A 57,671-nucleotide genomic window follows, 5' to 3' on the forward strand; every position below is an offset into this window, starting at 1 on the left:
CAACGAGGTATGAAAAGTTAGCAAGGAATTATGCCAGTATGGTTTCACTGGCATTTTCGATGATGTGGTTGCCGATGTATTGCTGAGTGAAATATGTACAGCAAAGATCAACAGGCCTTAGCAATTGAGACGCTGTAATCCCACAAAAAAGTACAATTAAACCGCGTGCTCCATTACGAAGGCGGGCTATGAATTTCGTCAAGTACTGCAATATGCGGTAATGGCTAATTGCACTTGCGGTAATTGCTAATAATGCTATTGATAACTGAATTAGTATCGCCATAAACTGTTGGGATAATTCAGGCATTAGAACCACACACGGGCACCGAGAACCACACCCGTTTCATGAACAGGATCGCCTATGCCACGTAGATTATCCGCTGACGCTCCCAAGGCTCTAGACCAATAGGCACCAATATACGGGGCAAATTCCCGTGAGACCTCCATTCGATAGCGTAAGCCAACACGAATTGAATTAAACCCAGAAGGTCTATCAAACCGTTCTGACTCAGAAAGTGAAGCAGACAGTGATATTCGCGGTTGCAAATATGAGGTTTGTGACATGCGATAGTCATACTCGGCTTCCATTGAAACACTGACATCACCGTCTTCGTTAATGATAAGTGAACTATCTACTTCAAATTGATAGGGAGCCATTCCAAAAAGGCTAACTACAGCATAATTTTCCATATTACTGTCACTCGTCAATTCGCCACGGGCACCAATTCCAACCTGAATTTCCCAAAAAGGTGCAATTAAGCGACTAGCAAGCAGTTCAGCTCTTTCAATATCCGTTGGCTCCCCATCGTTTTGTTTATTTTCACCTTCACTTTTAAAATAAAGACGGTACGTGTCGCCTCCATACCATGCGATCATATCCCAAATCGCGATGTTCTCCTCACGGTTGTTGCGCGCTACTTCTAGCCTGTCAAATAGAACAATACCATTAAGTGTATCTTTGACAGGCGATGGCCAGCTTTCAGGTGTTTCTTGTGCGACACTACGAAGTGTTACGGTAAGTATTATTAGTCCAAATATAATTCGTAAATTCATGAAGGTACCCCTTAAGAAACGTTTACAACGCGGAACATACCAGCGTCCATGTGATATAGAAGGTGACAATGAAATGCCCAATTTCCGGGTGCGTCAGCGCTGATCAGTAAAGACACTTTTTCGCTCGGTTTGAGACTGATCGTGTGTTTACGGGGGGAAGGGGAGTTACCATTTTCTAGCTCCATCCACATACCGTGAAGATGGATGGGGTGATACATCATCGAATCATTGACAAGAATAAGGCGCACGCGTTCCCCGTACTTGAAATGAACGGGCTTATCCACTTCAGTGAATTTTTTGCCATCAAAAGACCACATGTATCTTTCCATGTTACCGGTCAAATGCAGTTCGATGGTTTGTGTTGGTTCACGGTTATCTGGCCACTGCTTGGCACCTGTAAGGTCTGAATAAACAAGTACCTTGTGAGAAACTCCATCAAACCCTATTCCAGGGTCGTCTAGTCGGCTGATCGGATTTTTGGCAATCATAGACGCACCTGGTCCGTGACCGTCCGGTGAGTGCGTAATAGGGATTCCGTCCACAGGAACTACCTTGTTTTGCATCGCTGCCATCGAATGATTAGGACCGTGATTTTCTTGGCCACCATAAGTCTCCTTGTTGTTCGTAGCGTCCATTGAATCCATGTCAGCCATTCCCGACATCCCCATAGCGTCCATACCTAATTCAGGCATTGGGCGAAGTGCCGGGATACTTGCTTCTTTGCCGACAGATGTTGCCAATGTGCCTCTGGCATAGCCACTTCTGTCCATGCTTTGTGCAAAAATGGTATAGGTTTTAGTATCTTTGGGTTTTACGATGACATCATAGGTCTCTGCAACAGCGATCCGTATTTCACCTACTGTTACTGGCTTAACAGGCTGACCATCTACTGCAACAACTGTCAGATCCAACCCTGGTACTTGGAAATCAAAATAGGTCATTGCTGACCCGTTAATAAGCCTAAGGCGTATGCTTTCTCCGGGTTTGTACAATGCAGTCCAGTTTGTTTGCGGGTCACGGCCGTTCATCAGGTATGTATAGGTCGCGCCGGTTACATCGAGTATGTCTCTTGGGTTCATGCGCATACGAGACCACATTGCTCGTTCTTTGACCGTATTGATCAGTCCTTGGCTCTTTATATCTTTAATCGTGTTTTCGACTGTACGCTGCTGATAATTATAATAGCCCTCAGCAACTTTAAGGTGACGGAAAACATCGTGAGGGTCTTCAAAGGTCCAGTCGCTGAGAATAATGGTGTGCTCCCGATCTGCACCGATGTCGCCATCTTTTGGTTCAATAACCATGGGGCCAAGGTGCCCAAGCTGCTCCTGAAGACCTGAATGACTGTGGTACCAATATGTACCGTTTTGTTCAATATCGAATTCATAGGTAAAGGTACTGCCAGCGGCGATACCGGGAAACGATACGCCAGGTACACCGTCCATCGTGTAAGGGAGTATCAATCCGTGCCAGTGGATTGACGTACTTTCAAGCAAGTTGTTAGTTACATTTATAGTGACATGCTGACCTTCTTTTAGACGCACTAACGGGCCCGGTGACGAACCATTAATTGTAATTGGTAGGCCAGCTGCGCTTGCAATACGCTTGTGCTGCCTGCTAATCATCATATTGATGTTTTCCCCGCTGACAACGTTGTTTCCAAAACTTGGTTTTAACTCTTGCCCAGCATGAGATAAGCCCTCTGGATTAGCCCAGGCTGGTGAAATTTGACGTAAAAGCGCTGTCCCACCTAATGTCAAAGCGGCAGACTTAACGAATCTGCGCCTATCTTTATTTAATTTGTTTAACATAAATTGTTCTCTAATTTGATGGATAGATTCAGACACATGCTTACGTTAAAACGGACCGAGCATGTACCGAGTTTTCGTAGTTAAAACTAGAACGGGCTTATGCTATTGGGGGTCTAAGCAATCTAGAAGGAGGAGACCGTAGTAAATCACCTTCGAATAATGAGAAAACATAATCAAATGACTTAATTTTGTAGTGATAATTGCCGGTCAGTAGCCAAATTGTAAAACAATTTCCATGAGAACAATCGCAAGATTCTGTACAGCACTCCTCATGACAGCTCTCATCAACATTATCTTCAATGTGCATTTGAACATGCAGCTTTGCTTGTTCAATTTCCGGTGTTCCCTTCATGGATGAGATGTTGCCAGTACCTTCACTTTCGCAACCCAACACAGATGAACCATAAGTCACACTTGCAATAAGCATCAAGCACTTGATAAGTGTACTTAAAGCTATTGTCGTGTGGTCGTCGTGAGTCATCTAAATTTACAATCCTTTAATAGCTGCAATTCGACACAGTGTAAAAATGACCTATCCGCGCATAACATTTACAGAGTCAGATGGCTTATGCCGTTTGCTTAGTATGTATTTACGGTTTACCTAAGACAATCCAATATTTGTGCCATAAGTTCTTTAATACGTGATATTGCTGTTACAATTATCAATCAATGAGCTGAATAAAGTAACGATTTTCATTCGCCGGAAAGTACGGATTACAATTTAGTGTGAGATTACTTCTACTAAAATCAGAATGTGGAAAAAGAGTTATGCAGACCTCAGTTACCTATCTATATAACAGTAAAATCATTTTCTTTTGCGGCTAAGATAAAGCTTCTCTGCGGTAATTATCAGAAACAAGCCCGCTAATGACGTCCAAATTACGATGCTATCCGTTTTCACCTTAACGACGATGAAAGCTATCAGTACAATTAAATCTAATGTAATGGCGGTTAACAGTATAAACCGGTTGGCAGAAATTTCTTTACGCAGGTAGTTTAGTACGCCCCAGTGAATCGCAATATCCATCAGCAGATAGAAAATCACACCCAAAGAAGCGATTCTGCTTAAATCAAAAAATATCGTTAACGTCATAGCAAGGACTATTGTATATACCAGCGTGTGTTTTTGGATATTTCCTGGCATACCAAAATGGCTGTGTGGTACAAGCTCCATGTCAGTTAGCATCGCTAACATACGCGATACAGCGAATACACTTGCGATGACGCCTGACACGGTAGCAATTATCGCAAAACCGACTGTTATCCAAAGTCCATATTGTCCGAAGGCTGGTTTTGCTGCTTCTGCCAATGCATAATCGCGCGCTGCGACGATCTCCTGGATTGATAGGTTTGTTCCAACTGCTGCGGCAACTAATAGGTATATGAAAATACAAATCGCAATTGAAATGACTATTGCGCGACCCACGTTTTTACGTGGATTTTCGATTTCACCGCCACTATTTGTTATTGTAGTAAAGCCTTTAAATGCCAATACGGCTAGCGCGACGGCCCCCAGAAAGTCAACAATCGAAGCGTCGGTCGTTTGAACAAAAGTGTCAACAACTCCTCTTTGGGCCGCATATATTCCTCCAGACGCTAATACCGCCAATCCTAAAGCTTTGGCGATTCCCATTACAAATGAAATAGATTGGATAGCCTTGTTACTCATAATGTTTATGAAAAAGGCAAAGATCAATACTGCTACACCTAACGCTGGGACAAACCAATCGTTGGGTTTTGTATTAATTATTTGTACGGTATATTGACCAAATGTCCGCGCAACTAAGCTTTCATTAATTACCATTGAAAAGTACATGAGTAATGCGAAAACCGCAGTGGCAGTCCCCTTGCCATAAGCTTTTTGTAAAAACATGGCAATCCCTCCTGCAGAAGGATAAGCATTGGATAACTTCACGTAGGAATACGCGCTTGCTGATGTGATCATTGCCGCTATGATAAAGGCTAATGGGAACCACTCGCGGGCCAATTCAGCCACTTGTCCGGTCAAAGCAAAGATACCTGCACCGATCATGACACCTGTACCCATTGCAACCGCGCCAATAAGACTGAGACTTCCTTCTTTGTAATTTGACTTGTGTTGGTGCTTCCTCACAACCTCACTCCATAGTTTATGAATCCAATGAAAGGCTTATAATTCGTGCGCTCGGTTAATACCATGTGCCATTATTTTAATCTCTTGTTGTTCGGTTTCTATAATAGAATCAAGTAGTTCTATTTGATGCCCAACGACCATTTGCTTCCTTAGATACGAAAATAATTCGATAATTTGTTGATGGCGTTTCATAACGTGCTCTATGACCTGTTCATAAGTAGTGCAATCATCTAGGTTAGGCGGACACAGTAAAGGTATGTCAGGCTTATCGTTTATGTACTCAACAAAATAAGTATCCAATTCTCCGGTTTTACCTAAGTTTTTGAAGGCTAAGATCAGCTTACTTAGGTGGTTTTCATGCATTGCGAGATAATCGAGTACAAGTTTGTTCAAATCCGTCTTCTTACAACAGCAATGCAGTTGTTCAGCGAGAGCCTTATGGTAATTAGCTGTCCACTCTAAAATGTCACTGAATTGCTCAATTTGCATTTGTTTTTCCTCGAAATAACGATAACTGCTAAGTTAGGCTACCGAACATAAGTAATTAACTCATGACGCTGCTATTACTGTTTGATTACATGTTTGTAATATTCCTCATGAATAATAGTCTGGAGCAGCAATTGTCGAGCAGTTGATTAGAAAAGCAAAAGCTAAATCTTTCACTTAAAAGGCTGAAAAAGCTGCGAGATATAATTTTGTGGGTAATTAGGTTGACTACCAATTCCTAGCTCCCCATTACGTGGTGAGGGTCGTTCATTAGAATTGGTGACGAATGTGCCAAGGAGGTGATCCCATAAATGTGTAAACAACCCAAAATTAACGTCACCTCTGGTACCGTCTTTTACGTGATGATGTCGGTGACCTGGGGCAACAGCCCAAACATATTTTAGCGGGCCAAGCCGCATATCAACGTTAGAGTGTTGCAACAGCAACTGTATGGTAGCACTAAACCCTAACAATGCGCCTATTTCTAAGGGCATACCTATCAAAAGTAATGGGAGTGTACCTGCACTTAGTTCAATCGCTTGGTGAAGGGGATGCTTTAACAATCCATTGAACCCGTACATTCGTTCAACGCTATGATGAACCGCGTGTAAGCGCCAAAGCACTTTGTATTTATGACTAAAATAATGTGCCATCGTTATCCCAAAGTCAGCGACGATGATGGCAAAGCCAAGTTGTACTAGTAGTGGCCAATGGTGAGGCCAAATACTGAAGTGGGGCACTATCGCGGTCATTATTGGGATAAACGCGACCGTGAGAGCCAAAGAGCCTTCATTGACAATGGCATGCACTATATCTCGCCCGAAATCTCCCTGCGGTGTATTCCATGCTTTTTCATATGGTAACCATTTCTCAGCTACAAAAGATAAGGCGATGGCGAATAAAAGCAGGGGGATAAGCCAAGCTGGAGATCCTGTGTTTTGGGAAATACTGGTTGCAGCAAAGATAAAGCTTAAAAAAAATAATGGACTGAACATCCATTGGACCAACGTTCTCATAGTATTTACACATTCGCGTTTTTATTGATGCGTATATTATTCCCTAGTCAAACTTGATTCGGCTTGTATCAAACGGCTAATTACTGTGAATTTTAATGGTGTGCGGTTTGAATAACGAGGAAGGTGCAAATCCAAACAGCTGTTTAAACGTTTTACTCATATGAGGTAAGTCAGAAAAACCCGAAGCATGGGCAGCCTCAGTCAATGTTGCTGACTTACTCAGTTGTTCTATTGCGGCGCGCACACGCCACCAGACAATAAAACGACTAATAGGTATACCCACTTCTTGCTTAAAAAGATGTGTGAGACGACTTGGGGACAAGAAAACCTTCGATGATAAAAACGCCATATCGATTGCACAACCTCGCTGCGAAGCAATAATGTCGATGACCGCTCGTACCCGTTTATCCTCTGGGCGCGATGAAAGCGCAGGACTGTAGACTAGCCCTACCGCTTTATTTACTGTTTTCCACACTTTGTCGATATCGACGTCAGTAAATAGATGCTTAGAAATGTATCCCAATTCTTTACCAGTAAGCGGCAGAGTATTAATTCCATCACTCCTGGTTTGACGCAAGGCAGTGAGAAATTGTTGGTTATGCCTATCCTCAGGCTCTAAATAGATGACTACAATTTGATCATCCTGCGCAAAAAGCTTGTGAGGGACATCTTCGAAAATCACAATACATTGTCCGGTGTGAATACTTTGTGCCTTGTAATCTTGAACCGAGATGTCTCTGTCTAAACCAATGCAAATTTGGACTGCATGATGTGCATGAACATCATTATCAGGACTGACTCCGATGTAAATCGCTTTGTAGGGCCACAAATGAATATGCATGGCTGACTCATTATCAAAAGTTCAGGCTAGTATTTTTTGCTTCACAAATCTATACACATGACGAATGTTAGCCGATAGATACAAGTTAAGGTGAGCGCCCGCTATGAAATTGTATGCTTCTTACACTTTTAAGTGTGTAAATAATTTAAAATGCCACAGTCCCTAATGGTTTTGTTTTGATCACACTTTGACGCCATATTTTCGAGTGATGACTTTAATGCGTTTAGCTCTTTAATGCGAATAATGACGTCTGATAAATGCTTAGCTATTAACGTATTGATATTTGAACAGCTCTGATCTGGCCTCGAACGACTGTCCATGAGCGTTTTTACTTCCGTGATAGACATATCTAATGAACGACACTGTTTAATAAACAGGAGTTGTTCAATAGTCCCCTTGTCGTAGACACGATAATTTCCACTTGAGCGCTTGAGCTCAGGTAAGAGACCTTTCTTTTCATAAAAACGAATGGTCTGAATACTACAACCTGTCGTCTTTGCGACATCACCAATTTTCATTTTTTTCTCCTAACCGTTGACTCTATACCAAGTATAGACTTTATACTCATGTCATTCATCAGTAAAGAGTGTGTTTCTAATGAGCGGATGTGGGTGCGAAGTTGAAATAAAAGACCAGTCTCAACGACAGGTTTTGTATTGGCTTTTGGGAATAAACGCGACAATGTTTGTTATAGAAATGGGGATCGGGTTGCTTGCTGATTCAACCGCATTAATAGCCGATTCACTTGATATGCTCGCCGACGCAGTTGTCTATGGTGTTGCCCTTTATGCAATTGGTAAATCGCTATTACACAAAGCGAATGCGGCTAGAATTAGCGGCTTTTTTCAGATGGCACTGGGTCTGTTGATTATCATTGATATTGTAAGACGGTCAATTTACGGTAGCGAACCTGTATCGGGACTAATGATGGCTATGGGGGCAGTTGCACTGGTTGCTAATGTCATTTGTCTTGTGATCATACGCAAACAAAGAAATGAAGAAGTGCATATGCGGGCAAGCTGGATATTTTCAGCCAACGATGTGATTGCCAACTTAGGCGTTATTTTTGCTGGCGTTTTGGTGTTTTGGCTCGATTCTCGATGGCCTGATCTGGTTATCGGTGTGATAGTTTCGTGCGTTGTGTTGCGCGGGGCAAAAATGATCCTCGAAGATGCTGGAAATGAAAGACAGCGAGCGCTTAATGCGCAAAGTTGATAAGAACATGCCAATTTTTAATTGCACATCAAAACTGCGTAGGTTGGCATGGCTACTTATTACTTTGCTCATGTGTCAATCGGGCTTTTCGTTCGCCGCTCAATGCGATGACTACCCGGCGGAGGTATCGTCAGTCCCTGAACAATCAAAGTCCATAGGCACTTATGATGTTCCCGAAAAAAATGTAAATGCTGGTGTTAATACGTCGAGCGAAGAGTCACAGTGTTTCCATTGTGTGCTGTGTCAATGTGGACAGATTAAGTTTCTGGCACAACACCCAATAAATGACGTAGCTAAACCGTTATGTACCAATCAATACAGTTATTCCCGCAACGTCACTGACGGCCTAGTCGAAGGCCTTTTGCGCCCACCTCAACATTAATCCATTCCCTCCTATATGTTTGCATGGGCGCTTTCCATGTATGTCGTTATCTTATGAACAAAAGGTTCTTTTATGCGTTCTTCACGCCCATTGGGCATAAAAAAAGCTAGCTCAGCGTATCTGAAATTGATATCTGCTGTACTGGTAACTATGAGCATATCTGTTCAATCTGCCAATGCACAAAAGTCTTCAATCACGCTTGAAAATGCGCTCAAACGCACATTATCAAACAACCCAGATTTAGTTGTGTTCGAATTTAAATCTTCGGCTTTGGATGGTGAATCAAAAATGGCCAGCTTACGACCTGAAATGTCTGTTGGGGTTGAAGTTGAAAATGTGTTGGGAACAGGCGAAGTGTCTGGTATCAAAGATGCCGAATTGACACTGACCTTATCGTCGGTCATCGAGCTTGGCGATAAAGTCAGCGGCCGAATGAATGTGGTGAGTTCAAAAAAAGCACAACTGCTTACACAACGGCGCATTCGTACGCTGGACATCTTGGGTGAAACAACTCGACGATATATCAATGTCATTGTCCAACAAGCGTTGCACAAGACTGAGCAACGAGCTGAAATGTTGGCTCGCACAATGCTTCAGACAGTCTCTACACGGGTTGAAGCGGGAGCTTCTTCACCACTTGAGAAAAAACGTGCAGAGTCAGCGTTGTCGCAGGCGCGTTTGTCGTTATTGATAAGTGAACAAAAACTCAATGAGTATAAACGCGACCTGGCCATCATGTGGGGTGACACTAACGCTGCGTTTGCGGAAGTTGAAGGGACACTGTTATCGTTTCCAAATTCACTATCACTTGAACATATGCTTTCACAGCTTCAAAGCAATCCACACGTTTTGCTTTATGCTGATAATTATCGGGTTCAAGAGGCCCGACTAAGAGTGGTTCAGACTAGCCAGCAGTTTGATATTGCGTGGGAAGCCGGTATCCGGAGACTGCAAGGAATTGATGATACAGCGTTTGTCGCCAGTATTTCGGTGCCGTTAAATACCAAGCAGCGGAATCTAGGTGAATACGAACAACAGCGCGCATTGCTTGACAGTATCGACTATCAAAAACAAGCGAAAATTCGTGAACTCACTCGCCAAATAAATCAAGTCATTAGCGCAAAAGACCAAGCCTTGCTCACTGTTACGACCCTTCAAGACAATGTCGTTCCCACATTGGAATCTGCACTGAACTTGGCGCGGGAAGGCTATGAAAGTGGTCGCTACAACTACATAGAGTGGGTGACAACGCAGCAACAACTCATCGATATGCAACGAGCACTGATAAAAGCAGCAGGCTTAGTCCACCTTCGAAGCGCAGATCTAGAGGCACTTACGGGAATTCCCGTGTTTTCTGACTCTCCCTCGACGTCTGCTCAATCATCAGAATTACTAGAGAAAAAATAATGAATACATCACAATTTACATTACTCACTAGCGCACGTGACTTGCTTGGCGTGTTAGCCATGCTACTTACTTTACTGTTTGCTACTGTCGCCCTGGCTGATGATGACGATGAGGAAGCCGAAGAAAGACCCGAGTACGTAGTGTTATCTCAAGAACGGATGCTTGAAAACGATATCGTGACTGCTTCAGCCGCGTCAGGATCATTATCGCTCACAACCAGAACGTTTGGGCGGATAGTTCATGATCCTGCATCACTGAGTCATATTCGTGCCCGCTTCGACGGTGTTGTAAAACGTATCATGGTGAATATTGGAGATAAAGTAGAAAAAGGTGACACACTGGCAATCATTGAGTCAAACGAGAGTTTAAATCAATACTCAATCACCTCACCGATGTCTGGAAAAATCATTGCTAGACACGCCAATGATGGTGAGCTCACCAACGGTCAAGTACTGCTTTCTGTTGCTAATTACTCTCGCGCAATTGCTCAATTAGCTATTTTCCCCAAACAACGTACTCGTATTGCCGCTGATATGGAAGTCACTTTAAGGCTTGAGGAATTGCAGCAACAATCAAGTATAAGCCACATTACGTCCTCACCTGATGACAAACCTTATTCTATCGCGTTTGTGAACGTTGATAATGGCAGTGGTTATTGGCCTTTAGGCGCTATGGTAGAGGGTTATATTCAGATTGGGTTCCAAGAAGTCAATCTGGCTCTCCCCAAAAGTTCAATACAAGAGTTAGATGGGCAAACCATTGTTTTTGTCAAAGAAGGGGAACGATTTTACCCCCGCCAAGTAAAACTTGGGAACACGGACAAACGTTTAGTAGAGATTGTGAAGGGCGTTCAAATAGGCCAGCAAGTCGTTGTAGAAAATAGCTATCTACTAAAAGCTGATTTATTAAAAATGGAGGCGGGCGATGATGACTAATTACTTGCGCATTTATTGTCAAAAGCAAAGCCAAGTCCATAAAAACGGTGAGGTGAGAACATGATAGCACCAATACTCCGTCTATCCATTGAGCGACGTGGTGTCATGATGTTGTTCGCCTTGTTTGTCGCCTTTTTTGGTATGTACAGTTACAAACAATTGCCGATTGATGCTGTGCCTGATATCACCAACGTGCAAGTGCAGATAAATACCGCAACCCCAGGTTACTCGCCTTTGGAGACTGAACAACGCATAACGTTTATAGTTGAAACCTCGCTGGCCGGTTTGCCTAATTTATCGTATACCCGCTCAATATCACGCTATGGTTTGTCGCAAGTCACAGTCGTGTTTAAAGAGGGCACTGATTTATATTTCGCACGAAATCTCGTCAACGAGCGTCTCACCGCCATCGCGGCGCAATTGCCAACAGGGTTAACCCCTGAAATGGGCCCTATCGCCACAGGCTTGGGTGAAATTTACATGTACTCGTTAAGTGCTGAGCCTCAGGCGCGACAGGACAACGGTCAACCCTATGATGCTATGGCATTAAGGGAGATCCATGATTGGGTAGTTAAGCCCCAATTGTCGCTTGTTGAGGGGGTGACCGAGGTTTATGCGATAGGCGGATTTGAAAAGCAATATCATGTGAATCCTAATCCAGTCGCAATGATAAACTTTGGGATAAGTACAGGTGACCTTCTCAGTGCGCTAGAACGCAACAATGCGAATCAAGGCGCTGGTTTTGTAGAACAAAATGGGCAACAAGTACTGATCAGATCGGAAGCCCAACTGAAGGGCATCGACGATATCGGCCAAGTGGTTGTTAAGATCATTGATGGCGTACCGGTAAAAATTCAAGACATCGCCCAAATCAACCTCGGTAAAGAGCTGCGCTCTGGAGCCGGCACGTTAAATGGGCAAGAAACAGTGATTGGCACGACAATGATGTTAGTGGGAGAAAACTCTCGTACGGTCGCCAAAGCTGTGGACAGTAAGCTCGAAACCATTAAAACAAGCTTACCCGAGGGCGTTATCCTTGAAGCGGTTTACGATAGAACAAGCCTCGTTGACAAAACCATCGACACAGTACAGAAAAACCTCGTCGAGGGCGCTTTACTTGTCATCGTTGTGCTATTCGTTTTGCTTGGGAATGTGCGAGCTGCACTTATTACCGCCGCTGTAATACCCTTGGCAATGCTTGCCACGATATCGGGCATGGTCAAAACCGATGTGTCTGCTAACTTGATGAGTTTAGGCGCACTGGATTTTGGCTTGATTGTCGATGGCGCAGTTATCATTGTTGAAAACTGTATCAGACGATTATCCGAATCCCAGAAACAAAACGGCGCTACTCTACCGCTCAAAGAAAGGCTGAATGTTGTTTATGAAGCCACTAATGAAGTCATACGCCCCAGTTTGTTTGGTGTATTGATCATTACCATTGTTTATATCCCCTTGTTCACGCTCACTGGCGTCGAGGGTAAAATGTTCCACCCCATGGCAGCGACCGTGATAATGGCTTTGCTTGCCGCAATGGTATTTTGTTTTACCGTAGTGCCTGCGGCGATAGCGATTTTCATGAGAGGAAATATTAGCGAAAAAGAAAACCCGATTATTAAAGGTGCAAAGGCAGTCTATCGTCCTGTTTTAACCGGAGCGCTGCGTTTTAGATGGCTAGTGGTAGTAGCAGCGAGTGCTTTGGTTGTCGGCAGTTTATGGATGGGCAGTAAATTAGGCTCGGAGTTTATTCCTCAGCTCAATGAAGGTGATATCTTAGTACAAGCCATTAGGATCCCTGGGACCGGGGTAGAACAAGCAGTTGAAATGCAAAAAACTCTTGAAGCGAAACTTATGCAGTATAAGCAAGTACAGACGGTATTCGGTCGCACGGGTACGGGTGAGGTCGCCACCGATCCTATGCCGCCAAACATTACTGATACGTTTGTTATTTTAAAACCTCGGGAGCAATGGCCCGATCCATCAATGACAAAAGCTGAGTTAGTGGAAACGTTTGAAGAGGACTTGTTTACTTTGCCCGGCAATAATTATGAATTTACCCAACCTATACAAATGCGTTTTAATGAATTGATTAGTGGCGTAAGGGCAGATTTGGGGATAAAGCTATTTGGGGATGACTTAGATACCCTCTTTGCATCTGCTTCTGACATTTTGTCCGTTATTTCAACGATTGAAGGGGCTGATGACGCGAGGCTTGAGCAGGTAGAAGGCATTCCAATCTTCACCGTCACACCAAAGCCTGATCAATTGGCACGCTTTGGTTTGGATATAGCGGACTTGCAGTTATGGCTCAATGCTGCGACAGGTGGAAAAACCGCTGGAATGATTTTTGAGGGCGACAGACGCTTTGAAATTGTCGTGCGATATGCCGACGACATTCGAAATGAACTCACTCAGCTTGAGACCATTCCCATAGTCACGCCCTCTGGTGAGCATGTACCAATAAGCGAATTAGCCACACTGGCATTTAAAGAAGTACCTAGCCAAATAAGCCGGGAAAATGGCAAACGTAGTATTGTTGTCACAGCAAATGTGCGTGACAGAGATATTGGCACTTTTGTTGAGGAAGCTCAGGCGAGAATTAATGATGAAGTAAATTTACCTGCTGGTTATTGGCTCGACTATGGTGGAACCTTTGAGCAGCTCGAAAGTGCGAGTCAGCGATTGACGATTGTGGTACCGGTTACGTTGTTTGTGATTTTGACAATGCTGGTAATTGCGTTTGGTTCTATACGCGATGCGTTAATTATCTTCACAGGTATCCCTTTGGCATTAACAGGCGGTGTAATGTCTCTTTGGTTAAGGGATATGCCTTTATCCATATCCGCGTCTGTAGGTTTTATCGCGTTGTCTGGGATTGCCGTATTAAACGGATTGGTAATGCTGTCATTCATCAAGCAACGTTTGCTAGAAACCGGAGAATTAGTGAATAGCATTGTTGAAGGGGCTCTTATTCGCTTGCGTCCGGTATTAATGACAGCATTAGTTGCAAGCCTTGGATTTGTGCCCATGGCGCTCAATACAGGGATAGGAGCAGAAGTACAAAGACCGTTGGCCACTGTTGTGATTGGCGGCATTTTGTCCTCGACACTGCTTACTTTGGTTGTTCTACCAGTTCTCTACAGAATAGTGTATGGGAGACATTTAACTAAATTGGCGATTAATCACGCTAGTTAATACTGGTTATGGAGAAGGTCGATTCCTAGTATCGACCTTTGAAATACAAGCGCTGGAAAGTAATAGTTGATGGTGTCATTGGTTTTTTTGTAACTAAATCGATAATACTATTAAGAAAATGAATAGGACGCTCCAAGCAACTACATTAGATATGTGGGAGGGGCTTTATGAACTTTAGTAAAGCAGCAAAACATCATGTGTTTAAAAAGTTAAATCATGCACAGTCACAATCATAGTCACGACCATTCACATGGACGTTCGAGTGATGCGTCAAAGCGTATTGGTTGGGCGTTTTTCCTAAATGTGGTGTTCACCATTATCGAGTTTATTGGTGGCTGGCTAACGAACAGTACCGCTATTATGGCGGACGCTGTTCATGATTTAGGCGATAGTTTATCTATTGGCACCTCATGGGGCTTAAACAAGCTCAGTGAAAAAGATGCTAATCGTACATTTTCCTATGGTTATAAACGGTTTTCACTGCTGGGCGCATTAATTAACGGCGTTGTGCTGACTATTGGTTCCGTTTGGATACTATTTGAAGCCATTCCCAGACTGGCTGATCCTGAAATGCCCCAGGCTGAAGGGATGTTGTTATTGTCAATCTTTGGTATAGCAGTAAACGGTTATGCTGCCTACAAACTCAGTGAAGGAAATTCTCTTAATGAGCGCGTGCTCAATTGGCACCTACTCGAAGATGTCCTGGGTTGGGTGGCCGTATTTATCGTATCGATTGTATTGATGTTCAAGCCTTGGGCGATTTTAGATCCCATTTTATCCATCGGTTTTACCTTATTTATTCTTTTCAATGTGATCCGTAATTTAAAACAAACCTTACTGTTGTTTTTGCAAGCCACGCCCGATAAAGCGCAACTTGAACACATCCGAGATGATTTGTTATCAAATGAACACGTCAGTGACTTACACCATTTTCATATTTGGTCTCTCGATGGCGAGCGCAATGTGATGACCGTTCACTTAGTCTTAGTTGGAGATGTGACCACAGAGCATATTCAAACGCTTAAAAATGACGTACAGGGCTCACTCAAGAAATATAATTTTGAGCATACGACAGTCGAGTTTGAGTTTGCAGATGAACAATGCCGTGACGAGGCGTAAAGCAATTGATAGACTACTGAAGATGAAAAAACTTAAACGAACAAGCTACATCATGATCATGCTGATTGTATTTCAGTCGTTTTCTGCTGTCGCTAATTCATTGGATTTTCATGCAATAGACACTGAGCACCTGCAATACGAGCATGATCATGCCGAGCATAGCAGCGACGCTTCGGTAAGCCCTGAAATAGATATCAGTAAAGATGACGCAAAGGGGCACCATAATCCTGCCGATTGCCACCACTGCGGACACTGCCACGGCTCACATGCCCAATGGGTAAGTCATCACAGCATCAATAACCTTAATGAGGTCGCGTCCGGCCACAACTTCAACTATTTGGATGCCGTCTTAGACGCAGCCATTAACCGCCTATTACGACCACCCAAATACACGTCCTAAAACCTCTTTAGATTACGTCGCATTCAAACGTTCATGCGATGTTCGCTTTTAATAGACAATTAGGACTTCACTATGAAACCGTCTTTTTTAATTGGGCGTGCCCGTGCTATCACGTGCCTGCTTATATTCGGTCTGCCCATTATCGCTCAAGCCGAGTCTTCGGTATGGACTAACGTGCGCTCATACGAGCCAAAAACACCGCTAATGCGTGAAAGCATTACCCTTGAAGATGCGATCAAACGCACATTGGCAGATAACCCAAATTTGCATGAGTTTGAATTCAGACAACAAGTGTTGGCGGGTGAAACAAAAACAGCAGGCTTAAAACCCGGTTTGATCGCCGGTGTTGAGCTTGAAAACTTTTTAGGAACAGGTGAGGTATCTGGCCTTAAAGAGCTTGAGATGACGCTTACTTTGTCATCAGTGATACAGCTCGACAACAAACCTGCCGCCAGGCTGGGTGTGCTTTCAGCGCGCAGGGAGCAACAAGATGTTGAAAAGAAAATCCGCACTTTGGACTTACTCGGTGAACTTAACCGCCGCTACATTCACGTGCTGTCGCTCCAAGCGTTATTGGCCGTGACCAAGGAAGCTGAAGCACTGGCGAGATATACCCTTGAGGCCGTGTCCAAAAGAGTGGAAGCCGGTGCATCGCCGCTACTTGACCAAAAAAGGGCGCTATCAGCACTTGCTCAATCCCAACTTGATGTTGACGTGACCAAGCAAAACCTTCGCTTTGCCATACGCAGTTTAGCGATCATGTGGGGAGAGCCAAATCCAAGCTTTAGGCGAGTAGAGGGTAAACTCTTTGTCTTCCAAGAAACAGCTTCCTTTAATGCACTGTCAATGGCTATTCAAAACAGCCCACATATTGACTTGTTTGCGCAGCAAAGCCGCGTTCAATCAGCCCAACTTCGCTTAGTGCAAGCAGGCAACAGGCCAGACATTGAGTGGTCAGCCGGTATCCGCCGGATACAAGGTATCGATGAGACTGCGTTTGTCGCCGGGGTGAGTGTGCCGCTGTTTCAGAAACAGCGCAATCTAGGTGAATATGAAGCACAAAAAGCACGGCTTGATTTGATTGAACAACAAAAACAAAGCGACGTGCGAAATCTATTGCATTCAGTCAACCAAGCGCTGGGTGAGCAACAACGTGCGTTATTGGAGGTTGAATCGATCCAGCAAAACGTCATTCCACCGCTTAAAGACGCGCTGAACTTAGTTGAAAACGCGTATTTGGATGGACGATTTAGCTATCTGGAATGGGTCTCGACACGGCAGGAGTTTTTAAACACTCGCTTAGCGTTAATCAACGCGGCTACGCAAGTCCATCTTAGCAGCGCTGAAATAGAAGCGCTGACGGGTATTTCCCTCATAACTCAGCGCACCGCCAATCCATCAAGCGATGGAACGGCTGGTAATGCGCATTTCGATAAGAAGTAATGACGATGAACAAATTAAACATTTTCCGCAAATTAACACACCTAACGCCCTTGGCCACTACCTTAATGCTAGTAATTCATAGCACCGCGCTATTTGCGGGTGAAGATGACCATGGTGAAGAAGGTCACTCGGATGAAGTGGTGACAATGAGCACCACAACAGCAACGAAAAATGGGATCACAACTGTACAAGCCTTTCCAGGAGAACTTGCTGTTTCAACCACGCTTTACGGTCGAATTAGTGCCGATCCCGCCTCACTTAGCCATATTCGTGCACGATTTAATGGCGTGATAAAAAGCGTTAACGTCAACATAGGTGACAAGGTAAAAAAAGGCGATGTGCTAGCGATTGTCGAGTCGAATGAAAGTTTAAAAAGCTATTCGATTACCTCGCCCTTTGATGGCAGTGTGATTGCCAGGCATGCAAACAACGGTGAGCTGTCTAACGGACAGGTGCTATTTTCGTTGGCTAACTATAAAAACGTCTGGGCGCAGCTGACCGTATTTTCACAGCAACTGGGTGAAATCAAAGTCGGCCAACGTGTTGGACTTAGCCATGCTGATTTTAGTCAAGTCACGACTATCGCTTACCTAACACCGTCGGTAGATGGCAGCCCTCACTCGCTTGCCAACGTTGCACTTGATAATAGTGACGGTTACTGGCCGTTAGGTACCTTGGTGAAAGCAAAGGTGACCACTGCCACTCAAGCCGCGAGTCTCCTTGTACCCGTCTCTGCGGTTCAAGAATACGAAGACAATCAAGTGGTGTTTGTTCAGCATTATGACGAATACACACCTCGCCCCGTCAAACTTGGCATGTCGGATGGAACGCGTGTTGAAGTGCTCCTAGGGCTTACCGAAGGCGAGTCCGTAGTTGCGACCAATAGCTATTTGATTAAAGCAGACTTAGAGAAATCGGAGGCGGGTCATGATCACTAACGCCTCTATCAACAGTCTATTTCAGCTCATAAAGCAAGTGAGCAATCGTGGAGGTTTAGCATGATAGCTTCCATTTTACGCACGTCGATTGAAAGGCGCGGGATCTTTTTGATGCTAAGCTTTATCGTGATTGGGTTTGGTTTATTTAGCTATCAAAAACTCCCCATTGATGCCGTCCCTGATGTCACCAATGTTCAAGTGCAAATCAACACGCAAGCACAAGGCTATTCGCCACTTGAGACCGAGCAACGCATCACCTTTTTGGTTGAAACTGCTTTGGCGGGTTTGCCTAACCTGGATTATACACGTTCGCTATCTCGTTACGGTCTATCACAAGTGACCGCTGTGTTTGAGGAAGGCACTGACCTTTATTTTGCCAGAAACCTTATTAATGAGCGCCTCGGCATTATTAAAAGTCAACTGCCCCAAGGTATCGAGCCAGAAATGGGGCCGATTGCTACGGGACTCGGCGAAATCTACATGTATACGTTGAGCGCTGAACCTGGCACCAAAACGTCAGACGGAAGAGCGTTTGATGCCATGGCGTTGCGTGAATTGCATGACTGGGTAGTCAAGCCGCAACTGGCCTTGGTAAAGGGAATTACTGAGGTCAATGCCATTGGTGGATACACCAAACAATATCATATTAATCCGGATCCTCAATTAATGTTGAACTATGGCGTTAGTACAGATGACTTGCTGCGAGCACTTGAACGCAATAATGCGAACCAAGGGGCAGGGTATATAGAGCGAAACGGCCAGCAAATACTGGTGCGATCACAGGCGCAGTTATCCTCTATCGATGACATTAGCCAAGTGGTGGTGACACTCACAAACCAGTCTCCTGTGACGGTTGGTGATATTGCTGAGGTTGCCATAGGCAAAGAGCTTCGCACCGGCGCGGCGACGCGCGAAGGGGTAGAAACCGTGCTAGGTACAGCGATGATGCTGATTGGTGAAAACTCGCGAGCCGTTGCCTTGGCCGTCGCTGATAAAGTAGATGAAATCCAAACTAGTTTACCTAACGGGGTGCTGATTGAAACGGTCTATGACCGCACAGCTTTGGTGGATAAAGCGATCGATACCGTCAGAAAAAACCTAGTGGAAGGGGCATTGCTTGTCATCGTGGTCTTGTTTTTACTCTTGGGCAATGTGCGAGCGGCCATCATCACGGCTGCGGTCATCCCCCTAGCGATGTTGGCGACGATTACAGGAATGGTACAAACGGGCGTTAGCGCCAACTTAATGAGTTTGGGGGCACTTGATTTTGGTTTGATTGTCGATGGCGCTGTCATCATTGTCGAGAACTGCATTCGGCGATTAAGTGAATCACAGCGGCGAACAGGTGCGGTGTTGCCATTAAAAGAAAGACTGGAAGTCGTATTTGAGGCGACCAATGAGGTGATACGTCCCAGTTTATTTGGGGTAATGATCATCACGATTGTCTATATCCCTATTTTTAGTTTAACTGGCGTAGAAGGCAAAATGTTCCACCCCATGGCGGCAACTGTTATTTTGGCTTTACTGACTGCGATGGTGTTTTCTATCACACTGGTGCCCGCAGCGGTCGCGATGTTCATGTCAGGTAAGGTGAGTGAAAAAGAAAGCCCGATTATCATAGGCGCTAAATCTGTTTACCGTCCTGTTCTATTGTGGGCGCTGAAATTGCGCTGGTTGGTCATGATCGTCGCAACTGGATTGGTCGTGATAAGCATGTGGTTAGGGATGCGATTGGGTACTGAATTTGTGCCTCAACTGGATGAAGGTGACATTGCCCTTCACGCTATGCGCGTCCCTGGCACTGGCATTGAGCAAGCGGTGGATATGCAAAAACGACTAGAGCAAACCATTATGCAATATCCACAGGTACAAACGGTTTTTGCTAAAACCGGTACGGCGGAAGTCGCGACTGACGCCATGCCGCCCAATGTGACCGATACTTTTGTCATGCTAAAACCACATGACCAATGGCCTAACCCTGAAGTGTCTAAAGCAGAGTTTGTAGAGCAGTTAGAACGCGACTTACAAAATATGCCCGGCAATAATTATGAGTTTACCCAACCCATACAAATGCGTTTTAATGAGCTCATCAGCGGTGTACGCGCTGACTTGGGCATTAAGATCTATGGTGATGACTTAACAACGCTGCGAGCGACCGCCATTAACATCTTGGCGGTATTGCAAGATGTACTAGGAGCGGCTGATGCGCGTATAGAGCAAGTGGATGAAATTCCCATTTTTACCGTCAACCCGAAACCTAATGCGTTGGCTCGCTACAATTTGGACGTCACTGACTTACAAATGTGGTTAAGTGCTTCCATTGGCGGGAAAGAAGCGGGGCTTATATTTGAAGGAGACAGGCGTTTTGAACTTGTGGTGCGTTACCCGGAAGGTATTCGCAATAATCTAGATGCACTGGGTAGCATTCCGATTATGACGGGTGAGGGGGCTTACGTCCCAATTTCAGAGGTTGCCCAACTTGAGTTTGCCAGCATACCCAGCCAAATTAGCCGAGAAAATGGTAAGCGCCGGATTGTCGTCACAGCCAATGTGCGTGAGCGTGATTTGGGTTCATTTGTGAATGAAGCGAAACAACAAATTGCACAAAATGTCGACTTACCTTCAGGTTATTGGTTGGACTACGGCGGCACATTTGAGCAACTAGAAAGTGCCAGTCAACGGTTGAGTCTTGTGGTACCCGCCACACTCTTTTTGATCCTGGCATTACTCGTTATTGCGTTTGGTTCGTTTAAAGATGCGCTGATTATTTTCACTGGCGTACCGTTGGCGTTAACAGGGGGCATTTTTGCGCTTTGGATACGGGATATGCCGTTATCAATCTCTGCTGCAATCGGGTTTATTGCTCTGTCGGGTATTGCGGTACTCAATGGCTTGGTGATGTTGTCGTTTATCCGGCAAAGATTGGATGAAACTGGCGACTTAATCAATTCGATTATTGACGGCGCGTTGACACGTTTGCGTCCGGTACTGATGACTGCATTGGTAGCAAGCCTTGGGTTCGTGCCCATGGCGCTCAACGTGGGTACTGGCGCAGAGGTGCAACGGCCTTTGGCCACAGTGGTCATCGGTGGGATAATATCGTCAACCTTGCTAACACTGATAGTGCTGCCTGTACTCTATCGACTCGTGCATAGTAAAGGGGAGCAGTAGTGTTCTTGGGCATTTGTTCATAAATGCCCAAGTTTTACCTGAACGATTTTTAGGCACCTCTTGACTCTATATTAAGTATAGACTTTACAATCATATTCTTAACGTCATATACGATAAGGATACATATGATTCCGCTTATTTTAATTAGTAGTTTTTAATTGCTAGCAGTCCTCGGTAGAAGCTTTGTTCAATATAAGAGAAATGGTGATTTTGGTATTAGAGCAGCATCTATAAACGCATCATTAATTGAAATTTTACCAGGGGCTATATTCGTGGTTACGTTTTGCTTAGCATTTGGTCTCATTCTTTATGGTTACTTAGGACGGGTGCCCCTCTTATTTGTTCCTTCAACTCCATTTCAACTTCTCGGCTCCTTGATTGGCGCCTGCGGAATTGCAGTAACGCTGTTGTCTCAAATTCAAATGGGAGATTCATGGCGTATTGGGGTTGACCAGCAAGAAACGACTGCACTCATTACTCACGGGATTTACGCAAAGTCTCGCAACCCTATTTACTTTGGTATTCTTCTATTTTGGATAGGGGTGTGTATAACGTTCCCTCATATGCTGCTTTGGGCGTGTGCTTTTGTATGTTGGATTTGCATTGAAGTGATTGTTCGAAAAATTGAAGAACCTTATTTGAAGAACGTGCATGGCAATGATTTTCTAAAATATCAGTCTGACACTAACCGATACATACCAAAGCTTTCACGATTTAGTGTTGACGCTTAATACCAAGGACCTTCGTACTCTACATTTTTCAGGGTGATAGCTGGCTATCGCTATCGCCTATTTTGGGGTCGTAACTTTAGAAAAATCCACCTATGACGGCTGTCATAACTTCAGCAAATTTAAAGCACTTTCAATGAGTATTATGGCTAGCAATATCTATGGGAAAAATGATCTAAATTGTTATTGATTAAATGAAAAGCGTTACTATATAAGCTGTATATAATCTCAGTATAAAAAGGACATAGCTATCGATGGAAGTGTTAACCGTAGAAAACGAGCTTCGCCAAGTAGTATCTAGACTGGTTACTCAAGTTGAGCTTGCAACGAAGCAGGGAAAACTCGATATCAACCTTGCATTGGAAGATGCTTTGATCCCTATACTGAAAGAGCTATTTCATCTACCAAAGCTACATAACTTAAATGCAAAGCAAAAAAATTTCCCGGGTATCGATTTAGGTGATGAATTTGACCGAGTGGCTTTTCAAGTAACAGCAACGACAGATCTGGAAAAAATCAAAAAGACATTGAATGTGTTCATTGAAAAAAACTACCAATCAAATTTTGATGAGCTTTACGTTTTAATGCTCGTTAAAAAGCAGAAAAGTTACTCACAATTGTCTATCGATAAAATTACGGGGGATGTATTCACTTTCAATACCAACACTCATGTAATAGATCCTGGCGACATTCTAGCAAAAGCATCTAATTTGAGGGTCACTGCACAAAAGCGTATTTTGCATGAGTTTAAGCTTATCCTCGGTGAGATAGACGGCTACCTCGCACTCCGAGAATCAACAACTGAGTTGCCAAGAGCATATACAACTAATTTGGCTCCAATTTCTTTCCCTAATACGGTGTACGTAGCACAATTGACGATCGTTAAAAAAGAAGTGTTTGAAAGAGCCAGAGCTGAGCTGGGATATAAGGGAAGGCGCTCATCAGACATGTTTTTATGTGTGCGCTTAGCGTTAGCACTAGAAGGCTCCCAATTTTCTGCATGGACATTTCATGATGGGAAACTGTTTACATTCTCAAACTTTGATGATCATACGGCTTTGATGTCAATAGTAGATAAAGGAAGCATCGAAGAATTAGATTCTAACGAGCTTTATGATTCTGAATATGTTGAGTATGAGAATGTCTTTAAGTCACTATTGCAAGGTCAGGTTCGCGAACAAGTGAAAGACTATTGCATTGGTTTTGATATGTTCGAAAAACAATATTACTTTCAACCCGAAGATAAAGAACAGATTAGTAGAAAAGAAAAGTGGATAGGATTAAAAGCAGCGCAACGAACCGTTTTCGAGCGCGTAGAGAGCAAAAAGGAACCCGGCAAAGTAGCTCACTTTAAGCACCTGAGTTTCCAGTTAACATTCGTAAAAATACAAGACCAGTTTCACGCAATGATCGTCCCAAGTTGGCTATACACCTACAATACACACCGTCGTTCCAGGTTTCATGATAAGTTGGTATCGAAACAAAAAGGATTAGAAAACAACCAAGCCGTAAGAAATCTTACGCGGTTTGTATCGTACTTTCTTGCTCAAATGGATGCTCAATTGGGCGAAAGCATCAAGTTTGAACAGCTTATACAACTCGCACCCGAAGAAAATCCCTTGTCATCTGATGACAATGTTGAAGAAGAGGCGGAAGTATAAAACTATGAAAATTACAATCATCCAAGAGCCACTTCTTGAATTTGGGAAAGGTACTCATATATGTCCAAGGAATGGAATTGAACGTATGGGCGTATATGACACAAAAGATGAATTGCGGCGCTCAGAACTTAGATTAGGGATCGTGGGAAGAGGGGAAGGTGTTGACAAGCTAGATGTCTGGCTGGATTTATGTCGAACTGGTATTTTAGCCAAAGAAAGCCATCTTTCAAATCTATTTAAAGGCTTTGGAGGGGTGTCATTGGATTATGGGTTTCATACCCAATTACTTTCGTCTCCGGGCTACACACGCACTATTCAAAAATCATCAATTGTCAAAGTTGGTAAAAATAAAACGCGAGAGGATCGAGTTGTCGATGCCGTTAACTTGTTTTATGAGCAGATACAATTTCTTGCGGAAAATCGTTCAATTGATGTAATCATCTGTGTAATTCCTGATGAAATGTTTATCTCTCTGACAAAAAGAGAAAAGCATTCAACAGAGGACACTGGGAAAGTTGAACTCTATCTGGAACATGATTTCAGAAGGCTCCTAAAAGCAAAGTGTATGCATCTCGGTGTACCACTGCAGTTAGTTGTTGAGAGCACATTGTTAACGGGTAAAGCTAACAGAGGCAATCAGGATGATGCGACACGAGCTTGGAATTTTGCAACAGCTCTCTATTACAAGGGTAACAAAACAGTTCCCTGGCGGTTAAAAGAAGAGCGATTTAAACCCAAAAGTTGTTATGTTGGAATAGGGTTTTATCGAAGCAGAGATGGTGAAACGATCTCAACAAGCCTTGCTCAGGTGTTCGATGAATTCGGACACGGTGTCATTCTCCGTGGCACGCCCGTTGTAATAGACAAAAATGATAAACGACCATATATGTCTGAGCAACAAGCCTATGATTTGTTGAGCTCAGCATTGTCAGAATATGGTAAAGCACTAATGCACATGCCTGCAAGGATTGTCATCCATAAGACTTCGAAGTTTAGAGATACTGAGATTAAAGGATTTAATCGTGTACTTGAGGAAAAGAGCATCAGTGCAAAGGACTTTGTTTCGATAACAAACACTGACATGCGTTTGTTCAGCGATTCAAACTATCCACCGGTAAGAGGTACTTTACTTTCAATCAATGAAAATGAAGGTATTCTGTACACACGAGGAACCATAGATTTTTATCAGACATATCCGGGGGCATATATTCCCAATCCGTTAAAAATTGATGTGTTTGAAAATGATTCTTCGCTTGAAGAGCTTGCGGAGGAAATTCTTGGTTTAACCAAGATGAACTGGAACAACACGCAATTGGACGGGCGCTTACCAATTACTCTTGAGTGTGCAAAGAAAGTGGGAGAAATAATGAAGTATGTTGATTTAGGAGAGAAACCTCAGGTCAGTTACAGTTTCTACATGTAACCTCTACTATGTCTAATACGGTTTAGTATTAGACATAGTGTATAAGGGTAAGTTATAGTGTTGCCATCTTAACCTACAAAAAAACTCATTTGGCCATCTCTAAACCCACACCGTTGTTTCCCACGTATGCTGAGCTGGCAGAGCTCAGTTTGTCTGACTATCCGCAGCTAAGTTCATTCTTAGATAAGCAACCGACATGGATGAGACAGCACTGGGACTGGGCGAAAGAATACCTTTTATATATCGGTCGCAACAAATCACAGCACACGTATGTGCGTTTTCGAAATGACATCGAAAAGTTTCTACTGTGGGTCTTCATGGTGGATAAGCAGCCAGTGGACGATTTACGCAAAGCAGATATTTTGCGATACATTGATTTTTGTGTGGCGCCACCGGTTAAATGGATAAGTACGCAGCTCCACGATCGATTTAGCCTCAAAAACGGATACTTTGCTTCAAACCTTAAGTGGACCCCGTTCAGGCAAACGCCGCCCAAATACGATAAGGATAGAGTGCTCGACCCGAAAAAGTACCAACCATCATTGCAGACCCTCGAATCTACCTTTGTGGCATTGAGTTCTTTTTACCGTCATCTCATCGATGAAGAAATTTGTTTCGGCAATCCTATTCCATTAGCAAAACGTGACTGTAAATATATGATTAAAGACAGTCAGGTGAAAACGATCAGTCGATTAACGGAACAGCAATGGCAATATCTCTTGGATACTGCGGTTGAAATGGCAGATAACGATCCGCTTGTGGAGCGCAATTTATTCGTTATTGCTACCATGAAAACCCTATTTCTGAGACTTTCAGAGCTCTCAGAACGCCAAGACTGGACACCGTTGATGAGTCATTTTTGGACAGATGAGGACAACAACTGGTGGTTTAAGGCCTATGGAAAAGGCAAAAAGATTAGAGATATCACGGTACCACCGGGTTATCTTACGTTTTTGAAACGCTATAGAGAATGGCGTGGACTGTCACCGTTACCATCCAAAGGTGAACAAACCGTTTTGGTCGAAAAAATTCGCGGTCGTGGCGGTTTAACGAGTCGTCAAATCTCCAGGCTTGTGCAGCAAGTATTTGATGCAGCTTTCGACAAGATGAAGTCTGAACAGGGACTAGAAGCCGCGCAGAAATTAAATGAAGCAACGACACATTACTTGCGTCACACCGGTGCCAGTATGGAGATTGAACGTGACAGGCCTTTGAAAGATTTATCTGAGGATCTAGGTCATTCAAGTAGTGCGACCACTGACACAGTTTATGTTCAAGTGGAGCGAAAACGCAGAGCAGCATCAGGTAAAGATAGAAAAGTTCAATAGCTACATTTGACATTTAGTTAGGCAATATCTCGGTTTAAACCCTTGATTTAACTACTTGTGTCTTACAATTATATTGTAGAGGTGATTCGCTTATGTCAGGGACAATCGGAAAGATTGCAAAACTAATCGGTGTGAATAAAGAAACTATTCGCTTTTATGAGCGCAATGGCTTAATCAGTCAGCCACAAAAGCCCTCTGAGGGTTATCGAGTATATCCTAAGGAAACGGTTGATAGGATCCGATTCATAAAACGCGCTCAAGAATTAGGATTTACGCTTAAAGAAATAGAATCTCTGCTGTCGTTAAATAGCGAGTGCTGTAGCAAGGTAGAAGCGCTAGCAAAACAGAGACTTGCATCTGTGCAATCTAAGCTGGAAGACCTAAAACAATTAGAGCATGCGCTATTGGAGAGCATCACTAAGTGTCAGACGAATGATGATGATAGCCATTGCCCCATTATTAATGCCCTGTCACCAAAGTAAATGTATCTAACTATCTAGAGCATCCCGCTAACAAATCACAATGAAATAACTAATCAAGCTTGACTCTGTACTAAGGTACATACTTTATACTCGGTGCTATCTTATCCAATATCGAGATTAAATATGATCAACGACGACTCTAAAATGCCGATGGTGGGAGGTATTATCGCGGCGATCGGGGCAGGCATTTGTTGTGTAGGTCCGTTAGTCCTATTGTTGCTTGGAATAAGTGGCTCATGGATTAGTAGCCTAACCGCTTTTGAACCATACCGTCCAGTTTTTGTAGTGACCGTCATGCTCTTCCTTGGCTATGCAGGTTATAAAATCCATCGGCCGATTGAAAAATGCCAACCAGGAAGTGTCTGCGCAATTCCGCAAACAAGGCGTCGTCGTCAAATTGCCTTTTGGATAACGTCATTAATAGCATTTGTTTTGATCACAAGTAACTATTGGCTAGTTTGGTTAATCTGATTTCAAGAACCTTACACAATCCCTAAAACATTTTAAAACAGGAAAATATTATGAAAAAACTATTACTTACGATGGCTTTACTTTCAAGCACCACGGCGTGGGCAGAGTTAAAAACAGTCACGCTAGAAGTACCTAGCATGAATTGTGTTACTTGTCCCGTTACGGTCAAATTAGCACTTAAAAAAGTGGAAGGTGTAACAACAGTCGAGGCTACGTATGAGCCAAATGAAGCGATTGTTACCTTCGACGATACGAAAACCAATACAAAAGAGTTAATGGCAGCCACCGAGAATGCAGGCTATCCGTCTAACGTAAAAAGTAGCGATTAATCTATGAACGCACAAGGCAGCTCTAATTGTTGTGCAAGCAAGGCGAAGCAACTTCATGTTGCTATTATTGGCAGTGGATCTGCGGCATTCTCGTGCGCCATTAAAGCGGCAGAAAATGGTGCAAGGGTCACCATAATAGAAGGAGCCGACGTTATAGGCGGGTGTTGTGTTAATGTCGGCTGCGTTCCATCTAAAATTCTCATCCGCGCCGCTCAATTAGCACATCAACAACGAAGCAACCCTTTTACAGGCATTGAAGACCACGAACCTAAGATAGACCGCACGCTTTTATCGCATCAACAAATCAGTCGCGTAGACGAATTGAGAACCGCCAAATACCAAAATATACTGGAAAACAATCCGGCATTAACCTTGATCAAGGGGTATGCGCGGTTTAGTAGCAAAAATGCGCTGAACATTACCCATGCTGACGGTACAGAAGTAACACTACTTGCAGACAAATTTCTTATTGCAACAGGCTCAACACCCACTATCCCTAAAATAGAAGGACTACAAAACACCCCCTATTGGACTTCAACAGAAGCGTTGTTCGAAAAAGAGCTACCTAAGAGCCTTGTAGTAATTGGTTCATCGATAGTTGCTGTAGAAATTGCTCAGGCATATGCTCGGTTGGGTTGCCAAGTCACTATTTTAGCGCGCAGTACCTTGTTGAAAAGTGAGGATCCACTGTTGGGTGATAGATTAAGTCAGTGTTTTGAGAAGGAGGGCATTGAAATAATAAATAATACCCAAGTCACTCGAATCACTCATGATGACAATGGTTTTTTCATACAGACCGAAGATGAGCAAGTGCTCTGTGAGAAGTTATTGATATCTACTGGCCGTCACGCAAATACTGCAAGAATTTGTTTAGATGCTGCAGGTGTCAGGACTGACAATAAAGGAGCCGTCATTGTCAATGAAATGCTTGAGACAAATGTCTCTCATATATACGCTGCAGGCGATTGCTCAACCATTCCTCAATATGTGTATGTTGCGGCGGCTGCTGGCAGCAAAGCGGGTTCAAATATGACAGGTGAAAACGTAAGACTCGACTTATCAACGATGCCTGCCGTTATTTTTACCGATCCGCAAGTTGCTACAGTAGGGTTATCAGAGCGTGTAGCCGAAAAACAAGGTATAAGCGTTATTAGCCGTGTATTAGAGATGGAGAATGTACCAAGAGCTTTAGCCAACTTCAAAACTGATGGCTTTATAAAGTTGGTTGCAGATAAACAATCTAATAAGCTTATCGGAGCACAAATCCTAGCACACGAAGGTGGTGAGCTAATCCAAAGTGCAGCCCTTGCGATTTACAATAAAATGACAATCGATGACTTGGCAAACCAACTCTTTCCTTATCTTACAATGGTCGAAGGGATGAAACTGTGTGCGCAAACTTTTAGTAAGGATGTAAGTCAGTTATCTTGCTGTGCAGGTTAGCAACTGAAAAACCACTCAGGATTATCTTTAAAAAAATGCTAAGTTAAGAACAGGACTTATAAAGTCCCTTTCCATTAAAAGAAGAATTGCTTTACTAAAGTCCATGACATTTTTTATATTTCAAGCCAGAACCGCAAGGACATTGGTCATTTCTTCCTGCTTTGTCGAAAACCTTCCTAGTAGCTAACTTTGACGCATTATTGGAGAGTAGCGCAATGTAATCTAATTGGTTTTCAACTTCCTGACGTTGCTGAGCTTTCAATCCGTCAAAATAAGGGCCCAAACGTTTCATTTCTGAGTTGGCGTCGGCGTGTCGCCCGCATAATGACAATATTACAGCATACTGGCTCCGTACTTGAACTCGCCTGTTTATTAGCCCCTCTGCATTTACAATTGGCAGAACGTGCTCCTCCATTACCTCTCTGGCGACGTCAAATTCTTTAATAGCGACAAATTCATCCGCCAAATCCTGCCCAACGCGCACCATCGACTCTGGTGCGATCGCCATGTTGTAGAACTTCATTGCATGAATACGTATTAATGGTGTAGGTTTGCCGCATGCTTCTCTGGTTCTAGCGCACAACTCAAGTGCGTCAGCGAGATGTTTGAGATGTTCCTGAACATTTTCTGGTTTATTAATAACTTCCCAAAGCACATCTGCATTTTTACCTATTACATCTTGCGGATTGATACCCAGTAGGTCGTAATATCCTTCAATAACACTCCGACACAATATTTCAGCGTCTTTAAATTTCTTTAGCTTCCAAAGAGCTAATGCATGGTTATAGTCAAATATGCGTCTGTGTTCAGCATCTGTGAGCTTTGTGGCGACTTGCTCTACAATGCGGTGAAGCTCGTCTGTATCGCCATTATCAGCCGAAAATAATATTCGCTTCATTGCATACGCAATTTGTTCACGGTTACCAAAATCGTATTCAGCTAGCAAATCCGCCATGGCTTCTAATCGCTGAACGACTTTTTCACTGTGTCCCTCTCTTAATTCAGAAAAAATGAGACCATCTAATGCCCAAAATTTATCGACGGGTTCTAGCGCATCTGAATTCAAGGCTCTATCCAAACTTGCCATTATGTCGACATTGATACCCATCTCATAAAACAACTCCTCACCTGAAAGCTCAATAAGTGACATAACATTGTTAAGCCTTATAAAAACTTGGGTCAACAACGCTAATCTTGACGTGTCTCGAGTTTTTTGAAGACTTAAAATCAGCAGTTCTTGCAACGCCTTGAGCGCACTATTTGTCACTTCTGGGTTCACAAGTTCTATGTGTTGCAACCCCAACGCTCTGACTGAATCATGTACCTTTAACGTATGGTTTCCAAAAACTTCTACTGTACCTGACGCTCTGATCCTCTTAAGGATTGAGGCTGCGTCACCTGTGGACACCTTGAGTGATCTGACCAAAAGAACATAAACTTCCTTTTGACTCAAACCCACATCAGCAAGGCTGAATAAAGCCAAAGAGTCCTGAACTAACTTATCAAACCCCTGATAAACCCTAGAAAGGATAATTTCCTGAGCAGTCTCAACACTGTTCTCGTTATGCTGAAGTTCAGCGCAAAATATATCGACATTACCATCGTATTCAGTCACTGCAATTTTTGCCGCGCTTTGAACATACAACGGGAGGCCCCCCGTATAAATCCTAAGTTGTTCATAACCTTGAGCCGTGGCGTAGCCCCCAAGGTCGTCTACTGCTGTAGCTACCGTATCTATATCCCACCCTAAAAGAGCTTCACGTTGGAGCCCTATGACGGCCTCCAATTCACGGACGTTCTCATTGGGTTGGCACAATAGAACGAAATGAATGCATTTGGTTGCATTAAGTGTATCACGCAGGTTTTCAGCAGGAACGCGATGCGCGTTATCTAAAACTAGAAGCAGAATAGTTCCTTGTTGAAGTAGGAATGTATCTAACGTTCTAAGTGCATCGTAACCACTAACACCCGGGAGTAAGATTTTTCGCAAGCCCTCAGGATCAAATGTTGCGAATTGTGCTGCCAACTCACGAACCAGAGTGCTTGCAAGAGCTGGACCAGGAAGGTCGCCTGTATCGTAATATGCGCAAAGATGTGAGCTGTGCAACGCTGCTTGCGCTGCCCATGCAGTTTTACCTGCTCCGGATAATCCGCAAATAATCCTTATACGCTTTTCGGAATTGAGCGATGGCTCGAATTTTTGTGGCAAATAAAATGATGGTGGTGCTGGGAAATCCTGCATTTGAACGATTAGTTGCTCAAATAACGTGGGTAGGTCTTCAGCGTTAAACCCATGCTGTCTATGATGCGCCACACCAGTAGCAGCGAGCTGCGTCAACCCAGCGAGCTTCCATACAAGGGAGTCAGGCGAGAGTAATGAAAAATTCAGCTTCTCTGCTTGGCCTACACACCACGCTACTGCTTCAGGTACCGACTTCCAGGCAGGAGGGAGTGCAGGGAGTCTTTGAATAGTGCTCTGGGGACTCAAGAAAACCATGTCGTGAGGGATTTCCTTATCGTCAATACTCTTTTTGAGCTGAATACTAGGTGATTGATTGGTAACGAAAACAAAGGAAGCGTCACCTTTCCTCCGCCCTTCAGAATGCTCTTTCCGCAAGTCTTTGAAACGCTCTATGGCACCTGAAATATCGCTATGCATGATTGACTTTGAACGAGTTTTGACTTGCACATAAATTCGCCCACAATCTGTAATAAGCTCTATATCTTCATCAAGCTCGACCATTACCACATTAACTTTTGCTGTTTGCGCCAGTAGCAAACAACCTACCGCATACAAGTGCTGGTACAAAAAACCCCTGTGCACCGACTCTTTGCGCGTTAACTGAGCGGCGTCCAAGACTTTTGAATTGTTCCTTTCATCGTTGTCCAGCATTTTTTGTCTTTATTTAGTTAGGAGTGTGAAGGCGTAAAACTTCATCCCAAATCACAGAATTCTTTACTACAAGTTCCAGCGTAACACTTATTTGGTTGAATTCGAAAATCGATGAATAACTTTAAAGGCTACTGAGTAAGTTTCAATAATAGCAAGCTTAAAGACGACTAAAAGAGGTTGCCTTTTTCCTAGTCCATTTTTATTAAAGATCAGCAAATATCTGAATGTAATAGTGTTCCATATTGAAGTCGGAGTGGCGCGTCAAAAACAAATAATACCTGTTGCTTATTGACAGGGTTCGTTCATTTTCTATGCATTCTGTGTGGGAAAGCTCTATGCAAATAATTCTCATTCGCTATGCGTGATTTTAGGGTTTTGTTTAGTAAAAGCCAATAAGTCTCCAATAATAATTTAAATCATTTAATGTTTAAGAGAGGGGCAAATAAAACCACATTTGGCTTCGTATTTTTCATACTGCTAGTGTTTACCAGCGAAAGTGAGTACTTATTAATAAAATAATATATAATTGAACATAATATACATTATGCGAATATTAGTATTAATGCACGTGGAGGGGCTTGGTGCACTTTCTTCAGTAAATACTTTTCATTTTTATGCGTCTCTGTGTGTCTGGTTTTAGAGTTAACCTCACAAACCTCATCAGATTTCACGTACAGCACGGTTAGATATTTTGAATAGGAACTGCTAGCTTATTTTGGTGACATGAATTTGCTGGTGGCAATCTGTCACTTAGTTTTTGGAATATTTATGCCTGAGCTTTCGATTACGTTTTAACGGATAAACTTAACGTCATCATGATGACTATTCACGTTTAATGCTTATTTAAGAAATGACCTTGTAGAGTAAAGATGTCTTTTGTTTTTGTGAGCTCGTTCAAAATACAATAGCTTGAATTGGGATTGAGTATGTGGTGTTTAGTATGTGATTGATTGAATATAAAAGCGTGGTCGACATTTATTGACCACGCTGTGCTTGTAACATAATAGCAACTTGCACCTCATGAGTTTATGGGAATTGAGGCACAAGGTCAGATTAGAAAAGTCTGTTAACTATTTAAAAATTGATCAACTTGCTTTTCTGCTTCTTCTTTGGATTTTCCATAAGATTGTTGGACTTTGCCAACCAACTCTTTGCGGGTACCTTCCATTTTGTCTAATTCATCGTCGGTAATTTTTCCCCAGTTTTTCTGTACTTTACCTTTAAGTTCTTTCCAATTGCCTTTTACTTGGTCATCGTTCATAAAATTCTCCGTATAAAATTAATGTGAATTAAGAATCGAATTGATTGCACAGATAAAGGAGCAAACACCAGACCATATTTCGGTGAGTAATAGTTTTACCTTGAATTTTGCAGCAAATTGACTGATTTTAAAGGGATATTTTTCGTTATTTTCTTTTTTAAGATCCAAAAATACGGCTTCTAGACTAATCTAGTACTAAGGTGTTTGAAATTATTACAGCTCTACTGTTACAAAATTTCATGTTAGAACATTTGAAATCGAATAATTTGCGGTTTAAGCAATTAAGATTTGGTAGCACATACATTGCGGGCGTATTGAATGACAGAAAGATGGATATTGATCGCTGAGGTTTTAGGCGGCATAGGGCTATTTTTGCTCGGTATGATTGTAATGACTGACGGATTAAAGTCTTTGGCTGGTAAGCTTATTCGATTCCGTTTAATGGAATACACGCGAAGTCCCTACTCCGGCGCGCTTTGTGGTGCGATTAGTACCGCAATTCTGCAATCCTCTAGCGCTGTAACAGTGGCGACTGTTGGCTTTGTTAGAGCAGGTTTAATGACCTTTAGTCATTCTCTGGGGGTAATCTTTGGTGCCAACATGGGGACGACCATCACTGGCTGGTTGGTTTTATTATTTGGATTTAAACTCAAACTAGGCGTGATTGCGTTTCCTCTTATTTTTGCAGGCGCGTTACTGCGTTTATTCGCTAAAGCAAACATAGGAGCCTTAGGATTAACCATAGCGGGTTTTGGACTGATTTTTGTTGGAATAACCGAACTTCAAGACAGCATGGCGATATTACGGGAATATTTTGCTTTCGAAGGTCTATCCGTTGCGACTTTACCGCAAAAACTATCCGTATTAGGCTTGGCAGTTCTATTTACTTTGGTAACCCAGTCATCAAGTGCCGGTGTGGCTGCTGCATTAACTGCACTTTATTCAGATTTAATTAATTTTGAAGTAGCAGCTACCCTAGTAATTGGAATGGATATCGGTACCACAGTAACGGCTTTAATGGCAGCTACAGGCGCATCTGTTGCCGCCAAGCGAACCGGTTATTCTCATGTGATTTATAATCTGTTTACTGGGATAACGGCGTTAATATTTGTCTCTCCCTTTATTAAGGTTTGGGAATACTTAACCGCCCAGCCCATTTTAGACAATGCTGAAGTTGCATTGATCGCGTTTCATAGTGCGTTTAACTTACTTGGTGTGATTATCGTTTTACCGTTTAGCAAGGTGTTTGCAAAGTTGATAGAAGGGCTCATTCGTAGTTCCCATGAAACCAATTCAGAACAACTTGATGACAGTCTGCTGAGTCAGCCATCAATAGCATTAGATTTGGCGTTAGACTCGTTAAAAAAACAACTGATGACATTGCTACAAACAACAGCGGTTATTCTGAGTAAACCTGCTGAAGAAGTAGAAACTAAACTGGTTGAATCACAAATCGATATCAATGTTGCACGGGAATTTATCGACCGCATACCCATTGAAAAAAATGATCAGCAAACGCGACAGCGCCTGCTCAACTTAATTCATACATTAGATCATATGCAAAGGTTACATGAGCGTTGTGAAGAAATGCCGAATCAATCGTTTACACATACCTTAGGGTTGAACAGCGCCCTGCCCGATGAACTTGATAATTATGCAAATCAATTATGTGAGGTGATAAAACGGTTAATTGAAGGGATAAAACACAATCAATGGTCAGGAACGGTAAAAGAGGTTTCAAATTTGTCGGATAAACTCAACGCTGCTCATCAAGCCTTTAGGCAGCTAGTTTTAACACAGGTTACTAATGATGAGTTTGATATTGTCGAAGCAACTAATATGCTAGACACATATCGCTGGTTACTTCATGTGGCTAAACACATAGAAAGATGTATTAGCCACTTATCAGAAGCCAGCGCGTTAACAACGGGCGAAATTTAAAGGCTCACAACTTTTTTCTGCGTCTTCCTTCAGCATCAGCTGCTTTAATACAATGCATCACTTTCCTATAAGTCACTTCATAGGGTTCATTATGGATTGTTTCACCTTCAGCGCATGCACGTTTGGCCACTTTTATTAATTCGTCTTCAGTGGGATCTATCATACCAATATCTTCAAGACAGATGGGTAGCCCAATGGATTGACAAAAGTCGAATACTAAATCGATGGTTTTACTAGGCCTATCGGTTAAAAACATCATTGCCTGAAGACCAATTGCTACTTTCTCTCCATGGTAAAAATTATGGGTAGCCGCAATGGTCGTTAAACCATTATGAATCGCATGAGCAGCAGCTAAACCCCCACTTTCAAAACCAAGGCCACTTAACAGTGTATTCGCTTCAACAACATGTTCTAGAGCCGGTGTGACTATATTGCTTTCACAAGCACGTTTTGCATAAACCCCATATTCAAGCAATATTTCGTGGCATAGTTTAGCTAAAGCGTATGCGCTCAATGGCCCTACTCTTCCGGTCATATTTGTACCGCGTTTAAGGCGGCAATCTTCAGCTTCAAACCAAGTCGCAAATGCATCACCCATGCCAGCCACTAAGAACCTGACAGGTGCTTGGCTAACGACATTGGTGTCAACTAAGACGACATCGGGGTTATGGGGTAACACCTCATATCGGTTAAACGAACCATCAGAATTATAAATAACAGATAAAGCACTGCAGGGAGCATCTGTAGAGGCAATTGTCGGGATTAGAATAACTGGACAACTTTGTTTATAGCCTACCACTTTTGCCGTATCAAGGGTTTTACCACCGCCAATGCCAATAATTACCTCAGTGGAGTCATTGGCAAAGCGATCACAGAGTTTATCAATTTCGTCATCACAACATTCACCGCCGAAAAGCTGAACTTTGCAATCGTTAAGTTGCTCCAACACCTCTTTGAATGGGCCGCTACTATTATCTGTTACAAATTTGTCAGCAATGATAAAAGCGCTTTTACCATGTCTAGCAATTTCTTCTGGTAAAATATTGAGTGCTTGATCACCTTGAACATAACGCCCAGGAAATATAGAAGTAGAAATCATTTTAGTGGCCTTATTTTAGTGCGAAGATGATTATTAATTTACCCCATTAGACGGGTTTTACGTTGATCTACATCAACAACTTTTGTTTATCAGGGGTTCAAACTATTATTAGTAATTGTTTAGGCTTGATAAAAGAGCACTAATGGGCTCTTTCTGTTTGTCTGATAGAGAGAAGCTATTTGATTACGGATGAAAACGCTAATTGCCTACCCATTAATAAAACCTATAAACTATCGAGGAAGGAACTTGTATGGAATTTAAAGACTACTATCAAGTTTTGGGTGTTGAAGATGACGCCGATCTAAAGCAAATTAAAAAAGCCTATCGTAAACTTGCCCTTAAACTCCATCCAGACATGAATGCTGCACCTGATGCAGAAGAAAAGTTTCGTGAAGTGGCTGAAGCCTATGAAGTGCTAAAAGACGAAAATAAACGGGCTGAGTATGATCAATTGAAGCGTTATGGAGGTCAAAATGAGCAAGGCTTTGATGTTCCTCCAGGGTGGCAATCTAGTGATGGATATACTCATGCTCGTGGTTCTGCAAGTGCCGACTTTTCGGATTTCTTTAATTCAGTGTTTGGGGGTGGAAGCCGACATCATCAACAATCACATCAAACTGAATCTGACTTGTATAAAGGTCAAGATGTCGAATTGGAAGTGCCTTTATTTTTAGAAGAATCGATTAAAGGCATCGTCAAACGCGTGGAATATAGTGTTCCTGCTTTGACGGGGAACAAAGTAGAGCAACTTAAAAAGTCATTAGAAGTGAAAATTCCAGAAGGGACGAGTGATGGCGAGCGAATTAGAGTAAAAGGTCAAGGTGTACCAGGTAGTGAAAGCTCTTTAAACGGCGACTTATATTTGCACATCCGTTTAATCCCCCACCCTCTATTTGATGTACAAGGTAATAATTTGTTACTTACCTTACCTTTAGCACCGTGGGAAGCGGCCCTTGGTACTAAGCTAGAAGTACCTACTTTATACGGTAAAATTAGCCTAAATATCCCGCCTAATAGTCATTCAGGTCAAAAATTGCGAGTGAAAGGTAAAGGCTTAAAACATAAAGGTAATCAGGGTGACTTATTGGTTGTCATTAAAATAGATATTCCTAATAAAACCACGGCTGAAACAGAAAAGTTATGGTCACAATTGGCAAACGAAGCTAATTTTAATCCCAGAGCAGAATGGAGCAAGTAAGATGTCAGAAATTACACTTCACCTCACAATTCAGGAGCTATGCCAATACGAAGAAATTACCCAAGATTCAGTATATGCGGTGGTTGAATACGGCATAGTTGATCCCGTTGATGGTAATGCTGTCTCGGAATGGGTTTTTGATTTAGACAGTGCCCATTGGATCAAAAAAGCGGTTAGATTGAATCAGCAATTGCAAATTGATTGGGTCGCGACGGCTATGGTCATTGATTTAATGCGGCAAAAAGAGAAACTCAAAAAAGAAAATAGCCAGCTAAAGGCTAGACTAGATAGACTGCTTTAGTGACAAGCAACTGTATAAAAAAGCCAGCCTCAAAAGAAGAGGCTGGCTTTTTATTATTAGGTCACTCGATATAGAGTTGGTTTTATTTTGCAATTAATGCGATTTCTGCATCAGAGTTTAAAACAACCCACCAAAGATTCCCCAAATCAGCATCAAACCCAACTAATGGATAATCGCTACATTCCGTCTCACGAGTTGGCGGTGTGGTTAAAAAGGTATCGTCCCAGCCTCCTTCAATAACACACGCCGCAGGTGCAATAGCCGCCCATGCATCGGATTTGCTTGCAAGTTGTACTGTCGTAACATCGATGGATTCTGGTACCACGAACTCTACGGCATATTGATCAGAGACAGCATCACTAATATCCCAAGACTTTGTTGCTGTTGCGGGTAAAGAAACAGCAGGTTTACCCTCGCCTTCTTCTAAACTACCTAAATCTGGGCCAGATAACGAGTACGCAAGTCCAGCATCAACTTCGATGTCTTTTTCAAGACCATAATCATCTTGATACATGCCGGTTTGGTTTTGTGTGCCACTAATAATTAAAATATCTGAACTGGTTTCGTCTGTCGCTGCTGTCCAACTTAATGTTACGTGTTCTTTTAAGTCTATAGTGGTTTCAGGAATGATCATTTCGTCATTATCGTAATCAGGCACTACACGATAGGCCGCATTTAAATTTGGAGACCATCGTTCATGGACTTGGAATAACCATTGATAAGCAGGCTGAACTACCGTTTAGGTCGCTGATTTTCGATAATTTCACCTAAGCACTTAATTTATATATAGAAATTAATTGATTTAACTATTTTCAGCGAGCGTTACCGCTACTGTCATTGCCGAGTAGAATTTCATTAGAATTACGAAGCCCTTGGGCCTACTGTCATGAATTTTATAAGAGAACACTTCTGGATTTTGGCCATAACTTTCTGTATCAAATAAAAATGCACTTACTCGCTCAATAGTATCATCAGTAATTGCATTAATTTCTTCGGAATTTTTAGAGCTTAGATCACGTAATTCATTGCTCATGACAAGTGCTGGTCCTTCCCATTTAGTTTGAGTGTGATGGTAATATAAGCCTCGTGCTATATGTGATAACACGTTATCAAAACGTTTTAGGTCGATTGAATACGCGGCGGTATGTTCTACTTTTCCATCTGGATGTTTCAGCATTACACGTTGATAATTATCTAAAAAGTTCGAATACGTGTCAGGACGCCTTTCAATTGCCCGCATAATCTTCGTGTTAAACAGTTGCTCCTTTATGTCGTTTCCATGAAAGCAGGTAGATAGACAAAATACTAAATATTCATCGTCTCTACTTTTATTATTATTGTGTTCCTCACAAGATGGCACCGTTATTAGTTCTTTGCGTAGGCTGAATTCCCCAAGCAAATCCTTCTGTTTGGGAAATAAGGCTTTTGGTGGTATGTGCTCTTTCGTCGTTGCTAAAGCGTCGCACATGTAACATGTATTGGATCCCATTAGCTACTCGACTTTTCTATCTTTACCAGATGAAGCACGTTTTTTTCGTTCAACCTGAACATAAACTGTATCGGTAGTTGCACTGCTGGAGTGTCCCAAATCTTCAGACAAATCTTTCAGGGGCCGTTCCCTTTCAATTTCCATACTGGCACCGGTGTGACGCAGATAATGTGTCGTTGCTTCATTTAGTTTCTGAGCAGCTTCTGACCCTTTTTCTGACTTCATTTTGTCAAATGCTGCATCAAACACTTGTTGAATGAGCCTACTTATCTGTCGACTCGTTAACCCACCACGGCCTCTAACTTTCTCTACCAATACGGTTTGCTCACCTTTTGATGGTAACGAAGAAAGGCCACGCCACTCACGATAACGCTTCAAGTAACTTAAATAACCTTGAGGTACGGTAATATCGCGTATTTTCTTGCCTTTTCCGTAAACTTTAAACCACCAGTTATTATCTTCATCCGTCCAAAAATGGCTCATTACGGGTGTCCAGTCTTGTCTTTCTGAAAGCTCAGATAGCCGAAGAAACAAGGTTTTCATTGTAGATATTATGAATAAATTTCGCTCGAAAAGGGCGTCTGTATCCGCTAATTCAACCGCGGTATCTAGCAAATATTGCCACTGGTGCTCTGTTAGTCGGCTGATAGTTTTTACCTGGCTATCTTTTATCATGTGCTTGCAATCACGCTTCGCTAATGGGATGGGATTGCCAAAGCAAATTTCCTCATCAATCAGGTGTCGGTAAAACGAACTAAGCGCAACAAATGCAGATTCTAGGGTCTGTAGAGACGGTTTGTATTTTCTGGGGTCGAGTACTCGGTCTTTATCATATTTTGGCGGCGTTTGTCTAAATGGTGTCCAGTTAATGTTTGAAGCAAAATATCCGTTGCTTAAGCTAAATCTGTCATGTAACTGAGTGCTGATCCATTTAACAGGCGGCGCGACACAAAAATCAATGTAACGCAAAATATCAGCTTTGCGTAAATCGTCAACAGGCTGCTTATCAACCATAAACACCCACAGTAAAAACTTTTCGATGTCGTTTCGAAAACGCACGTACGTGTGTTCAGATTTGTTGCGACCAATATAAAGTAGGTAATCTTTTGCCCAGTGCCAATGTTGCTGCATCCACTTAGGTTGATTCTCTAAGTATGCAGACAATTGCGGATAGACACTAAGACTCAGCTCAGTCAGTTCAGGATAGGTTGGAAACAAAGGTGTGGGTTTAGTGATGGCCAAGTGAGTTTTTATTGTAGGTTAAGGTGGCAACACTATAACTTACCCTTATACATTATGTCTAATACTGAAGAGTATTAGACATAATGGTGGTAATGCAACAAATCTACATATAAAAACTGTAACTGACTTGAGGCTTTTCACCTAAATCCACGTATTTCATTATATCCCCAACCTTTTTTGCACACTCAAGAGTAATAGGCAATCTGCCATCTAGTTGTGTGTTATTCCAATTCATCTTAGTTAAACCCAATATTTCCTCAGACAACTCCTCTAAAGACGAAACGTTTTCATAAACATCTATTTTTAGCGGATTTGGTACGTAAGCTCCAGGATAAGTTTGATAAAAATCGATTGTGCCGCGTGTATACAAAACGCCTTCACTTTCATTTATTGAGAGCAATGTGCCTCTCTTGGGTGGATAACTAGTCTGACTAAACAATCTAATATCCGTATTAGTGATAGAAACAAAGTCCTTAGAACGAACGCCTTTCTCTTCTAAAACACGACAAAACCCCCTGATTTCAGTTTCTCGAAATTTTGACGTTTTATGAATAACAATTCTGGCAGGCATTTGCATAAGGGCTTTATCGTATTCAGATAACGCTGAGCTTAATAAATCATAAGCTTGTTCTTCTGACATAAACGGACGCTTATCATTTTTATCGATGACAACAGGTGTCCCGCGTAAGATTACCCCGTGACCAAACTCATCAAATACTTGAGCTAAACTTGTTGATATAGTTTCACCATCTCTACTCTTATAAAATCCAATTCCAACATAACAACTCTTCGGTTTAAAGCGCTCTTCTTTTAGCCTCCATGGAACTGTTTTATTACCTTTATAGTACAAAGCCGTTGCAAAATTCAACGCGCGAGTCGCATCGTCCTGATTCCCTCTATTCGCTTTCCCTGTCAATAGCGTACTTTCGAGCACAAGTTGCAAAGGTATGCCAAGGTGCATGCATTTCGCCTTTAGTAAACGTCTAAAGTCATGTTCCATATACTGTTCGACTGATCCGGTGTCTTTTTTCGAACCAGCATCTTTTTGCGTTAATGATAGGAATAGTTCTTCTGGTATAACGCAAATAATGACGTCAATTGCTCTATTCTCTGCAAGAAACTGGACTTGTTCGTAGTACAAGTTTACTGCTGCCACGACTCTTTCTTCTCTAGTTTTAATACGACTAACTTTAACAATTGAAGATTTTTGAAGCGCGCGCGTGAATCCTGGTGAAGATAATAGTCGCGTGAAAAAACCATAGTCAGCCGAAACACCACCAAAACCTTTAAACAGGTTTGATAGCTCACTTTCCTTGGCGACAATACCGCTGCGACATAAGTCCAACCAAACGTCGAGTTTATCTACGCCCTCCCCCCTTCCTACTATTCCGAGTCTTAGCTCTGAGCGTCTAAGTTCATCTTTAGTTTTGATGTCTTGTAGTTTGCTTAAAACCTCTTCAAACTGCTGTTTGCAGCAGTTCTCACCGTCTTCTGCTTTTGGGTCTATTTTTTTAGTCGATTCAGTCTTTATGTCGATGCTTTTTGAAATATTATTCGCAATTTCCAAAGTTAATTCCTTAAATTTGATAGTGAAGCTAGATTTACAACGAGAGCCAGGATCTTTTGCACTTATTTCGGCTTATCGGCAAACCGGCCGTTCAGGCAGTCGTTAATTACGTCTATTTTTGCCACACTTGCCTGCATAAAATTCAAAGACAAACGAATGTGCCGGCAATACGACAGAGTGAACAATACAAACGCCATCGACCAGAAACTACGATGCTTTATCAATTGGTCGAACGGTACTATCCTGGCTTTACCGTAAACTTAGCCGAACAAGGCAAATACTTACCTAAATATGTTGAACGTGAGTTTGATGAGTTCTTGCGTTGTGGTCGACTTGAGTACGGTTTTTTGCGAGTCGTCTGCGGTGACTGTAAACATGAGAAGTTAGTCGGCTTTAGCTGCAAGCGCAGAGGCTTCTGCCCCAGTTGTGGAGCAAGACGAATGGCTGAAGGCGCAGCGCTGTTGGTTGATGATGTGCTTAGGGGCTACCCAGTGCGCCAGTGGGTCCTAAGTTTACCCATTCCCCTTCGCTTGCTGCTAGCAAGATACCCAAGTGAGTTAAGCAAGGTGATGCAAATCATTCACCGCGCCATTTCCACTCAAATTGTGAACAAAGCAGGCTTTACCAACAAACAAGCCAAAACGGGAGCGGTCACACTTATTCAGAGATTCGGTAGCGCCCTCAATTTGAATATCCATTTTCATATGCTGTTCTTAGAAGGTGTAGTAAGTGAAAATCCATGGGGTGGCACCACCTTTACCCGAATAAAGGCCCCAACGCAGGATGACATGGTCGAAATAGTGCACTCTATCAGCCAACGTATTGCTAAATATTTAGAGAAAGTTGGCTTGGTTGAGCGTGATATGGAAAACAGTTTTCTTAACTTGCCTGTAGATGATGAAGATAGCCTTCTCCAATTACAAGGCGCATCTGTCAGCTATCGCATAGCAATGGGGCCTCAACAAGGGCAAAAGGTGTTTACACTACAGACACTCCCTGCAAGCAATGAAGGCGAATATGGTCAGTTAGCCAATACCTCAGGTTTTTCCTTACACGCAGGGGTCTTCGCTAATGCCGATGAGCCAGAGAAATTAGAAAGACTATGTCGCTACATCAGCCGCCCAGCGATTAGTGAACAGCGTTTAAGTATGACTGACCATGGGAAAGTACGCTATGAATTAAAAATGCCATATCGAGACGGTACAACCCACGTATTCTTTGATCCTCTGGATTTTATTGGCAAGCTAGCCGCTCTCATTCCACCACCAAGACTTAACCTCACCCGATTTTTTGGCGTATTCGCCCCTAACAGCAACCTTCGCGCCCAAGTGACGGCCTCACAGCGTGGAAAAAATAGCCCTAAACTGAACGATCAGGAAAGTCACCAGTCTGACAAGCCTTATCACGCTAGGGGCATGAGTTGGGCTCAGCGCCTAAAGCGAGTATTTAGTATAGACATTACCGAATGTGAGAAATGTCTAAAACACAATGTGACGATAATTGCCTGCATAATCGAACCTAGCATCATCCACAAGATATTGTCGTATCTAGACAATCAAGGCTCGGCCATCACCGGTAATAATACCAGAGCACCGCCGGTCGAAGCTTTAGGGCAAACGCTTATGTTTGATGATTTCACCATCCAAAGTGATTTTGACTTCGGCGCGTGACACACTGAAAACACAATGATATTTGAACATGCCATTTATTGAGGCAGGGCTTTTCGCATTTCACTATCCCTATTTCAGCACCAAAGGTCAGCTTACTTACTCACCTCGACGACAAATATTTCACAAATTTCTTCAACACCACAAACGAGTAAACGCGAAACTACCCTCAAATACAGCTGTGACAATGACTAGTACATAGCGTTAATTCGTCTTATACTCCATCAAAGTCGACATCGCGAACTTTTCAGACCTTGACTAACAATGCATCGATGTTCGGTTTTGCATACCGTTCACAGACAATCAGTTTTAGGCGTTTTAACCATTAGTCCAGAACAAGTGATTTGGAGCGCTTGCGCGATTTACGCTACAGCCCTTACTCTACCGCACGCATCATGTCGATTGGACGCGATTGTCTTTGAATGCCAGTAACCTCAAAGCGTTGAAGACGACGATAAGCGTCGATCCTTCGTGAATCAGTACAGCCGGTCCGATCCCCAGGCCGAACAAGGTCGCCGGGATAAGCAGTGCAACGACGCCGAGACTGAACCACAGGTTCAGGCGGATGATACGGCTGGTCTTACGGCTTAGTCCCACGGCGAACGGAAGGGCCTGCAAATCATCCGCCATCAGCGCAATATCCGCTGTCTCCAATGCGACATCAGAACCTGCGGCACCCATTGCAATTCCAACTGTGGCATTAGCCATAGCCGGGGCGTCATTTACGCCATCACCCACCATCGCCACGCCACCTTCTGCCTTGAGGGCTGCGATTTTCGTCACCTTGTCCTCTGGCATCAAATCGCCAAACGCGGTGTCCAGGCCGACTTCTTTGGCGACGGCGTCAGCAACATTCTGGTTGTCGCCAGAGATCATCATCATCCGTTTCAGCCCCAGATCACGCAGCGCGGCGATAACCGTCTTGGCGTCCTCTCGGGGCGTGTCCATCAGGCCAATTGCGCCAAGATACCTGTCGCCTCTTCTGACGATCATCGTCGTACGACCATTTTGCGACATCGCCTCAACCGATGCACGCAGATCGTCGGGCAAAGGCAATCCTTCGGCATTTTCAAACAGGGCGGTCTTACCAATATGAACAATCTTGCCGTCAACCTTCGCCGACGCGCCTTGTCCAATGATATTGGCGAAATCCGTGGCCTCGACCGGCAAATCGCCGAGGCGGTCTTTGACATCCCTGACAACGGCCTGTGCCAGCGGGTGGTCGCTGAGCATCTCGACGGCGGCACTGACCTGTAACAACTCTGTCTCTGACGCATCGCCATAGGGTTTAATTTCGACCAGATGCGGCTCGCCAATGGTCAGGGTGCCGGTTTTGTCAAAGGCAATCGCGTCCAGATGACCCATGGCTTCCAGTGGCGCGCCGCCTTTGATCAACACACCGCCACGCGCGGCACGGGCGACTCCCGACAAAACTGCGCTGGGTGTCGCAATTGCCAAAGCGCAGGGACTGGCCGCGACCAGAACGGCCATCGCACGGTAAAAGCTTTCAGCAGCTGTTTCGTCCAAAATCAGGAACGAAAAGCTGGTCACGACGGCCAACACAATGACGCATGGCACAAATATCTTTTCGAATTTTCTGGTAAAGTTCTGTGTCGGCGACTGGCGGGTCTGTGCTTCGGCAACCATTGTCACCACCCGCGCCAGGGTTGATTCTCCCGACAGTTTCGTGACCTGAACATCTAGGCTGCCGCCGCCGTTTATCGATCCGGCAAAGACGCGGGTTTGCGCAGTGAGCTTGTCCAGATTGCTTGCGGCATATTCGGGATCATCGACAGGCACCTTGTCTACCGGCGCACTCTCGCCCGTGATCGGAGCCTGGTTCACGGCGCTTGATCCTTTGACAACGAAGCCATCCGCCGGAAGTCGTTCGTTAGAACGGACAACGACAATGTCACCCACCAACAGGTTCTCGATCAAAACTGTCTCGGTGCTGTCGCCCCTGCGAACCAAGGCCTCGTCCGGTGTTAGGTCTGCCAATGCGGCGACTGCGTTTTTGGCGCGACCCATGGCGTAGTTTTCAAGCGCATGACCGATGCTGAACAGAAACAGCAGGAAAGCGCCTTCCGCCCATTCCCCCAAGAACGCAGCACCTGATGCAGCGACGAGCATTAGAAAATCAATCTGAAATTGACCTTTGACGATCTTTTCAATGGCTTCGCGCAAGGCAAAGTAACCCCCGAAAAAGTACGCTGCCAGTAGCAGGCCAAAACCGAACTGTTCAGAAATTACACTGAATTTTGGCCCCAACCAGCCAACAAGCAAACAAACCCCGGCAAGCACGGCGAATATGACCTCGGCACGTCCGCCCAAGACCGTATTCAGAAAGCCGCCATGCGCGTGATCGTGGCCATCGTCGGTTTTGTGATCGTCGGCAGGTTTGCTTTCGCCGTGAGCATGTTTCTCGTGCGTGTGATTTTCGGACATATTTCTTTCCTTTACAGGGTTCGGATCGGTGAAAACTTTCCGCATTCAATCAAGCATCACGGCGTTTGTCAAGACAGAGGGGGGTATCATAAACACCCATTCGTTCGATTCCATTACGTGGACAAATATGTGTTCCTTTACCGAACTCTAAAAGCGGCTCTTCAATTACGGTAACCTTCATTGTTTATTCCTCCTCATCGATATCAATCAAATCTTCGGTGATGTTTTCTGGGACAAGCTGAATAAGCGAACCGAACTTAATTTCCTGATGTGTCATTTGAGAGAGAAAAAAAGCAATAAACCGGGTCAGATTTCTCACTGCTTGATTGTTTTCAAGCCTTTTTTGCTTCGTTACTAACTTGTCGTGAAAACGGGTGCGACGATAGGAGTTATAGGTATAAAGCCAACTCGGTACGATCAGGGTATGGAACTGACCCATCGTATGAATAAACCTTAACTGGAAGCTTAGGTGTTTATAGTGTGCAAGACTACCGGGTTCTTTCTTACTATCTACACGTTCAAAAACTGTTCTATGAGCTGTTTTCATACCTTTCCATGTTTCTTTCCTGTGTGTTTGCTTTTCGTCGTCTTTATTAAAATAGAACTGCTTTTCATACATATCAAAGTTGACATTATGATGTATGAGCTGCTCCCGTATTTGCCCTTGAAGAAGCGACTTAAAGACATTTTCATACTCTACATATTCTGAGTAATATAGCTCATCGCTATCGACTTCTTCGATAGTTCCAACATCAATTAGAGACTTCAGCGGGGATTGGACTTCAAAATCTTCGAACGTGAATATCTTACCATCATGAAAAGCCCACCCCGTAAACTTAGAGCCTTCAAGTTCTAAAGCAAGACGAATGCACATGTGCATATCTGACTTCCTGCCCTTATATTCAAGTTCACTTTTTGCTCGCGAAAGCACATCCTTTTTGACTATTGTAGTTTCAGCAATAAAAACCTTAGATGGGAAAGTAATTGGCGCAATATTTGACGTGAACACGACTGGAACATCGGTTTTTGGTTCGCGAAGCGCTAAATAAACATCAATTTCTCCAAGAATAAGTTTGAATTCGTGCAGGATCCGACGTTGGGCAGTAACTCTTAATTCTGTTACTTTTGATAAAATGTCGCCGCAATCAATAATATGTGTTTTTGCAATGAAATTAAATTTCTCTCCCGTTATTTTATCAATAGCCTGTTGTGAGTAGCTTTTCTGTTTGCCCACAAGCATCAGAATAAAGAGCTCATCAAAGTTGGATTGATAGTTTTTATCAACGAAAATGGATAGCGTTTTTTTAACTTTTTCGAGATCTGTAGTTGCGGTTACCTGAAATGCTACTCGATCATACTCATCCCCTAGATCTATACCAGGGTAATTTTTCTGCTTCGCATTTAGATTGTGTAACTTTTGCAAGTGAAACAACTCTTTGAGAATGGGTATAAATGCATCTTCCATCGCTAAGTTAATATCAAGCCTACCCTGCTTACTTGCGAGCTCAACCTGACTAACTATTCTTGATACGGCTTCGCGTAATTCGTTTTCGACAGTTAATGCATCCATGTTGATCCTTGATATAAGCCTGATTTTATATACAGTATACATTGGCGCTTGTTTGTATAAATCAAGCTTAATTTACCTTTTTGTTTAGAAACAATACAAACAGTAAAAATACATAAACCTATCAATGTTATTGCAGCGAATGTACTACACTGCTTGTAACTGCTCAGACAGATTAGTACTGTAACTATTATTGGCTGGTCACATGTTCAGCAATCACCTTCGCATTTTCGGTTATTGATTCAAATGTAACGTTGAAAATAGCTTTGTTCGTTGGTTTTATTCTACGATGTCTATCGGTGCTTATTCTCCTTCTGTATTCTGCATACTTTTGCTGAATTACCTTTCCATCATCTGAAATGACTGATATCCGTATGCGAACATTTCGCATTGTACTGTGGGTGATTGACTGTAGCTCACCCCATACGTTCCAGCTATCTCCACTTTGGTTAACATTCACACTAAGAATAGTAACTGGGCCATTAGGTAAGTTTACTATTTCTGTTTCTCTAAGTGAGCTGCTGCAAGCCACGACAGACATCGTCAGGACTATTAGGAGTGCCCATCTTTTCAATGTATATGATTTTTTCATAATTTACTGTCCTTTGAAGAGATTAAGTCATTGATTGCAAAAGAGCCTCGCGTCTTGACGCCCCGAGGTTTCCTGACTATTTCATTTTTTTAGCATAAGCCATTCATTCGATACAGCACTGGCATCACAAAAGGGGTTAGTAAGGTTGATCTACCGATGGCCACTGTCGCCAGAGGCGTTTGAACTTCAGCACCCGTACCCACATTTAACTCCATGTGAATAAAACCCAAGTTCGCAACGAGCGCTGTCATCAACACAGGGCGAAATCTAGTGATTGCAACTTCTACAATCGATTCGATCAAATCATCTGTTTCCTCCAACTGCTGTTTAATAAACGAAATCATCACCAGCCCGTATAACGCCGCAATAGCAGATAGCGCTGTGAAACCTACTCCAGCGGATATAGACAATGTAAAAAAGAGATGTAATATTTTTTGGTAGCCTTTGATAGTTTTTCATATCTACTCCTATAAGGTTTGATGCTAGCCTATCGATGCTTATCGCATGCAACAGGCCAGCTCAAATTAAGATTATGCTCTTGTCATATCTTTTAACTTCCCTTTTGAAAACCAGGCGAAAAGCACAGGTAGTACAAAGAGTGTCAAAAATGTCGCGGTTACTAAGCCACCCACAATGACACTTGCTAACGGTTTTTGGATTTCAGCACCCACGCCGTTAGACATTAACATTGGAATTAGCCCTAGCGCAGATGTAATCGCCGTCATCAACACTGGCCGAAGTCTTGATGTAGCACCATCGAATACAGCGTCAGACACTGATAATCCGTCTGCAATGCGCTGATTGATGCTTTCTACCATCACCACCCCATTTAGGACCGCCACTCCAAATAAGGTAATAAAACCTACGGAGCTCGGTACAGAAAGATATTGCCCTGATAACCAAAGTGAAAATACTCCACCTATCACAGCTAGAGGCACATTCACGAGGATCAGCATTGCCTGACCAAACGAAGCAAAAGCAAAGTACAGTAGTAATGCAATTAAGCCCAACGAAAGCGGCACAACTATTGATAATCGTTTCTGCGCTCGTTGTTGATTCTCAAATTGTCCGCCAATATCCACTGAATAGCCAGTAGGCAGTGCTAGCTGCTCATCAATAGATTGACGAATATCTGCCACCACGCTACCCATGTCTCGACCTTGAACATTTGCCTGGATAACAACTCGCCTCTGTACGTCATCACGTCTGACTTGCGGTGGACCAAAAGCAATCGTCACTTCTGCAACATCTCCTAAACGAACCCATGCACCTGACGGAGTTTGTAAGCGCAAGTCAGCTATCGTTTGACTGTTATTTCGAAATTGTTCAGCAAGTCTGACATAAATATCATAGCGCTCATTACCATTAATGATTTGGCCAGCGCTGGCTCCACCTAAACCTTCGCTTACGAGCTCCATTACATCACCCACGGCCAACCCATAGCGCGACAGAGCGCGGCGATTCGGTGTCACAATCAGTTGAGATTCACCGGCAATTTGCTCCATAGCAACATCTCTTGCACCTTCAACTTCTTTTACTAAAGCTTCAATGGCTTGGCCTTTTTCAGCCAAGATGTCAAGATCAGGCCCAAATAATTTAATGGCAAGTTGAGCTCTTACACCCGATAACAACTCGTCCACTCGTGTCGAGATAGGTTGAGAAAAATTGAAGAGCAAACCCGGATGTTGCTCCATTTTTTCTTCCATTAACGCTTGCAGTTCATAGCGGTTACTTGCACTTGTCCATTCAGGCACTGGCTTTAACCCGATATAAATTTCGATATTGTTTACAGGCTCAGGATCGCCTCCTATTTCGGCGCGACCGATACGCGACAATGTATAGGTGACTTCTGGAAACCCCATTAATATATTCTCAAGCTTAGGGGAGACCTCTAGGGCAGTATCTAAACTAGATGAAGGCGCTAAAGTAACACGCAAGTTAATGGTGCCCTCTTCCAGTTCTGGTACAAACTCTGTGCCAAGCCGAGGAAGCACTACACCAGCAGCGACTACCATAATTGCAGCAATTCCAATCACTACTTTTTTATGCAAAATTGCCCACGATAGCCCTTTGCGATACCCCGCGTCTAGAGGTTTCAACACAACGCTTTCTCGTGGTTTCACGCCTTTTTTAAATAGATACGTCGCCAATGCCGGTACAATAATCAGTGCAACTAATACCGCCGAAAGCATGGCCAACATAATACTAATAGCCATTGGTTGAAATAATTTTGCTTCAACGCCTTCAAAGCTAAACAAAGGCATAAATACCACAAGGATTATGGCTGTTGCGAAGAAGATAGGCCGGGCTACCTCCTTGCCCGCTTCTTGTAATCGCAAAGCGATACCGTGCGTATCATGGGACGAGTCTAATGGATCATCATCTTCAACATGTTCACCCAATTGTCTCTTGTGATCATGCTCAGCATCAGGGTGAGTCAAGTGTTTAAACATGTTTTCAACCATTACCACTGAGCCATCTACTAGCATGCCGATTGCCACTGCAATGCCCCCAAGCGACATAAGGTTGGCAGAAAGTCCAAACCACGACATGACCATTAAGGCAATACCAATAGAAATAGGGATCGAAATCAGGACTAAAAACGTGGCTCGTAGATTCATCAAAAATAAAGCTAGAATAACCATAATAAATACGAACGCTAACATTAGCGCATTTACAACCGTATCCACGGCTTGAGTAATTAAGTCAGCTTGATCGTAGAATACTTCAAAACTCACGCCATCAGGCAATGCTTGGTTAATTCGCTGAATACGAGCATTGACGCCATCAATTGTGGCTTTCGTGTTAGCTCCCATGCGCTTAAGTACAATGCCTGAGACGACTTCACCTAAGTTTTGAATGTTACCGTCGGCGTCTTTTCTGGTCATGGTGGCAGCACCCTGACGAATTTCGCTACCTAACTCAACGTTCGCCACATCGGATACAGTAATCGTTGTTCCGTCTACGGTTTTTAAAGGTACCTGACGTAATTGCTCTAACCCTTCCTCGCCATGATCTAACCAGCCAGTGCCTCTTATCACAAGTTGCTCCTGCCCTCGGTTCATATACCACCCCCCCACATTGGTATTATTCCGCTCAAGTGCTTCCATCACTATATCTTGAGTCAAGCCATATCCAAGTAATTGAGATGGATTGAGGTTAACTTGGTATTGGCGTACTTCCCCACCAAAAGAGAGCACATCCGTTACGCCATCGGCAGGAAGCAGCAGCAATTTCACCACCCAATCATTTAAACTACGCAACGCCATAGCGTCTAGGCCTGAATCGGGCTCAGCCAACAATAGATACTGATACACTTGCCCCAATCCTGATGTGTTGGGTCCCATTTCTGGCGTACCGACGCCCTCGGGAATTAACTCTTTAGCCGCTTGCAGACGCTCGAATACCAATTGACGTGCAAAATAGATATCTGTGTCCTCGCTAAACACAACGGTCACACCTGAAAGACCTGTTTTGGAAATAGAGCGCACTTCCATCACATCCGGTAAGGCATACATCACCGCTTCTATTGGATAAGTAATTAACTGCTCTACTTCTTCGGCAGCTAACCCCGGTGCTTCTGTATTGACAGATACTTGCACGTTGGTGACATCTGGAAATGCATCCAAATTCAGTTTTGGAATAACAAAAACCGCGCTGACTATTAACGTTGTCAGAGCAATCACCACTAACAAACGATTAGTAACAGCCCAATCAATTAATTTATTAAACATAAAGACTCCTCCTAATTAGTGGTTGTGTGGGTCAAAACCGCCTTTAGCGATTTGTGAAGCGACAAAAAAAGCACCTTCGCTTACTACGCGAGAACCCGGCTCTACACCGGTTATTTCCCGCAAGCCACCAAGCGCTCTTCCAAGTTCAACTTCGACGGGTAAAAACTCGCCGGGATGATCTTCTACAAATACCATCCAGTCTCCATCGGGCCCTCGCATTAGCGCACTTTCTGAAACAGCCATTACCGGCATTTTTGTCAGAAAACGGAAATACACCTCGGCAAATTGACCAGGATGCAAACGATGTTCAGGGTTGCTCACTAATAGCCGAACCGTTCTCGTTCGAGTAATTGGGTCAATGGTATGTGCCTCTTGTGTAACCGTTGCATCAACTGTGAAGTCTCCCACTTTGATTTGTGCCGGAGAACCTGCACCTAACCGCAGGTTAATATTCGATGGTAGATGCGCTTCTACCCAAAGTTCACTTTCATCTGCCAACGAGATCAACGGCTCTCCCGCATCAATACGCTGACCTTGTTCAAACGAGTCACTGAGTACCGCGCCATCAATTTCAGCACGTAAGCTATATTCTCCTAATGCTATTGATTGCTGTGAGGTGAGCGTTTTCAAATCTGCATCGGATAAACCATATGAGATTAATACTGCACTAGCCGCTTCAAAATTAGCTTTTGCATCAATGTAGCGCTGCTCTCCAACAGTTTTTCGACCAAGTCCTTTTACTCTTTCCCATTCTGGATATGTTGTTCGGTAATTGGCTTGTGCTTGCGCAACGGTTTCGCTAAAAAGCGTGACAAGCACTTGGCCTTTATTTACCCTGTCTCCCAATGCCACATGACGACGCGTGACAACGGATGCCACTCTGGGTGATACTCTATAGCTGCTATAGCCGTTTGAAAATATTTCACCCGGTGCATACAAAGTATAATTGACAATTTTGGGGCTTAGTGTGCTTACTTTAATGTTGGCTAATGCCATTTGATTGGAGTCTAACGATGCAGAAGCAGTTTCATCATGCTCTTCATCATCTTTATCCTCGTTTTCACCTTTATCATGAGCATGTTCGCTTTCGTGATCATCATGTTCATCGGCACCCTCGCCTCCATGCTCATCAAGCTTTTGACCATCTTGTAGTTCATGTTCTTCATGACCATCATCAGTATGTTCGTCATGTTTATCTTTTATGCTTTTATCGATGCTTGTTACCGTTTCATTGTGAGCATGCTGTTGATCAGACTTTTGTGCGAAACTTGGTGCAGCGCCGACAAATGTGGCGATGAAAACTGCTAATACTGTTTTATTCATTTTGTTAATCCTGTTACTCAATTGAGAAATCGTGTTGAACTGGGGGCAAGTCGATAAGACGACCTGATTGCAGCATGAGATTTTTTAATGCTATGCGCGTTTGCTTTTCGAGCTCTATGCCAGACAGTAAACTTTCTGCGCGTTGATTCAGTGCAATAAGGTAGTTAGTCGTTGATAAATCGCCACTGCGCCACTGCTTCTCTAACAAATCACCACTACTCTCGATGCGACCCTTTACCAATGATTGCCATTGCGTAAACTGTAGGTTGTAGCTTTGCCACGCGCCAAACGCTCCTTTTAAATCGAAACGAAGTTTCCGATACTGCGCTCTAAAACGTGCTTCAGTTTCTAACGCCATGCGTTCTGCGGCGCGAGTTTCTGCACTGTAATCGTTGCGAATGTTTAACGGTATGGAAAAGGTCAGCCCAACGGTGTTTTCTCGCGCTTCCTGCCCTGCATTAATACCAAAAGTAGGATTTGCTTTTGCACTACGTCTAGTGACTTCTGCTTCTTCTTTTTGCGTGAGCCATTGCGCATAAGCGCTTGCTACTTTTGGGTGTTTTAGTAATTCTTCATCAGACGGATATGTAGCATTAGAAGGCCAAAAGTCGTCGGGTATAATCCCTCGCTCTGGCTCCCAATCAGGAAGTAACTCCCGCACCATTGCTTCGGCCATTTGAAGTTGAGCCTCTGCTCCCGCCACTTGAGCAAATTGTTTCGATAACGACAAAAAGGTAAGCTCTGCATCGATACTCCCTAGATCACCAGCCGCTTGACGTATTTCGACCAATTCAAGTAACGAATTAAGTTGCTGTTGTTGTGATTTTGCAATTACAGCGGCACTTCTTGCTGCACGCCAATTGATTAATGCATCAATAGCATCAGCTGATTTGTTTAAAACGACTTCTTGGTATTGAGCTTGTGCAGCAGTGCGCATAAAACCCGCTTTTTGTCGCCTTGCGCCTTGCCTGTCCCAAAGGTCGATTGTCTGTTCAACACCCACGCTGTAGTCATTGTTATCGCCATTACGCGTATAGTCAGTTGACAATTCAGGGTTATAAAGGGCTCGTTCAGAAGCATCAGCGAGCGCACCTGTGCTTAACAATTGTTCTTTGGCCGCGACAATATCGGGATGTTTGTTTATCTGTGAAGAGAACCAACTTTCCCAGTTCTGATTTTGCGCATGAGCAAAAATCGGTACAAACAATAAGCAAGTGCACAGCAGTTTGGTGCCATTAAATGTAAGTAAGCTAAGCCGTCTCAATGATGTGGCTTTTGTTGTTTGAATACGCTTAAAAGGCGCAGATAGCAGTGGCGACCTGACATGCAGGTCACGCCCAATAAAATGAGTAAGATTCATAATAATCCTAAAATTAAATAATAACGGACGTCGCGTTTAAGGTTATCGCGACTAGCTTTAAACAGAATTTAGGATTTTTGCTTAGGTGGGCGCAGTAAGCGGTTGATAGGTGCGTCTATAAGAGCATCTAGATAGTTAAAGTTGTGGTTTGACACCACGTGATGGTGTTTATTGATACTGTCATGACCGACCCACTGAACATGTGTACCATGGCAATGACCACAGTGATGACAGTCGGCTGGATTATGCTGCCCCTGTACTTGGTCGGTACTTGCATCTTGCGTACTTGTTGATGACAAACTCTTATCATGCTCAGCATGATTGTGTTCATGTTGCAAATGTTGAGTGTCTATTGCATCAAAATCTAACGAATTGGCCACAGCAGAAAACGACTGAAAGAGTATCAGCGAGATCATGATGTAACATATACGTTTTAAATTTTTCATAACAAGTAGCATACCAAACCTATTTCATTTCGTCACGACATTGTTCATCGGCAAATTCTAGCTCAACTGTAGTATGTTCAAAATGATACTTGGCTAATGAGCTTTGTATGCTCTCTTTTAATGACTGAATGTGTTCAACACTAACTTCTCCTTTTAAGACAAGGTGGACAGTCATAACATTGCGCTCTCCGTCTAACGACCAAATGTGAAAATGATGGAGGTCGCTTACCTTATCGTTTGCAAGCAAGTCGTTTCGGATTGTTGACATTTGCTCTTCATCTGGCGTTGCCTGTAAAAATAGCATCAGGGTTTCTTTTAGGTTACGAAACACATTGAAGAGAATGAACAAAGTAAAGCCAATGGACAGGATGGGATCTAAAATCGCCCAAGGCTTGAACATTAAGACGATGGATACGATAAATACTGCCACCCAACCGAGAACATCTTCTAACAAGTGCCAATTAAGCACTCGTTCGTTTAATGACGTTCCTTCGCTTAGTTTATAAGCGGCAAAACCGTTTACTGCCATACCAAAAATAGATAAGGCTAACATCCCCTCTACTTGGGGCATTTCAGGCTCTGCTAAACGAGGGATTGCTTCAAACAATATCCAAATAGAGCCTATGGTCAATACAACTCCGTTGATTAACGCCCCCAATAGTGAAAACCGCTTATAGCCATAGGAAAATGTGCGATTGGCATCTTTATCGCTAAGTTTATTTAAACCCCAAGAAGTACCAATCGACAAACTGTCGCCCAAATCATGCACCGCGTCTGCCATGATAGCGGTGCTGTTGGTTAGCCAACCACCGATAAACTCGATGATGGTGAATACCACATTTAAAAAGAACGCCCAGCCAATTCGCCTTGATGCATCGTCTGAATTGCCATCTGAGTGCTTATGGCTATGTGAATGATTATGACTGTGCATGTTTGATTTCATCCAAGATTGCTTTATTTGCTTGTGAAATAGGCATGGGTTTGAACGGGCTTACATTTGCCCCGCCCGTATTGCCCTCCGGTAACAAACCAATAGCCGTTTTGGTAACGGCACCAATCAGCCTGAAGAGCTGCCCGAAGACTTCTTTAGTATCCTTGCGTTTTAAGCCAAATTTAAGCATTTCATAGTGTACTCGGGTATGATGAAAAGTAGAGTGTTGACCAATCACATGCGCATCCTCAAGGGCTTTAAATTCTGTTTCTTCATCTTGATTTGTAAATGCATGTTGAGCATCTCTTAATTTTTCTTCTACATAAGGTTTTGCTGCTTGTGTAAAATTCATAACACTTCTCCATTAGATGCGCTGTTATTACGAAGTTCTTGCTTAGCATCTTTTAAGATTAAGATTGCACCCCGCAAGACGACAATTGAAACAATAAAGCCAATCACTAAATCAGGCCAGCGAGTGTCAAACAGATAAACCGTGACGCCCGCTACAATGACACCCATGTTGGCAATAACGTCATTCGCCGAGAAAATCCAACTCGCTCGCATATGTACTTCGCCGCTCTTCTGTTTTCTAATGATTGCTAAACATATAACGTTAGCGATTAAGGCAACAAAACCCATCCCCATCATTAACAATGACTCGGGGTCACTGCCTAATATCAAACGACGAGCAATATCTAATAAAATAATAAGGCCTAGAATCAATTGAAAATATCCGCTAATTTTTGCGGCATTTGCTTTGTGAATGATGGTTTTACCCACTGCATAAATACCAATGCCATACACAACCGCATCCGCAAGCATATCCAATGAATCAGCAATAAGCGCTGTTGAGTCAGCCAATAACCCTACACTCATTTCAACAACGAACATCACGGCATTAATGCCTAATAACCAATACAACACCCTTTTTTGTTCTTGGTCTTTGATTTCAATGTCGCACCCACAGCCGCTCATAAAAACACTCGCTTTACTGACTTATGACACAAGTGTAAACTCTATACTTGGTATAGAGTCAAGCGCATCAGGTGAAGTAAAATGAAAATAGGACAGTTAGCAGATAAAACAGGCCTAAGTATTCAAACTATTCGCTTTTATGAACGAAAGGCGTTGTTAGCAGCACCACAGCGCACGCAATCGAATTATCGACGTTATTCGGACGAAGCACTAAAGCAGTTGCTGTTTATTAAGCAATGCCGTGCGCTAG

The 57,671-nt window shown here is 43.2% G+C and carries 47 protein-coding genes and 2 pseudogenes (1 of these 49 running past the window's edge); 24 read left to right on the forward strand and 25 right to left on the reverse strand.

Annotation, left to right across the window (positions count from 1 at the left end):
- Window positions 1–86 (forward strand): annotated as a pseudogene (locus ACYVIL_RS00465) (IS5/IS1182 family transposase); the annotation flags it as partial.
- A 220-nt stretch (window positions 87–306) separates the two neighbouring features.
- Here ACYVIL_RS00465 and ACYVIL_RS00470 read toward each other — a convergent pair.
- From ACYVIL_RS00470 to cadR (ACYVIL_RS00500), 7 genes are all read right to left on the reverse strand, one after another.
- Window positions 307–1,053 carry a copper resistance protein B gene (locus ACYVIL_RS00470; RefSeq protein WP_044447474.1) on the reverse strand — a complete coding sequence of 249 codons (747 nt, stop codon included), beginning with the start codon at window positions 1,051–1,053 and terminating at the stop codon, window positions 307–309.
- 11 nt (window positions 1,054–1,064) lie between these two features.
- The gene (locus tag ACYVIL_RS00475; RefSeq protein ID WP_044447476.1) at window positions 1,065–2,864 is read right to left on the reverse strand and encodes a copper resistance system multicopper oxidase; all 1,800 of its coding nucleotides are present in this window, start codon (window positions 2,862–2,864) and stop codon (window positions 1,065–1,067) included.
- Window positions 2,865–3,669: 805 nt separating this feature from the next.
- Complete coding sequence (locus tag ACYVIL_RS00480; protein ID WP_272969337.1) at window positions 3,670–4,977, reverse strand: APC family permease; 1,308 nt, start codon at window positions 4,975–4,977, stop codon at window positions 3,670–3,672.
- A gap of 36 nt (window positions 4,978–5,013) precedes the next feature.
- The gene (locus ACYVIL_RS00485; protein WP_105937008.1) at window positions 5,014–5,466 is read right to left on the reverse strand and encodes a hypothetical protein; all 453 of its coding nucleotides are present in this window, start codon (window positions 5,464–5,466) and stop codon (window positions 5,014–5,016) included.
- Between the two features lie 170 nt (window positions 5,467–5,636).
- Window positions 5,637–6,479 (reverse strand): sterol desaturase family protein, encoded by an 843-nt coding sequence (locus tag ACYVIL_RS00490; protein WP_105937007.1) that lies wholly within the window; start codon window positions 6,477–6,479, stop codon window positions 5,637–5,639.
- 76 nt (window positions 6,480–6,555) lie between these two features.
- Window positions 6,556–7,320 carry a helix-turn-helix transcriptional regulator gene (locus ACYVIL_RS00495; RefSeq protein ID WP_052806655.1) on the reverse strand — a complete coding sequence of 255 codons (765 nt, stop codon included), beginning with the start codon at window positions 7,318–7,320 and terminating at the stop codon, window positions 6,556–6,558.
- A gap of 128 nt (window positions 7,321–7,448) precedes the next feature.
- Window positions 7,449–7,838 (reverse strand): Cd(II)/Pb(II)-responsive transcriptional regulator, encoded by a 390-nt coding sequence (gene cadR, locus ACYVIL_RS00500; protein WP_044447485.1) that lies wholly within the window; start codon window positions 7,836–7,838, stop codon window positions 7,449–7,451.
- A 79-nt stretch (window positions 7,839–7,917) separates the two neighbouring features.
- On the opposite strand from cadR (ACYVIL_RS00500), the gene ACYVIL_RS00505 reads away from it, so the two are divergent.
- The 18 genes from ACYVIL_RS00505 (at window position 7,918) to merA (ending at window position 29,390) form a co-directional block, all read left to right on the forward strand.
- Window positions 7,918–8,535, forward strand: coding sequence for a cation transporter (locus ACYVIL_RS00505; RefSeq protein WP_012518514.1), 618 nt, complete (start codon window positions 7,918–7,920; stop codon window positions 8,533–8,535).
- Window positions 8,501–8,917 carry a hypothetical protein gene (locus ACYVIL_RS00510; protein WP_460311192.1) on the forward strand — a complete coding sequence of 139 codons (417 nt, stop codon included), beginning with the start codon at window positions 8,501–8,503 and terminating at the stop codon, window positions 8,915–8,917. The genes ACYVIL_RS00505 and ACYVIL_RS00510 overlap by 35 nt, the downstream gene beginning before the upstream one ends.
- 72 nt (window positions 8,918–8,989) lie before the next feature.
- Window positions 8,990–10,324: a TolC family protein gene (locus tag ACYVIL_RS00515; protein WP_460311193.1), complete on the forward strand. Its 1,335-nt coding sequence runs from the start codon at window positions 8,990–8,992 to the stop codon at window positions 10,322–10,324.
- Complete coding sequence (locus tag ACYVIL_RS00520; RefSeq protein ID WP_377895837.1) at window positions 10,324–11,259, forward strand: efflux RND transporter periplasmic adaptor subunit; 936 nt, start codon at window positions 10,324–10,326, stop codon at window positions 11,257–11,259. Before ACYVIL_RS00515 ends, ACYVIL_RS00520 begins: the two co-directional genes overlap by 1 nt.
- Window positions 11,260–11,319: 60 nt before the next feature.
- Window positions 11,320–14,454 (forward strand): efflux RND transporter permease subunit, encoded by a 3,135-nt coding sequence (locus ACYVIL_RS00525; protein WP_460311194.1) that lies wholly within the window; start codon window positions 11,320–11,322, stop codon window positions 14,452–14,454.
- Window positions 14,455–14,670: 216 nt separating this feature from the next.
- Window positions 14,671–15,573, forward strand: coding sequence for a cation diffusion facilitator family transporter (locus ACYVIL_RS00530; protein WP_198816215.1), 903 nt, complete (start codon window positions 14,671–14,673; stop codon window positions 15,571–15,573).
- A 22-nt stretch (window positions 15,574–15,595) separates the two neighbouring features.
- Entirely contained in the window at window positions 15,596–15,973 is a 378-nt protein-coding gene (locus ACYVIL_RS00535) for a hypothetical protein (RefSeq protein ID WP_198816214.1), read from the forward strand.
- A 72-nt stretch (window positions 15,974–16,045) separates the two neighbouring features.
- Window positions 16,046–17,416, forward strand: a complete 1,371-nt coding sequence (locus ACYVIL_RS00540) for a TolC family protein (RefSeq protein ID WP_198816213.1) — start codon at window positions 16,046–16,048, stop codon at window positions 17,414–17,416.
- A 5-nt stretch (window positions 17,417–17,421) separates the two neighbouring features.
- Window positions 17,422–18,354: an efflux RND transporter periplasmic adaptor subunit gene (locus ACYVIL_RS00545; RefSeq protein WP_233095183.1), complete on the forward strand. Its 933-nt coding sequence runs from the start codon at window positions 17,422–17,424 to the stop codon at window positions 18,352–18,354.
- A gap of 60 nt (window positions 18,355–18,414) precedes the next feature.
- Window positions 18,415–21,525: an efflux RND transporter permease subunit gene (locus ACYVIL_RS00550; protein WP_377895833.1), complete on the forward strand. Its 3,111-nt coding sequence runs from the start codon at window positions 18,415–18,417 to the stop codon at window positions 21,523–21,525.
- A gap of 158 nt (window positions 21,526–21,683) precedes the next feature.
- Entirely contained in the window at window positions 21,684–22,256 is a 573-nt protein-coding gene (locus ACYVIL_RS00555; protein ID WP_460311195.1) for a methyltransferase family protein, read from the forward strand.
- Window positions 22,257–22,507: 251 nt separating this feature from the next.
- Window positions 22,508–23,914: an SMEK domain-containing protein gene (locus ACYVIL_RS00560; protein ID WP_198816210.1), complete on the forward strand. Its 1,407-nt coding sequence runs from the start codon at window positions 22,508–22,510 to the stop codon at window positions 23,912–23,914.
- Window positions 23,915–23,918: 4 nt separating this feature from the next.
- The gene (locus ACYVIL_RS00565) at window positions 23,919–25,337 is read left to right on the forward strand and encodes an argonaute/piwi family protein (protein WP_044449525.1); all 1,419 of its coding nucleotides are present in this window, start codon (window positions 23,919–23,921) and stop codon (window positions 25,335–25,337) included.
- An 89-nt stretch (window positions 25,338–25,426) separates the two neighbouring features.
- On the forward strand, window positions 25,427–26,665 hold the full coding sequence (locus tag ACYVIL_RS00570; RefSeq protein WP_460311196.1) for a tyrosine-type recombinase/integrase: 1,239 nt from the start codon (window positions 25,427–25,429) through the stop codon (window positions 26,663–26,665).
- Window positions 26,666–26,757: 92 nt separating this feature from the next.
- Window positions 26,758–27,147, forward strand: coding sequence for an Hg(II)-responsive transcriptional regulator (gene merR, locus ACYVIL_RS00575; RefSeq protein WP_284216380.1), 390 nt, complete (start codon window positions 26,758–26,760; stop codon window positions 27,145–27,147).
- Window positions 27,148–27,270: 123 nt separating this feature from the next.
- Window positions 27,271–27,618, forward strand: coding sequence for a mercuric transporter MerT family protein (locus ACYVIL_RS00580; protein ID WP_460311197.1), 348 nt, complete (start codon window positions 27,271–27,273; stop codon window positions 27,616–27,618).
- A gap of 50 nt (window positions 27,619–27,668) precedes the next feature.
- The gene (gene merP / locus ACYVIL_RS00585) at window positions 27,669–27,947 is read left to right on the forward strand and encodes a mercury resistance system periplasmic binding protein MerP (RefSeq protein ID WP_460311198.1); all 279 of its coding nucleotides are present in this window, start codon (window positions 27,669–27,671) and stop codon (window positions 27,945–27,947) included.
- Between the two features lie 3 nt (window positions 27,948–27,950).
- Window positions 27,951–29,390, forward strand: a complete 1,440-nt coding sequence (gene merA / locus ACYVIL_RS00590; protein ID WP_460311199.1) for a mercury(II) reductase — start codon at window positions 27,951–27,953, stop codon at window positions 29,388–29,390.
- 94 nt (window positions 29,391–29,484) lie between these two features.
- On the opposite strand, the gene ACYVIL_RS00595 is transcribed toward merA, so the two are convergent.
- Complete coding sequence (locus ACYVIL_RS00595) at window positions 29,485–32,283, reverse strand: dsDNA nuclease domain-containing protein (protein ID WP_460311200.1); 2,799 nt, start codon at window positions 32,281–32,283, stop codon at window positions 29,485–29,487.
- Between the two features lie 1,066 nt (window positions 32,284–33,349).
- Window positions 33,350–33,544, reverse strand: coding sequence for a CsbD family protein (locus tag ACYVIL_RS00600; protein WP_303472057.1), 195 nt, complete (start codon window positions 33,542–33,544; stop codon window positions 33,350–33,352).
- 318 nt (window positions 33,545–33,862) lie between these two features.
- On the opposite strand from ACYVIL_RS00600, the gene ACYVIL_RS00605 reads away from it, so the two are divergent.
- The gene (locus ACYVIL_RS00605) at window positions 33,863–35,485 is read left to right on the forward strand and encodes a Na/Pi cotransporter family protein (RefSeq protein ID WP_460311201.1); all 1,623 of its coding nucleotides are present in this window, start codon (window positions 33,863–33,865) and stop codon (window positions 35,483–35,485) included.
- A gap of 4 nt (window positions 35,486–35,489) precedes the next feature.
- Here the strand turns inward: ACYVIL_RS00605 and ACYVIL_RS00610 are convergent, their stop codons facing one another.
- A complete protein-coding gene (locus tag ACYVIL_RS00610) occupies window positions 35,490–36,584 on the reverse strand; it encodes a glycerol dehydrogenase (RefSeq protein WP_460311202.1) in 1,095 nt (364 codons plus the stop codon).
- A 250-nt stretch (window positions 36,585–36,834) separates the two neighbouring features.
- Between ACYVIL_RS00610 and ACYVIL_RS00615 the strand changes: the two genes are divergently transcribed.
- Both ACYVIL_RS00615 and ACYVIL_RS00620 read left to right on the forward strand, forming a co-directional pair.
- On the forward strand, window positions 36,835–37,782 hold the full coding sequence (locus ACYVIL_RS00615) for a DnaJ C-terminal domain-containing protein (RefSeq protein ID WP_460311203.1): 948 nt from the start codon (window positions 36,835–36,837) through the stop codon (window positions 37,780–37,782).
- Window position 37,783: 1 nt separating this feature from the next.
- Window positions 37,784–38,083 carry a chaperone modulator CbpM gene (locus ACYVIL_RS00620; RefSeq protein WP_460311204.1) on the forward strand — a complete coding sequence of 100 codons (300 nt, stop codon included), beginning with the start codon at window positions 37,784–37,786 and terminating at the stop codon, window positions 38,081–38,083.
- Between the two features lie 82 nt (window positions 38,084–38,165).
- Here the strand turns inward: ACYVIL_RS00620 and ACYVIL_RS00625 are convergent, their stop codons facing one another.
- The 4 genes from ACYVIL_RS00625 to ACYVIL_RS00640 form a co-directional block, all read right to left on the reverse strand.
- A complete protein-coding gene (locus ACYVIL_RS00625) occupies window positions 38,166–38,741 on the reverse strand; it encodes a hypothetical protein (RefSeq protein WP_460311205.1) in 576 nt (191 codons plus the stop codon).
- 144 nt (window positions 38,742–38,885) lie between these two features.
- The gene (locus ACYVIL_RS00630) at window positions 38,886–39,572 is read right to left on the reverse strand and encodes a hypothetical protein (protein WP_287008506.1); all 687 of its coding nucleotides are present in this window, start codon (window positions 39,570–39,572) and stop codon (window positions 38,886–38,888) included.
- 3 nt (window positions 39,573–39,575) lie between these two features.
- Window positions 39,576–40,814, reverse strand: coding sequence for a tyrosine-type recombinase/integrase (locus ACYVIL_RS00635; RefSeq protein ID WP_460311206.1), 1,239 nt, complete (start codon window positions 40,812–40,814; stop codon window positions 39,576–39,578).
- 103 nt (window positions 40,815–40,917) lie between these two features.
- Window positions 40,918–42,381 (reverse strand): argonaute/piwi family protein, encoded by a 1,464-nt coding sequence (locus ACYVIL_RS00640; RefSeq protein ID WP_460311207.1) that lies wholly within the window; start codon window positions 42,379–42,381, stop codon window positions 40,918–40,920.
- A gap of 212 nt (window positions 42,382–42,593) precedes the next feature.
- Between ACYVIL_RS00640 and ACYVIL_RS00645 the strand changes: the two genes are divergently transcribed.
- Window positions 42,594–44,051: a transposase gene (locus tag ACYVIL_RS00645; protein ID WP_460311267.1), complete on the forward strand. Its 1,458-nt coding sequence runs from the start codon at window positions 42,594–42,596 to the stop codon at window positions 44,049–44,051.
- 390 nt (window positions 44,052–44,441) lie between these two features.
- On the opposite strand, the gene ACYVIL_RS00650 is transcribed toward ACYVIL_RS00645, so the two are convergent.
- The 11 genes and pseudogenes from ACYVIL_RS00650 to ACYVIL_RS00700 form a co-directional block, all read right to left on the reverse strand.
- Window positions 44,442–46,493 (reverse strand): heavy metal translocating P-type ATPase, encoded by a 2,052-nt coding sequence (locus ACYVIL_RS00650; protein ID WP_460311208.1) that lies wholly within the window; start codon window positions 46,491–46,493, stop codon window positions 44,442–44,444.
- A gap of 184 nt (window positions 46,494–46,677) precedes the next feature.
- Window positions 46,678–48,063 (reverse strand): SMEK domain-containing protein, encoded by a 1,386-nt coding sequence (locus ACYVIL_RS00655; RefSeq protein WP_460311209.1) that lies wholly within the window; start codon window positions 48,061–48,063, stop codon window positions 46,678–46,680.
- A 187-nt stretch (window positions 48,064–48,250) separates the two neighbouring features.
- Entirely contained in the window at window positions 48,251–48,601 is a 351-nt protein-coding gene (locus tag ACYVIL_RS00660; RefSeq protein ID WP_460311210.1) for a hypothetical protein, read from the reverse strand.
- A 140-nt stretch (window positions 48,602–48,741) separates the two neighbouring features.
- A pseudogene (locus tag ACYVIL_RS00665) lies at window positions 48,742–49,062 on the reverse strand (efflux RND transporter permease subunit); the annotation flags it as partial.
- Window positions 49,063–49,182: 120 nt separating this feature from the next.
- Window positions 49,183–52,386 carry an efflux RND transporter permease subunit gene (locus ACYVIL_RS00670; protein ID WP_460311211.1) on the reverse strand — a complete coding sequence of 1,068 codons (3,204 nt, stop codon included), beginning with the start codon at window positions 52,384–52,386 and terminating at the stop codon, window positions 49,183–49,185.
- Window positions 52,387–52,401: 15 nt separating this feature from the next.
- The gene (locus ACYVIL_RS00675; RefSeq protein ID WP_126873340.1) at window positions 52,402–53,709 is read right to left on the reverse strand and encodes an efflux RND transporter periplasmic adaptor subunit; all 1,308 of its coding nucleotides are present in this window, start codon (window positions 53,707–53,709) and stop codon (window positions 52,402–52,404) included.
- A gap of 13 nt (window positions 53,710–53,722) precedes the next feature.
- Window positions 53,723–55,069 (reverse strand): TolC family protein, encoded by a 1,347-nt coding sequence (locus tag ACYVIL_RS00680; protein ID WP_288389430.1) that lies wholly within the window; start codon window positions 55,067–55,069, stop codon window positions 53,723–53,725.
- Window positions 55,070–55,137: 68 nt separating this feature from the next.
- Window positions 55,138–55,515 carry a hypothetical protein gene (locus ACYVIL_RS00685; RefSeq protein ID WP_071981290.1) on the reverse strand — a complete coding sequence of 126 codons (378 nt, stop codon included), beginning with the start codon at window positions 55,513–55,515 and terminating at the stop codon, window positions 55,138–55,140.
- Window positions 55,516–55,534: 19 nt separating this feature from the next.
- Window positions 55,535–56,446 (reverse strand): cation diffusion facilitator family transporter, encoded by a 912-nt coding sequence (locus ACYVIL_RS00690; RefSeq protein WP_460311212.1) that lies wholly within the window; start codon window positions 56,444–56,446, stop codon window positions 55,535–55,537.
- On the reverse strand, window positions 56,433–56,798 hold the full coding sequence (locus ACYVIL_RS00695) for a DUF3703 domain-containing protein (protein WP_460311213.1): 366 nt from the start codon (window positions 56,796–56,798) through the stop codon (window positions 56,433–56,435). Before ACYVIL_RS00695 ends, ACYVIL_RS00690 begins: the two co-directional genes overlap by 14 nt.
- Window positions 56,795–57,421, reverse strand: a complete 627-nt coding sequence (locus tag ACYVIL_RS00700) for a cation transporter (protein ID WP_460311214.1) — start codon at window positions 57,419–57,421, stop codon at window positions 56,795–56,797. The genes ACYVIL_RS00695 and ACYVIL_RS00700 overlap by 4 nt, the downstream gene beginning before the upstream one ends.
- 81 nt (window positions 57,422–57,502) lie before the next feature.
- Between ACYVIL_RS00700 and cadR (ACYVIL_RS00705) the strand changes: the two genes are divergently transcribed.
- A protein-coding gene (gene cadR, locus ACYVIL_RS00705; protein ID WP_460311215.1) for a Cd(II)/Pb(II)-responsive transcriptional regulator crosses the window boundary here: on the forward strand, window positions 57,503–57,671 show its 5' portion. 257 nt of this gene lie beyond the right edge of the window; the window shows 169 of its 426 coding nt (coding positions 1–169); its start codon is at window positions 57,503–57,505; the stop codon falls past the right edge of the window.

It is taken from the genome of Aliiglaciecola aliphaticivorans, from assembly GCF_054782055.1.

Bases quoted from the DNA above. Each gene is read 5' to 3' on its own strand.
- ACYVIL_RS00470 (WP_044447474.1), bottom strand. From the start codon at position 1,053: ATGAATTTACGAATTATATTTGGACTAATAATACTTACCGTAACACTT.
- ACYVIL_RS00475 (WP_044447476.1), bottom strand. From the start codon at position 2,864: ATGTTAAACAAATTAAATAAAGATAGGCGCAGATTCGTTAAGTCTGCC.
- ACYVIL_RS00485 (WP_105937008.1), bottom strand. From the start codon at position 5,466: ATGCAAATTGAGCAATTCAGTGACATTTTAGAGTGGACAGCTAATTAC.
- ACYVIL_RS00490 (WP_105937007.1), bottom strand. From the start codon at position 6,479: ATGAGAACGTTGGTCCAATGGATGTTCAGTCCATTATTTTTTTTAAGC.
- ACYVIL_RS00495 (WP_052806655.1), bottom strand. From the start codon at position 7,320: ATGCATATTCATTTGTGGCCCTACAAAGCGATTTACATCGGAGTCAGT.
- cadR (WP_044447485.1), bottom strand. From the start codon at position 7,838: ATGAAAATTGGTGATGTCGCAAAGACGACAGGTTGTAGTATTCAGACC.
- ACYVIL_RS00505 (WP_012518514.1), top strand. From the start codon at position 7,918: ATGAGCGGATGTGGGTGCGAAGTTGAAATAAAAGACCAGTCTCAACGA.
- ACYVIL_RS00510 (WP_460311192.1), top strand. From the start codon at position 8,501: ATGAAAGACAGCGAGCGCTTAATGCGCAAAGTTGATAAGAACATGCCA.
- ACYVIL_RS00515 (WP_460311193.1), top strand. From the start codon at position 8,990: ATGCGTTCTTCACGCCCATTGGGCATAAAAAAAGCTAGCTCAGCGTAT.
- ACYVIL_RS00520 (WP_377895837.1), top strand. From the start codon at position 10,324: ATGAATACATCACAATTTACATTACTCACTAGCGCACGTGACTTGCTT.
- ACYVIL_RS00525 (WP_460311194.1), top strand. From the start codon at position 11,320: ATGATAGCACCAATACTCCGTCTATCCATTGAGCGACGTGGTGTCATG.
- ACYVIL_RS00530 (WP_198816215.1), top strand. From the start codon at position 14,671: ATGCACAGTCACAATCATAGTCACGACCATTCACATGGACGTTCGAGT.
- ACYVIL_RS00535 (WP_198816214.1), top strand. From the start codon at position 15,596: ATGAAAAAACTTAAACGAACAAGCTACATCATGATCATGCTGATTGTA.
- ACYVIL_RS00540 (WP_198816213.1), top strand. From the start codon at position 16,046: ATGAAACCGTCTTTTTTAATTGGGCGTGCCCGTGCTATCACGTGCCTG.
- ACYVIL_RS00545 (WP_233095183.1), top strand. From the start codon at position 17,422: ATGAACAAATTAAACATTTTCCGCAAATTAACACACCTAACGCCCTTG.
- ACYVIL_RS00550 (WP_377895833.1), top strand. From the start codon at position 18,415: ATGATAGCTTCCATTTTACGCACGTCGATTGAAAGGCGCGGGATCTTT.
- ACYVIL_RS00560 (WP_198816210.1), top strand. From the start codon at position 22,508: ATGGAAGTGTTAACCGTAGAAAACGAGCTTCGCCAAGTAGTATCTAGA.
- ACYVIL_RS00565 (WP_044449525.1), top strand. From the start codon at position 23,919: ATGAAAATTACAATCATCCAAGAGCCACTTCTTGAATTTGGGAAAGGT.
- merR (WP_284216380.1), top strand. From the start codon at position 26,758: ATGTCAGGGACAATCGGAAAGATTGCAAAACTAATCGGTGTGAATAAA.
- ACYVIL_RS00580 (WP_460311197.1), top strand. From the start codon at position 27,271: ATGATCAACGACGACTCTAAAATGCCGATGGTGGGAGGTATTATCGCG.
- merP (WP_460311198.1), top strand. From the start codon at position 27,669: ATGAAAAAACTATTACTTACGATGGCTTTACTTTCAAGCACCACGGCG.
- merA (WP_460311199.1), top strand. From the start codon at position 27,951: ATGAACGCACAAGGCAGCTCTAATTGTTGTGCAAGCAAGGCGAAGCAA.
- ACYVIL_RS00595 (WP_460311200.1), bottom strand. From the start codon at position 32,283: ATGCTGGACAACGATGAAAGGAACAATTCAAAAGTCTTGGACGCCGCT.
- ACYVIL_RS00600 (WP_303472057.1), bottom strand. From the start codon at position 33,544: ATGAACGATGACCAAGTAAAAGGCAATTGGAAAGAACTTAAAGGTAAA.
- ACYVIL_RS00605 (WP_460311201.1), top strand. From the start codon at position 33,863: ATGACAGAAAGATGGATATTGATCGCTGAGGTTTTAGGCGGCATAGGG.
- ACYVIL_RS00610 (WP_460311202.1), bottom strand. From the start codon at position 36,584: ATGATTTCTACTTCTATATTTCCTGGGCGTTATGTTCAAGGTGATCAA.
- ACYVIL_RS00615 (WP_460311203.1), top strand. From the start codon at position 36,835: ATGGAATTTAAAGACTACTATCAAGTTTTGGGTGTTGAAGATGACGCC.
- ACYVIL_RS00620 (WP_460311204.1), top strand. From the start codon at position 37,784: ATGTCAGAAATTACACTTCACCTCACAATTCAGGAGCTATGCCAATAC.
- ACYVIL_RS00630 (WP_287008506.1), bottom strand. From the start codon at position 39,572: ATGGGATCCAATACATGTTACATGTGCGACGCTTTAGCAACGACGAAA.
- ACYVIL_RS00645 (WP_460311267.1), top strand. From the start codon at position 42,594: ATGCTTTATCAATTGGTCGAACGGTACTATCCTGGCTTTACCGTAAAC.
- ACYVIL_RS00650 (WP_460311208.1), bottom strand. From the start codon at position 46,493: ATGTCCGAAAATCACACGCACGAGAAACATGCTCACGGCGAAAGCAAA.
- ACYVIL_RS00655 (WP_460311209.1), bottom strand. From the start codon at position 48,063: ATGGATGCATTAACTGTCGAAAACGAATTACGCGAAGCCGTATCAAGA.
- ACYVIL_RS00660 (WP_460311210.1), bottom strand. From the start codon at position 48,601: ATGTCTGTCGTGGCTTGCAGCAGCTCACTTAGAGAAACAGAAATAGTA.
- ACYVIL_RS00670 (WP_460311211.1), bottom strand. From the start codon at position 52,386: ATGTTTAATAAATTAATTGATTGGGCTGTTACTAATCGTTTGTTAGTG.
- ACYVIL_RS00675 (WP_126873340.1), bottom strand. From the start codon at position 53,709: ATGAATAAAACAGTATTAGCAGTTTTCATCGCCACATTTGTCGGCGCT.
- ACYVIL_RS00680 (WP_288389430.1), bottom strand. From the start codon at position 55,069: ATGAATCTTACTCATTTTATTGGGCGTGACCTGCATGTCAGGTCGCCA.
- ACYVIL_RS00685 (WP_071981290.1), bottom strand. From the start codon at position 55,515: ATGAAAAATTTAAAACGTATATGTTACATCATGATCTCGCTGATACTC.
- ACYVIL_RS00690 (WP_460311212.1), bottom strand. From the start codon at position 56,446: ATGCACAGTCATAATCATTCACATAGCCATAAGCACTCAGATGGCAAT.
- ACYVIL_RS00695 (WP_460311213.1), bottom strand. From the start codon at position 56,798: ATGAATTTTACACAAGCAGCAAAACCTTATGTAGAAGAAAAATTAAGA.
- ACYVIL_RS00700 (WP_460311214.1), bottom strand. From the start codon at position 57,421: ATGAGCGGCTGTGGGTGCGACATTGAAATCAAAGACCAAGAACAAAAA.